A 57,671-nucleotide genomic window follows, 5' to 3' on the forward strand; every position below is an offset into this window, starting at 1 on the left:
GAGACAATCAGCTAAACCGCTTGATTACGCGGTTTTCTCTGAGCCCACTCGAACGTTAGCGTGCGGCGCGACGTCACCTGACGCCGCGCCGCACACTTCAGGCCAGCTTGAGCCTCCGGTAGCGGTTCACCGCGGCTGCCACGTCCACCATGCGTGGGCGCACTAGGAAGGCAGGGCGGCGGTCCAGGGCGTCCAGGCCCTCGTCATCCAGCAGGGCGTCCAGGTCCTCCAGGCACTGCGCCAGCGTCGACTCCCCGTCGAAGCGCTGCTCCAGCAGTGCCCGCAGGGCGTAGGCCACCGCCTCCGCCTGGCCGGACTCGACGACACCCGCCACATCGGAGATGTCGATGTCCTCGCGGTCCAGCGTGAGCGTGTCGGTGCCGCGCGAACGGGTGCGCACCGGGCCGCGCTGGGTGCGCTGCGAGGGCAGTGGCACCCGCGGCGTCTGCATGGGGAAGTCCACCAGTGCCGTCGTCTCCCGCGGCTGCGCCGCGGTGACCTCGGCTGCACGCTCGGTGGCGTCGTGTAGCACGTAGGAATCCAGCAGCAGCACCCGGTCGGCCACGTCCAGGTAGTCCCCTGAGCCGCCCATGACCAGCACTGTGGAAACGCCCGCCTCGGCCAGCGCCCCCACCCGGTCCACGAAGGGGGTGATCGGCTCCTGGTCGTCGGACACTAGCGTGCGCATGCGGGCGTCACGGATCAGCAGGTTGGTGGCGGAGGTGTCCTCATCCAGCAGCAACGCGGAGGTCCCCGCCTCGATCGACTCCACGATCGAGGCAGCCTGGGACGTCGAGCCCGAGGCGTTGGTGGTGGTGAAGGAGGCGGTGTCGCGGTCTCCGGGCAGGTGGGAGATGAAGGGCGTCAGGTCCACGCCGGTCACTGCCCGCCCGTCGGCGGCCCGCACCTTGATGGCGTCTGGGACCGTGGCCACCAGCTCGCGGCCGTCGCCCGGAACGTGCGGGTAGACGCCGCGCTCGATCGCGCTCAGCAGCGTGGACTTGCCGTGGTAGCCACCGCCGACCACGAGCGTGACCCCGGAGCCGATCGCGGTGCCGCGTACCTCACCGGCATGCGGCAGGGTCACGGTTGCGGCCAGTGAATCGGGGGCGGTCAGTGCGATGGCGCCCTCCTCCATGGGGGCGTCGCTGACGCCGGAGCGGCGCGGCAGGACTGAGTCGTCGGCGAGGAAGGCCACCCAGCCGTTGTCGAGCACCGCCTGGGTCAGGGCCCGGTGGTCCTCCAGGGCGGCAATGTGCTCCAGCAGGCGCTCGCCCCGCTCGCCGGTCAGGTCTAGGGCGGCGTTGATCTCACGGGTCAGGTCGTGGCTGAAGATGTTGGCCGCCTCCCGCCCACGGATGGAGCGGCCACGGGCAGGCAGCGCCACTCGGGCGCGAATCTCAATGACGACGCCGGAGCCCGCAGGGGCCTCGCGCTTACCGGTGCTTTGCACGGCGTCGGCGTCCGCATCGGCTTCGGTGTCTGAGTCCGTGGCGGCACTGGCGGAGGGAGCTGATTCCTCGGGCGCCTCCCCCTCGTCGGTGGGGGAGCCGGGCTCCTGCGCCACGTCGTCTTCCCCGGTGAGGTCGGTCGGCTCAGTGGAGCCGATGGCGGCGGCGAACGTGTCAGCTGCGGAGCCGTCCACCGCTTCATCAAGGTCGGTGCCTGCCGACTCCGAGGATGTGGTGGCGGGAACGGCGTCCTCGCCGGTGCCCGCATCGGCGTCCTCATCGCTTTCGGTCAGCACAGTGAAGAGGTCCAGGATCTCGTCGCCCTGCTGGTCCGTGGTAGGCGATGCGTCGGTGGCCGCACCGTCCGTCGCGGGCGCGTCGGCGTCGTCATCGGCGTCGGCAGGGGCGGAGACGATTACGGAGCAGCGCTCGAGGATCTCCTGCCCGGGCGAGGCGATCGACAGGTTGGTGCCGCGGAAGCCCCGGTGCAGCTCGCGGGTCAGGAAGTCGCCGACAGCGATGCGCCGGTCGCGAGTGGAGGTCAGGTCCGCATCCTGCAGCAGTTTCAGGCCGGGCAGATCGGCCGGAGCCTGGATGCGGATCCGTGTGGGCGGGGCGTATGGGTCCGGCTGAACGTAGTCCACGTGCAGCATCCAGCCCTCGGAGGCGCGATAGTGGCCGACGGTGTCGCGGTAGGCGCCGTAGGGGCGGTTGTCCAGCACGTGCAGGTAATCCACCAGGTCGCTGAGCGTTCCCGTGCGCGGACCCTTGTCGTGACGGCGGCCCTCGTGCCGGTAGTCGCGGTCCCGGCCGTCGCGCTCGTATCCCCGGTCGCGGCGGTCCCGGTTGTAGCCGCGGTCCCGGTTGTAGCCGCGGTCCTGGTTGTAGCCGCGGCCACCGCGGTCGTAGCGGCCCTCCCTGTCACCCTCGCGGCGGTCGCCGTAGCCGCGGTTGTTGTCCCGTTCGTACCCTCGGTTGCCGCGATCGTAGCCACCGCGGTCGTAGCCGCCGCGGCGCTCGCTGAAGTCGCGGTCGCGGCCATAGCCCCGGCCACCGCGGTCGTATCCCTGGTCACGGCGGTCCCGGCCGTAGCTGCGGTCCTGGTGGTAGCTGCGGTCCTGGTTGTAGCTGCGGTCGTAGCGGCCCTCCCGGTCACCCTCGCGGCGGTCGCCGTAGCCGCGGTTGTTGTCCCGGTCGTACCCTCGGTTGCCGCGGTCGTAGCCGCCGCGGCGGCCGCTGAAGTCGCGGTCGCGGCCATAGCCCCGGCCACCGCGGTCGTAGCCGCGCCCGCCGTCGTCCCGGTCATATCCCCTGTCATATCGGTCGTATCGGTCGCGACGGTTGCCGCGTTCACCGTAGCCGCGGCCGTCTGTGAAGTCACTGCGTTCACTCATGCCCTGATATTGGCACATTTCCGGCGTAACACCCGACGCGCGTGCCGATGACGGCGGGTCGTGCCCGCCGGGCGCGGGTGGCGCGATGAGCCCTGCGCAGTGCCTGCGGGTGCACCGGGCGGCCGGAGGGAGCCGCGCAGTCTCGCGCCGGTGCTTTCGGCGTCCGCCCGTCTTACGGGCTGACGCCATACCCCATAGGGTCGACCCATGACGATTCTGCTCGCGCCGTCGACGTCCCCACATGCCCTGGCGGCTGCGGGGGCGGCATCAGCGGCCCCCGCAGCCGCGGGCCTGATTACTGCCTCGCTGGCGGTCTGCGGCTCCTGGTCCGGCTTCGCGCCTGCCATCACCGGCTTCGCCACCGGGCTGGGGCTGATCGTGGCCATTGGCGCGCAGAACGCCTGGGTGCTGCGGCAGGGCGTGCGGCGCGAGCACATCGGGCTGGTGATCGCCATCTGCGCCCTCAGCGACTTGGCGCTCATCGCCGTCGGCACCGGCGGAATCGGCGTGGTTGCGCGCCTGGCGCCGTGGGTGCTGGAACTGCTGCGCTGGGGCGGTGTGCTGTACCTGATCGGCTTTGCGGTCTCCAGCTTCCGGTCGGCGATGCGTCCTGGTGCGCTTGAGCAGGAGCAGGCGCGCCCGGCGTCGTCGGTCGTGCTGACCACGTTGGCGCTGACCTGGCTGAACCCGCACGTCTACCTTGATACCGTGCTCATGCTCGGCACGGTGACCAACGGTTTCGGGCAGGCGCGGTGGTTGGCCGCCGCCGGCGCCGGGACGGCGTCGATCCTGTGGTTCACGGCGCTGGGCCTGGGGGCGCGCGCCCTGTCCGGGCCGCTGTCCAGCCCGCGCACCTGGCGGGTGGTGGATGTGCTGGTCGGCCTGGTCATGCTGGGGGTGGCGCTGAACCTGGCGCTGGGCTCTTGACCCGGGTCGTATCCCCTCCCGCCGTGCTCGCGCCTCTCCTCTCCCTCACGCCGAGACCGGCACTAGTGACGCACCCAGACCGGCACTAGTGACGCACCCAGACCGGCACTAGTGACGCACCCGTACGGGTAGGCCACGGGCCGGCCGGAGACCTCTAGCGCCTCCGGCCGGCCCGCGCCGACTATGTGCGACCTACTTGAGCACTTACACCGTCTCCGGCGGCAGCACGTCCGTCTGCGCGGGCACGTTCGCGATCCCCACCGGGCAGGTGATGCCGTTGGGGCCATGGTTGCAATAGCCGTTCGGGTTCTTGTCCAGGTAGCCCTGGTGGTAGTCCTCGGCCAGGTAGAACGGCCCGCCGAACTCGTCATACAGCTCCGTGGCCGGGGCGATAGTGGTCACGCAGGTGCCGCGTCCGAGGCGGGTCAGCTCGCCCTGGAAGGCAGTGCGGATTGCCAGCGCGGCGTTGGCCTGCGCCGCCGTCGTGGTCCATACCGCTGAGCGGTACTGGGTGCCGATGTCATTGCCGTGCCGGTTCAGCTGCGTGGAGTCGTGGTTCTCCCAGAAGGTGCGCAACAGGCTCTCCCCGCCCTCGCCGCACACGGCCGGATCGTAGGCCACGCGCACCGTCTCGGCATGACCGGTGGCGCCGGTACAAACCTCCTGGTACGTGGCGTTCGGGGTGGTGCCGCCCATGTAGCCCACGGCGGTGGCCACCACGCCGGGCTGGCGCCACAGGAAGCGCTCCACACCCCAGAAACAGCCGCCCGCCAGGTAGAGCACCTGGGTGCCTTCGGGCCAAGGGCCGTCCAGGGGTGTGCCCAGGACGACGTGCTCGCCTGGGAGTGGCAGAAGCGAGGCTTCGCGTCCAGGAAGCACGGCATTACGGGCCGGGCGGGGCCGCGCCGCCGAGCCGGTAGCTGGAGTGGACTGCGTAGATGCTGTCATGGGGGCGACCGTACTCGCGGGAGCCGAACAGGTTAAGGGCCAATCATGGGAGTACGCCGGGGGCATATGAGCGGGAGCCACGGAATAGGGCGGATGCGGCACGGGAGGCGCGACGGTCGGGTGGGTCCAGGTAATGAGCGTCCCGCTCCAGTCACGGGTGACAGGAGCGGGACGTGAGGGTGATACGCTGCGGCCAGTCAGAGCGCCTTGACGTCGACGATCTCCGCGGTGATCTCCCTGCCGTTGGGCGCGTTGTAGCTGACCGTGTCGCCGGCGCGGTGGCCCATGAGGGCGCGGCCCAGGGGGGCGTCGGGGGAGAAGACCTTGACGCCCTCGGGAACGTCCTCGGTGATCTCCTGGCCGCCCAGGGCGAAGGTCTGCTCGCGGCCGGCCACCTTCGCGGTGACGATTGTGCCCGCGGTTACGGAGCCGTCGAAGGCGGCTGCGCCGACCTGCGCGTGCTCCAACATCTCGGTGAGCGTGACAATACGGGCCTCATTGAGTGAGGCCTCCTCGCGAGCCGCGTGGTAGCCGGCATTCTCGCGCAGATCGCCCTCCTGGCGGGCGGCCTCCACGCGCTGGGCGATCGCCTTGCGCTCAACGCTCTTGCGGCGTTCAAGCTCCTCGGTGAGTCGGTCATACGCCTCCTGGGTGAGCCAGGTGCCCTGCGGTTCGGTGGTCTCGTCGGCCATGGTCCCTCCTTGAGAACGGCGGAAATGATGCTCAGGGGCTGTTCGGGTATAAGGCGCAAGTCTATACGTTCCTGCCGGATCGTGCTGCAAGGGTGACCAGGGCGCCAGGCGGGCTCGGGCTGCTTTGCCCGATCCGGGGTGGCTCGCGGAGCAGGCGGAGCTGGCTGCGCAGGGGCAAAGTGTCCATTCTTCGCCACTTTGACTCCGGCGGTGCCGTTAGCGCCTGCGGGAAACCGGTTCTGACCTGCGGAAATGTGGTAGCAAGTGCCTTCGGGGGTGGGTACGCGACCGCAAAGTGGCGAGAGATGGACACTTTTTCTGTGGTTCGGCTCGGCAGTGCGGTAGCGTCGACGGCCAAGAGTCGTGCGCCTTCGCCAGTTCGCCCGCTGGCCGAGTTGCGCGGATCATGCAGCCAAGAGCACTTTCGACGGTTCGCGTACTCGGGGTGGCCGCGTCGCGATAGGGAGCGGCCGCCCTGGGCAGGACCTCAGCGGCCCAGCACCGCCAGATAGCAGGCCACGCAGTGGCAGGCCCACGCGGCCACCGTGCAGGCGTGGAAGATCTCGTGGAAGCCGAACCAGCGGGGGAAGGGATCGGGCCGCTTGTGGGCGTAGATGACGCCGCCCACCGTGTAGACGAGGCCGCCGGCCACCAGCAGCCAGAAGATCGCCGGACCGCCCGTGACCCAGAACTGGGGCAAGAACCACAGTGCCACCCAGCCGAGCAGGATATAGAACAGGGTCGAAAGCCAGCGCGGCGCCGTTGGCCACAGCAGTGTGGTCAGGATGCCGAGTACGGCCCCGCCCCACACGATTCCCAAGACCAGGCGCGCGGTTCCGGCATCGAGCAGGGCTACGGACAGCGGTGTGTACGTGCCTGCGATCAGCAGGTAGATGTTGGCATGGTCGAATCGCTGCAGAACGGTGGAAACCGTCCGGGGGAAGTGTCCGTTGGAGATGTGGTAGACGCCCGAGTTGGCGAACAGCAGCAGGGAGCAGGCCAGGTAGGCGGCGCATGCCCACTTCAGTCCTGCGCCCGGCGCCAGCGCTGTCAGCACGATGCAGGCCGCCAGCGCCAGCGGCGCGGTGCAGGCATGGATCCAGCCTCGCAGCTTGGGTTTGACGGCGCGGGCGAGGTCGCTGGCGGCGCTGACTGCGGCCGCGCCACGCGACTGGATGGTGGTGCGCATCAACGGAACTCCTCACGGGCGGTGGCTCAACAACAACTTACGCTACCGTAGGTTACGCTGCCGTAGGTTACCTGGAAAGGTGGGCTGTGGCTCAGTCTCGCGCTACCCTCGGACCTGGGCGCGCCCGCCGACCCTGGTGCGGTGGCGTCATGGCCAACCGGCGCGCACAGGAAAGAGACGAGTGATGGCGGGCGACAACCTCCTCTACAACCTCTATGAGCGCCGCCTGGTCGCCCAGGTCAAGCCTGATCGTGTGCCCCAGCACGTGGGCGTCATCCTCGACGGCAACCGGCGCTGGGCCCGGGCCATGGGCATCGGCACCGCCCAGGGGCACAAGCGCGGCGCAGACAAGATCGAGGAGTTCCTCGGCTGGGCGGAGGATGCCGGTGTTGGGGTGGTCACCCTGTGGCTGCTGAGCACGGACAACCTCTCCCGCGACCCCGCAGAGCTCTCCCCGCTGCTGGACATAATCGCCCACGCCGTCGACGAGCTGGCCGCCGCCGGCCGCTGGCGGCTGCGCCTGGTCGGGGCGGTAGACCTGCTGCCCGCGCCGGTGGCCGACCGCTTGCGTGCCGCTGTCGCCTCCACCGCCCGCAGGGGCAAGGGCGGCGGTCAGGACTCCGGTGCCCGGAATGGCGGTGACTCCGCGACCGCGGCGGAGGTTATGACGCCCGCCGACCACGCGGATGCGCGCATGCAGGTAAACGTCGCTGTCGGCTACGGAGGACGCCAGGAGATAGCCGACGCCGTCCGCGACCTACTGCGGGAGCGTGCCGCCGCAGGCGCTACCCTGGAGGAGGTTGCGGGCTCCCTGTCCGAGGAGGACATCACTGCGCACCTGTACACCAAGGGGCAGCCTGATCCGGAACTCGTCATCCGCACCTCGGGGGAGCAGCGCCTTTCCGGCTTCCTGCTTTGGCAGTCGGTTCACTCCGAGTACTACTTCTGCGAGGTCTACTGGCCGGCCTTCCGGCGTATCGACTTCCTGCGGGCGCTGCGCGACTACGGCCAGCGCGAGCGCCGCCTGGGCAGGTAGCCCGGGGAAGGGGCGGGCGCGCGACCGTCCGGGTGAGTTGCCGCGGGTGTTGTTGGTGCCGTCAAAGCAGCGCCTGCTTAGCGGGGGCTGGCTGTACCCGCCTATGGTCGACGCCGAGCACGTCCTCGATCCCTTCTGCACACAAGCGAGTATGGTGAGCAGTATCACAGACGCGCTGTTTCTGGGCGTCCGGCGCTGCTCGCCGAGAACAGATGGAGACGGCACAGGCGGAGATACAGCTGGAGGCGACCATGCGAACCTACGTCCTGGACACTTCGGTCCTGCTTTCCGACCCGCGCGCCCTGCTGCGCTTCGACGAGCACGCCGTGGTGCTGCCGGTCGTGGTGGTTACGGAACTGGAGGGAAAGCGGCACCATCCCGAGCTCGGCTACTTCGCCCGCTCAGCGCTGCGCCTGCTCGATGGCCTGCGTGAGCAGCACGGTCGGCTGGACCGTCCCATCCCGGTCGGTGACCGCGGCGGTACGGTGAGGGTAGAGCTCAATGGTGCTGACGATCACGTGCTGCCCGCCGCCATGCGCCTGGGCGACAACGACTCCCGCATCCTGTCGGTGGCGGTAACGCTGGCACGCCGCGCCCACCAGGGCGCCGGCGCGGACGACGGAGAGGTGGTCGTCGTCTCCAAGGACCTGCCGATGCGCATTAAGGCCGCCGCCGTGGGGCTGACCGCGGAGGAGTACCGGGCTGAGCTTGCCAGCGAAGACATTTACTCCGGCATGACCGCAGTGGCTGTCACCGACGAGGAGATCTCCCGGCTATGGGGCGACGGCGTCCTGGACCTGTCCGGGCTGGCGGATGAGGAGGCGGCCGACGACCTGGCGGCCCAGCCCACCCATACCGGCGTGGTGGTTAGCTCCCCGCGTGGCTCGGCCCTGGCGACCGTTGTGGGTGGAGCCTTGCACCTGGTGGACGCTTCCCGCGAGGTCTTCGGTGTGCGTGGGCGCAGCGCCGAGCAGCGCATCGCCATCGATCACCTGCTCAACCCTGACATCGGCATCGTCTCGCTCGGTGGGCGCGCCGGCACCGGCAAGTCGGCCCTGGCGCTTAGCGCCGGGCTGGACGCCGTCGTCAACCGGGGCGAGCACCGCAAGGTCATGGTGTTCCGGCCGCTGTACGCGGTGGGGGGACAGAGCCTCGGATTCCTGCCCGGCGACTCCGCGGAGAAGATGTCGCCCTGGGGGGATGCGGTTTTCGACACCCTCAGCTCGGTGGTGCCCACGGACCGGATCGATCGGATCGTCGCCGCCGGGCAGCTGGAGGTGCTGCCGCTTACGCACGTGCGCGGCCGTTCCCTGCACGACGCCTTCGTGATCGTGGATGAGGCCCAGTCGCTGGAGCGCAATGTGCTGCTGACGGTGCTGTCCCGGATCGGCCAGAACTCCAAGGTGGTACTGACTCACGACGTCGCCCAGCGGGACAATCTGCGGGTGGGTCGCTGGGACGGCGTGGTCAGCGTGGTGGAGTCCCTGAAGGATCGGGACCTGTTCGCGCACGTGGACCTGGTGCGCACCGAGCGCAGCGATATCGCCGAGCTGGTCACGCGCATGCTCGACGAGGTGCCGCTGTACTAACGCGTGCCCGCGTTGGCGCCGAAACCCGCAGTCGCCTGCAACGTCTACCGATCTCGGCATGTAATGTCTACCGACCGCGGTGAGGGGGGCGGCGGGGTGCGCGGTCGGGTCAGGCGGTGCGGTCCTCCAGCTCGGCGCGGGTGGGCGGGTTGGCGCCGGCGCGAGAGACGGTGATGTCGGCGATGGCGGCCGCGTGCCGCAGGACGCGCTCCAGGGCGGCGGCGTCGATGCTGCGCAGTGCCTCGCGCTGCTCGGCGCCCACCAGGCCCTCGGCCCAGATGCCGTCCTCGAGCCCGCCCATGAAGGAGTCGCCCGCACCGACGGTGTCGGAGACCACCACGGTGGGGTCGGCGGGCACCTCCATGCGCAGGCCGGAGGCGGTTATGGCCAGGGAGCCCTGCTTGCCCCGGGTGACGACGACGACGGCCGCGCCCAGGGCCAGCCACCCGCGCGCCACCTCCTCGACATCCGCGTCCTCGCCGTAGAACCACTCGATGTCCTCATCGGAGCACTTGACCACATCGGCCAGGGAGATCAGCCGCTCCACCTGGGTGCGCGCCTGCTCGGGCGTGCCCATCAGCTGCGGGCGGGCGTTGGGGTCGTAGCAGATCGTGGAGGTGGCCCGGAAGTCTGACAGCACGCGCTCGACCGTGGCCGCGCCGGGCTCCAGGATCGCTGCGATCGAACCGGTGTGCACCAGCAGCGGCGCCGCCGTGCCCTCAGTGCGCTGCGGGTACGGCGGGTTCCAGTCCAGGTCGAACACGTAGGTGGCGGCACGGTCGGCCCCGATGGTGGCCTGCGCGGTGGAGGTGCGCGCGGCGCCGTCGGAGCCTGGCGTGAGCCGCACACCGGAGGCCTCGAGGTGAGAGCGCACCGCCTGGCCGCGCGGGTCGGTGCCGATCCAGCAGTCCAGCTCGGCGTCGCGGCCCAGGCGGCTGAGTCCCAGGGCGACGTTGGCGGGGGAGCCGCCGGGGATGTCTTGGGCGGGCTCGCCGGGGTGGATGACGACGTCGACGAGTGCCTCGCCGATGACAAGGGCGGTTCCTGCGGGGCCGGGTGCTGACATGTTGGGGCTCCTCATGGTTGGTGGGCGGTGGCGAGGGCTGACGGTGACAAGCGAGTGCGGGTGGAAGAGCGCTCAGAAGGGTGTGGAGCTGGCGCCGGGGGCGCCGGGGCCGGCGGAGTCGGCGGACTCGCTCCCATCGCCGGCGACGGCGGCCAGGCGGGCGCGGGCGTCATCCAGCCAGGACTGGCAGCGGGCGGCCAGGGCCTCGCCACGCTCCCACAGCTTCAGCGCCTCTTCCAGCGGAACCTGGCCGGCTTCGAGGCGCTGGACGACGCCGACCAGCTGCTCGCGAGCCTGCTCGTAGGGCAGGGAGGCGACGTCGGCGTTGGCGTCTGCGGGGCCGGTCGGCTCAGCGGGGGAGGGCGCGCTCATGGCACTGATTGTTGCATGTGCGCGATCACTGCGCGCCGGTTATCACGGCAGGGTACTGGCTCGGCTTGCCGCCCTGCGTCATCTGGCGGCTCGCGCAAAACCGCTCGCAAAAACGTCTTGACAGCAGGATGGGAGGCGGGCAAGATATGCCTGCCAAATCGTTTAGGGCGCTCGTATCTTGCCGTCTCAAGCGAACGGCGCTCACTCCCCGCCTAGATGGAGGACAACGATGTCTAGTCCCGCCCCCGCCGCCGCCAGGCGGCGTCGCACGTCTCTGTGGGCGCGCGTAGCCCGCCATTGGCAGCTGTACCTGCTGCTGGCCCCGGCGCTGATCTACCTGGTCGTATTCAAGTACTGGCCCATGTACGGCGTGCAGATCGCCTTCCGCAACTACAACCCCATTGACGGCTTCCTGGGCAGCGAGTGGGTGGGGCTGGAGCACATCAGCCGCTTCCTGCACTCCTTCCAGTTCACCCGCATCTTCTTCAACACCATCGCCATCAACGTCCTCGGACTCGTCTTCGGCTTCCCCGTGCCGATCATCCTGGCGCTGCTGATCAACCAGCTCGCCTCCCGCAGGCTCAAGTCCTTCATCCAGACGGTACTGTTCTCGCCCGCCTTCATCTCCACCGTGGTGGTGGTCGGCATGCTGTTCGTGCTGCTCTCGCCCCGCTCGGGACTGGTCAACAACGTCATCACGCTGGTCGGCGGGCGGCCCATCAACTTCATGAACGAGGAGGGCTGGTTCCGGCCCATCTACGTCATGAGCGACATCTGGCAGAACGCCGGTTTCTCCATGATCGTCTACCTCGCCGCCCTGGCGGGCATCGACCCCAGCCTGCACGAGGCCGCGCGCGTGGACGGCGCCAACCGCTGGCAGCGCCTGTGGCACATTGACCTGCCCGGCATCCGTCCGATCGTGTCGATCATGCTGATCCTGGCGGTCGGCAACCTGCTCAACCTGGGCTTTGAGAAGGCCCTGCTGATGCAGACGGACCTGAACCTGGGCGCCTCGCAGATCATCCAGACCTACGTCTACGACGTGGGCCTCAAGAGCGCCCAGTTCTCCTACTCGGCCGCCATCTCCCTGTTCAACTCCGTCCTCAACATGATCCTGCTGCTGGTGTTCAACCAGGTCGCCAAGCGCGCGGGTCAGTCGAGTCTGTTCTGACCGCCCGCGAGATACTCGAGGAGACCCCATGACCACCGTACCCGCGTCAGTGCTCGACGCCGCCCCCACCTTCCGCAGCTCCGGCCCGCGCCGCCTCATGGAGCGGATCGCCGACCCTCTCTACACCGCCTTCGTCGTCCTGCTGCTGGGCGGCGCCGTAATCGCGATCATCTACCCGCTGTACTTCGTCGTCATCGCCTCGATCTCCGACCCCAACCAGGTCTACGAGGGCAACGTGTGGCTGTGGCCCAAGAACATCACCTTCGAGGGCTATCAGCGCATCTTCTCCACCTCCACCGTGCTGCGCGGCTTCGGCAACTCGCTGCTGTACACGGCGGTGGGAACCGCCATCTCGGTGTGCTCGATCCTCGGGGCCGGCTACGCCCTGTCCCGCAAGTCCCTGCCCGGCCGCAACTTCTTCATGGTGCTGTTCATCATCACCATGTTCTTCGACGGCGGCATGATCGCTCGCTACCTGGTGGTGCGCGACCTGGGGATGCTCAACACCATGTGGGCCGTGGTGCTGCCCGGCGCCATCGGTGTCACCAACCTCATCATCGCCCGCACCTTCTTCGAGACGACCATCCCCGAGGAACTGCACGAGGCCGCCGCCCTCGACGGCGCCAGCGAGTGGCGCTACTTCTTCCGCATCGTGCTGCCGCTGTCCAAGGCACTGATCATGCTGCTGGTGATCACGCACGCGGTGGCCTACTGGAACTCCTTCTTCGACGCCCTGATCTACCTCAACGACGACGCCAAGTACCCCCTCCAGCTGGTACTGCGCAACATCCTCATCCAGTCCGACGTGTCCGGCTCCGGCGTATCGGCCACCGGCATGGACTCCTACGCCGAGTCCCAGCGCATCGCCGAGCTGATGAAGTACGGAATGATCGTCGTCTCCACCTTCCCGCTGCTGTCCATACTGCCCTTCACCCAGAAGTACTTCGCCCAGGGCGCCCTCATCGGCGCCGTGAAGAGCTGAGAGGTCCCCAAATGCTGCCCCGTAACACCGCTACCGCCACTGCCGCCGTCAGCGCCCCCCTCCCCACCGACCGTCTGGCCGCCGTCTCCGGCGTCGCCCGCCGACCGGTCAGCCGCCGCCTGCTGCTGCGCGGCTCGCTCGCCGGCGTGGGCCTGCTCGCCCTGGCCGCCTGCTCGAGCAAGAAGAGCGACGCCGACTACCGCGTCCCCGACGAGTCCGCCTCCGCCGGCCTGGCCGACGCTCCAGACTCCCTGCCTATCGTCTCCACCCCGATCACGGTCACCGCCACCGGCTCGCGCTCAGCCCTGTCCGTGCCCTACGGCCAGATGGAGCTGACCCAGCAGTGGGAGCAGGAGACGAATATCCAGGTGCAGTGGAACATGCTCACCGAGGACGTGTACGCAGAGAAGAAGAACCTGCTGCTGGCCTCCGGGGACCTGCCGGACATCCTGTGGAACACCGGGCTGACCGACGCCGAGGTATCCACCTACTCCGCCAACCACACGCTGGTGCCGCTGGACGAGTTCTTCGCCGACAACTGCCCCAACATCACCGCGCTGCTGGACTCCCGCCCCGATATCCGCTCGGCCATTACCAGCGAGGACGGGCACATCTACACCCTGCCCAGCGTGGAGGAGCTCGGGCTCGTACCCTTCCCGAACTTCCTGTACCTGAACACCGACTGGCTGGACGCCGTCGGCCGCGACATGCCCACCACCATCGAGGAGCTGCACGAGACGCTGCTGGCATTCAAGGAGCAGGACCCGTCCGGAACCGGGAAGCTGCTGCCGCTGTCATTCATCCCGGGCTCCTTCTGCGCCAACCCGTGGGACATCATCGCCGCTTACGGCGGCCAGGCGGACAACAACGACCACCGCATCGTGATCGACCGGAAGGCCGTATTCACCGCCTCCACCGAGGAGTGGAAGGAAGGGGTCAAGCAGCTGCACACCTGGTACGCCGAGGGCCTGATCGACTCGGAGTCCTTCTCTCAGGATGACACCGCCTACCTGGCCAAGGGAAAGACGGAGCAGGAGTCCTTGGCGGCCTTCTACTGGTGGGAGGCGACCGAGTTCGTGGGGGAGGACCGCGAGGGCCATTACGCGCTGTGCCCGGTGCTGGCGGGAGTGGACGGCGTGCGCCGCGCCTCGGTGTCCAACAACCAGGAGATCTCCCGCGGCGCCTTCGCCATGACCCGCACCTGCCGCTACCAGGCGGCGGTGATGCGCTGGGTGGACCGCATGTATGACCCGGTCATGTCTGCCCAGAACAGCTGGGGGCCGATCGGCGTGACCCTGGAGTACGACGAGGACGGCATGCTGGCCCAGATTCCGGCGGCCGAGGGCGAGTCGGAGGGGGAGCGGCGGCAGAAGGTGGCTCCCGGCGGCCCGAAGTCCACCACTGCGCGTGACTTCGAGGAGGTCGTGCTGCCTGAGCCGCGTGCCTCCCTGCGCCAGGAGCAGGTGGCCGCCGAGTACGCCGAATGGGCCGCCAATGACGCCTTCCCGCCCGTGGTGTTCACCAATGCCGAGCTCGATGACCTGTCCCTGATCGACTCGGATGTGTCCACCCTGGTCAAGCAGAAGTTCGCCCAGTGGGTGGTGGGCGGCGGCATCGACGCCGACTGGGACGGCTATCTTAAGGACCTCGAGACCACGGGCCTGAGCCGAATGATGGAGATCTATCAGGCGGCGCTGGACCGCTACTACGAGGAGCTGGACGCACGCTCATGACTACCGCCCCCACCACCGCATCAGCGCGGCCCTGGCTCATTCGCTCGGAGGACCGCCTCAGCCTGGCCCCGGCCGAGCAGGCGGCTCACGCCCAGGCGGACCCAGCCCGCCCCCGCTGGCACGCGACCGCTCCCTGGGGGTGGATGAACGATCCCAACGGCCTGAGCGTATGGCCCGGTCCCGACGGCGAGCCCCTGGTGCACCTGTTCTACCAGCACAATCCCCACGCCCCGGTGCATGAGCGTATCGAGTGGGGCCACCAGTACTCGGCCGACCTGGTGCACTGGCACGACCTGCCCACCGCGATTCGGCCCAGTGAGGGCGGCCCGGACGCATTCGGCTGCTGGTCTGGCATCGTGCTGGCCGATGAGCGCGTGGCGGCGGACGGCACCCGCACCACTGTGCCCACCATGGTCTACTCCGGAGCCTCGGAGCGCGCCACCCAGACCGCCTGCCTGGCCACGGCCCTCCCGGAGGACCCGCTGCTGACCCATTGGGTGAAGCACCCGGGCAATCCGGTCATCGACGCCGCGCCCGCCTCCACCGAGGGGCTGGTGGTGCCGGAAATGCGCGACCACTCGGTGTGGCGCGAGAACGGGCGCTGGCTCCAGGTGATGGGGAGCGGCGTGCCTGGGGCCGGTGGCGATGACAGGCAGGTAGGCGCGGCCCTGTGCTTCTCCAGCGAGGATCTGCGCCACTGGGCCTACGAGGGGCCGCTCGCCGTCGGCGACGGCGACGTGGATGTCACGGGCACGGTCTGGGAGTGCCCGGAGCTGGTGCGCCTGGGGGAGACGGACATCCTGTTCGTCTCTGCCTGGCACGCCTCGCGCACACTGCGCTCAATGTGGATGCGTGGCTCGCGTAACGGTACCCGCATGCGTATCGACGCAGTCGGCCGCTCGGACCTGGGGGAGAACTACTTCTACGCCCCCCAATCGGTGCTCCTGCCCGACGGGCGGCGCGTGACCATCGGCTGGATGCAGCCCAATGCCACACGCGCCCGGCGCCTGGAGGCGGGCTGGGCCGGCTCCATGAGTGTTCCCCGGGAGGTCAGCCTGGGCCCGGACGGAACTGTCCGGTTCCACCCCATCGCGGAGATCGACTCCCTGCGCTCCCAGGTGCTGGCCGATGCCGCTGGTGCGCGGGAGGTCACTGCGGTCGGCGCCCGCCTGGGCGGCGACAGCCTCGATCTGGTGCTGACCGGACGGCTGGGGGAAGCGGAGGGGCTGGTCATGGATCTGGCCGTGTCCGCGGACGGCACGCGGCGCACGCGCCTGCGCCTGACCCGCCGTACCCCGAGCGGGCCGAAGGGACAGGACGCCTGGACGGGGTGGCTGTCCCTGGACCGCTCCGCCTCCGCCGCACCCGGTACCCCCTGGGAGGCGCCGGACCGGCGGGAGCTGGCCGGGCCCGTGCCCTTGGGCCCCGAGGGGCAGGTGCACTTGCGGGTACTGCGCGATCGCTCCAGCCTGGAGGTCTTCGTCAACGGCCAGCCACTGTCCGCGCGCCTGGGGACGGCCCCGGGCGACGACGGCGTACGCATCGACGCCGGCTCGCTTGCGGACGCGCGCCTGCAGGCCTGGTCCATGGCCGACGCCTACACCACCAGGCTCGACCCCGCCGCATCCTGAAACCGGCCCGGTCCACGGACCGCGGCGCCGACACCGCCCTCGCTGTCGCCGTAACCCGCGCCGAGGTCGGTTGATATAACCGCCGAGTTCGGTAGACGTTACGTGCCGAGATCGGTCGAAACTGCGGGGACGCGCAGGAGCACGCTTGCTCCCGATACGGGCGCGATTCGGCCTGTGCCTGCACCCGCGACGGACTGCATGGGGGATACTTACCGCCTGCCCGAGCGTTTGCAGGAGGGAGTGACCGATGAGTCCTGGTCGCGCGACTGACCGGGTCACCATCAAGGACGTGGCCCGCGAGGCTGGCGTGTCCGTCACGACGGTCTCGCACGCATTGAACAATCCGGAGGGGTCGCGCGTCTCGGAGGAGACCCGCAGCCACGTCAAGTCCGTCGCTGCCGCCCTCGGCTACCGCGCCAACCCCTCCGCCCGCGCCCTGCGCACTCGGCGCACGGACACGATCGCCCTGGTTGGGCGCCAACTGGCCACCACGGAGCACCTAGGCCGCATGGTGCTGGGCGCTCAGGACGCCGTGCGTGCCCACGGCGGGCTGCTCATCGTCGCCGACACCGCCGACGACGAGGACGACGTGATCGGCACGCTCATTGACCACCAGGTGGACGGCATCATCCTCGGTGCGCTCTACCACCAGGCGGTTACTGTGCCCTCCGCATTAGCCGGTATCCCAACCGTGGTGGTCAACGCCTTCACCAGCGACCCCCGCTACTCCTGGGTGGTGCCCGACGAGGTGGCCGGCGGCCGTGCCGGTGCCGAGGTTCTGCTCGCCTCCGGGCACCGGCGTGTGGCGATGATCAATAATCACGATGACATTCCCGCGGCTCACGGGCGCGCGGAGGGCTTCATTGCCCGTTGCCGGGAGAGCGGCGTCGAGCCCGTCGTCGTCTCCTGCAAGCCAGCTGGTAGCGCCGCCTATGACGAGGCCGTGCGGCTACTTCAGGCGGCACCCGATGAACGCCCCACTGGAGTGTTCTGCTTCGCCGACGCGATGGCCATGGGCGTGTACGCAGCCGCCGCGCAGCTGGGCCTGCGCATCCCGCAGGACCTGTCCGTGGTCGGATTCGATGACATGATCCTGATCAACGAGTCACTGTCCCCGCGGCTGACCTCCATCGCCCTTCCCCACGCGGAGATGGCGGCGTGGGCGGTGGAACGGCTCTACGAATTGCTGGACACCCCGGGAGCCCAGGCGCAGAACCTGCGGATTGTCGGGCGGGTGGTGGAGAGGGACTCGGTGGCGCGGCCGGATCACTGAGGCCCCGGGCCGCGCCGGCGCGCCCATGGGCAGCAGAAGTCGTCGGTGCCAGCTGTGAGTCCGGGGCTGGCTCCCGCCCGGTGCCAGGCGAGGGGAAAGACTAGGTGGCGGACTCGCTGGAGGGCTTGGTGGTGCCGACTACCTGCGCCACCAGGCGCCCCGAAGCCAGCACTCCCTCGATCAGATCGCCCTTCTTCAACTGCTGAGCAGACTTGACGACGCCGACGCCGGGGCTGCGCAGGATCGCGTAGCCGCGGTCCAGGACTCCCTGCGGGGACAATGCGCGCAGTCGGGCCTGGTCGGCGCGCAAGTCGGCGGTGGCCAGGGACAGGGTGGCGGATAGTGCCCGGCGCATGCGCTCGCGGGCCTGCTCCAGCTCGGCAACCCGGTCGCGCACGATGACAGTCGGGTCGGACATCACTGGGCGGGCCATCACCTGGTCAAGGCCCTGCTGCTCGGTGTCCAGGCGGGAGCGCAGCGCCGTGCGTATACGTTCGCGCGCCTGGTCCAGCCCCACCGTCTCCTCCGCCAGGTCCGGGACGATGCGGCGGGCCGCGTCCGTGGGTGTGGAGGCACGGTAGTCGGCCACCAAGTCCAGCAGCGGGCAGTCGGTCTCGTGCCCGATTGCGGAGACGATCGGGGTGCGGGCGGCAGCCGCTGCCCGCACCAGGCCCTCATCGGAGAAGGGCAGCAGGTCCTCGACGGCGCCGCCCCCGCGGGCCACCACGATCACGTCGACCCCCGGGTCGGCGTCCAGCTCGCGGATGGCGGCGGTGACCTCCCGCACCGCCTGCGCACCCTGCACGGCAACCTCGCGGATCTCAAAGGGCAAGCCGGGCCACCGCAGGCGCGCGTTGACGACGACGTCGTCCTTGGCCTTGGCGTTGCGTCCGCACACCAGCCCGACCTTGCGGGGAAGGAATGGCAGCGGGTGCTTGCGCTCGGTGTCGAACAGGCCCTCGGCTGCGAGAATCCGGCGCAGCTGCTCGATCCGGGCCAGCAGGTCACCGATGCCGACCGGCCGGATGTCATCGGCACGCAGTTCAAGGCTGCCGCGCTTGGCCCAGAAGCGCGGCTTGGCATGGACGACGACGCGGTCGCCCTCGGTCACCTGCGCTCCGGTGTTCCGCTCTATGGCAGCGAGCTCTCGGGTGAACACGGACACGGACATGGACATGTCGGCGTCGGCGTCACGCAGGGTCAGGTACTGCATGCCCGAGCCGGGGCGCCGGTTGAACTGGACGATCTGCCCCTCCACCCACACGTAGGTCATCTTGTTGATGTACTCGTCGATCTTGGTGGACAGCAGCCGCAGCGGCCAGGGGTTGTCCGGGGTGGTCTCGCGGGCCAGGCGGGCCAGCTGCCGCCCCGCGCCACTGGCCGCAGGCGTACCGGCCGACGTATTCATGGGAGTGCGCGCGGGCGAGTGCGTGGGTGCACGGCGGCTGGGCGGGAACTCGGTCACGGGCTCCACTGTGCCACGTTAAACGCCCCGCGGGCGTGTTCGCCGGGCAGGCTCCTGTGGCACAGTGGTGGGCGTGACCATGAGCGAAACCACCACCGACAGTGCCGCGCCGGGGCGTACCCGCGCCGCCAAGCGCATACTGCTGGCCGCTCCGCGCGGCTACTGTGCCGGCGTGGATCGCGCCGTCGACGCCGTGGAGCAGGCCCTGGCCCATTACGGCGCGCCGATTTACGTGCGCAAGGAGATCGTCCACAACAAGTACGTGGTGGAGGCGCTCACCAAGCGGGGGGCCGTGTTCGTCTCTGAGACCGATCAGGTACCAGAGGGTGCGCGCGTGGTGTTCTCTGCGCACGGTGTGTCCCCGGCCGTGCACGCGCAGGCAGCCGCCCGCCACCTGCAGACCATTGATGCCACCTGCCCGCTGGTGACCAAGGTTCATAAGCAGGCGATCCGCTTCGCCAAGGATGACTACGACATCATCCTTGTAGGTCACGCCGGCCATGAGGAGGTTGAGGGAACCCAGGGGGAGGCGCCTGACCACATCCAGGTAGTCAACGGCCCGGCAGAGGTCGACTCGGTGCAGGTGCGCGACCCGGACAAGGTCGTGTGGATCAGCCAGACTACGCTGTCGGTGGACGAGACCATGGAGACGGTGCGGCGTCTGCGGGAGCGCTTCCCCCACCTGAGTGACCCGCAGGGGGATGACATCTGCTACGCCACGCAGAACCGGCAGGGCGCAGTCAAGGCCATCGCTCCGCAGGTCGACGTCATGATCGTGGTCGGCTCCGGCAACTCCTCCAATTCGGTGCGGCTGAAGGAAGTCGCCCTGGAGGCCGGCGCGCCCGCCGCCCACCGGGTCGACTATGCGCGGGAGCTGGACGCGTCCTGGTTTGACGGTGCTAGCACTATCGGGCTGACTTCCGGGGCCTCCGTGCCGGAGATACTGGTGCGCGAGGTCATTGAGAGGCTGGGGGAGATGGGCTTCTCCGAGGTCGAGCAGGTGCGCACGGCCACGGAGAAGATCGCCTTCTCCCTACCCAAGAACCTGCGCGCCGATCTTAAGGAGGCGGCCGGCGGCCAGGCACCCGAGCGACGGCGTCGTCCGGCCCAGGACCACACCTGCTGACCGTTTCCGGCAGTGGGCCGGTAGGCCGCCGACACGGCTCGGCCGCCTACCGGGACCGCCGATCAGCTGATGATGCTGCTCAGGGCTTCGGCGTCGGCCACCACCCGGTCGAAGGGAACCACCCACACCGAGCCGCTCGGGCCGGTGATTTGCACCACCAGCTGCTCGGCCTGCAGGCATTCGAGCCGTGAGGCGGTGTCGTCGCCCTGAGTCTGCCAGGAGGGTTCCTCGCTGGGGATGATGTAGCCGCCGAGGGCCGGATTGGCCCAGCGCAGCAGCAGCACCCGGGCGCCGGCACGCGCCGGCACTGCGGGATTGGTTGCCAGTGAGGAGGCGACGCCTTTCGCTGAGCCGATGCCTACCGCCTCGGCGAGCGCGCCATAAGTAGTGCAGATCGGGGGCTCGTGGGCTACGAGCTTGGCCATGGCCTCGGCCACCCGCTCCCGCGCAGAGGAGTCGGCGGCGGCGTCGGCAATGGCCCGTACGCGCGCGCCCGTCAGCTGGGCCTTCTCGGCCAGCTCGGATGAGCTCAGGCCGCTGGCGAGTCCGCGCAGGATGAGGTCGTCACGCTCGTCCCGGAGCGTACTGAGCTGGTCCTGAAGCTGCTGTTGCCTGGCGGCGAGTGTGTTCAGATGGCTCAGCACCTCGGCGGGGTCGTCGCTCCCGGCCCGCGGGGCGGTGCCGGGGAGCTGGCCCGAAGCGGCGCGGGCCGAGGTGCTGCTTGTGGTTGCGGCTGCCATAGGAAGATGGACCTCCACATGTTGCGGTCGTGGGTTGCCAGGTACGCTATGGGGCGTACCTGGGAGGTTGCTGCAAAATATCGCAGGAGACCAGTTTATGGTAATGGTACTGCGTACGTAACCGCAACGTTGTGATCAGCTCGGTGGTGTGAGGCTGTTGGGGGAGGCGACTCCCGGCGCCGTACCGCCCGGCTGGCCGCCATGGACTGGCGCAGCCATGCGAGGTGGTGGCCCGCTACTCGGTGACTGCGGTAAGCTCGGTGGTGGTGAAGCGGCGGATCTGTGCGTCATCCGGGGAAACCGCCTGCGGCGCGGCCAGGTCACCGCCGAAGGTCTCGAAGGAGCGGGCCGTGACCAGTAGCCGCGACTCCATGGACCCGACCACTTGGTTGTATGCGCTCACGGAGCGCGTCAGGGCGGAGCCCAGGGCGTCGAGGTGCTTGGCGACCGTGCCGAGCCGCTCGTAAAGCGTGCGGCCCAGCTCCACTAGCTCCCGTGCGTCGTCGTTGATGGCGGTGCGGGCCCATGCGGATGCGCAGGTGCGCAGCAGTGCCAACAAGGAGGCCGGCGTGGTCAAGGAGACCCCGCGCTCGAGCGCGTGCTCCATCAGCGTGGGATCTGCCTCCAGGGCCGCGGCCAGGATCGGCTCGGCCGGGACGAACAGCACCACGAGCTCCGGGGAGTCCTGAAGCGTGCGGGCATAGTGGCGGTCCGCCAGGGCATCGATGTGGCCGCGCAGCGCCCTGGCGTGTGCGGCGAGCAGCTTGGCACGGTGCTGTTGGGCGTCCGCCTCGGAGGTTGCGGCATCCGGGCCGGAGCCCACGGCGCAGGCCTTCAGGTAGGAGTCCAGGGGGACCTTGGCGTCCAGCGCCAGGAAGCCGTCACCGGGCAGGTGCACCACGACGTCGGGACGCGCTCGGCCCGCGCCGTCCCGAGTGCGGCCCGCACCTTGACGACGGCCTACTAGGGAGGCTACTGAGCGCTGCTCGGAGAAGTCGATGTGCCGCATCATTCCGGATGCCTCGAGCACGCGTGCGAGCTCGACCTCGCCCCATACCCCGCGCGAGGAGCGCGAGCGCAGAGCGCCCTCCAGCGCCGTCGTGGTGCGGCGCAGCTCCCGATCGGACTCTGCCCCCGCCCGCAGCTGCTCGGTCAGTGCGGCGTGCTCGGCTGCGCGCTGCTGCTCCATCTGATCCACCCGGGCACCCACCTGCTCCAGCTGCGCGCGAACCGGCGCGAGTGCGCGCAGCACGGAGCCGTCACGCTCAGCGCGCTCCTCGGCCACCGCGGTGCGCGCCGTCAGCTCCTCGGCGCGGGCCCGCCACTGGGCCGCCTCGGCGCGCAGGGCGGCGGCCTCGTCGCGACCGCCGGCGCGAGCCGCGGCCGAGCGGGCTACGGCTAGGGCGTAGCCGGACACCGCACCAACTAGCAGGCCGATGAGCAGGAGCAGGACGGGGAGCGCTGTGGACATGGGACCACCATGGCACGGGGCACCGACATTAATGCCGAGCGCTTAGCCGGTCCGCGAGGCGCCCGGGGGCCGGTGGCGCCCGTCGTGCCGGGCGGACTCATCTACACTCGCCCCGTGGCACTCACTATCGGAATCGTTGGACTGCCCAACGTCGGCAAGTCGACCCTGTTCAACGCCCTGACCCGGGCGACCGTTCTCGCGGCGAACTACCCCTTCGCCACGATCGAGCCGAACGTCGGCGTCGTCCCCCTGCCGGATCCGCGGCTGGACGCCCTGGCGCAGATGTTCGGCTCCCAGAAGGTCGTGCCCGCCACCGTCTCCTTCGTCGACATCGCCGGGATCGTGCGCGGCGCCAGCGAGGGGGAGGGGCTGGGTAACCAGTTCCTCGCCAACATCCGTGAGGCCGACGCCATCTGCATCGTCACCCGCGCCTTCGACGACCCCGACGTGGTCCACGTGGCTGGGAAGGTGGACCCCGCCTCGGATATTGAGACCATCTCAACCGAGCTGATCCTGGCCGACATGCAGACCCTGGAGAAGACGATCCCGCGCCTGGAGAAGGAGGTGCGGGGCAAGAAGACCGACGCCGCCGTGCTGGAGGCCGCGCAGGCCGCGCTGAAGGTGCTGGAGGCGGGTGAGCTGCTCTCGGCCGCAGCGGCGGGCAAGGCGCTGGACGCCGAAATCCTGCGCGAGTTCCAGCTGATGACCACCAAGCCCTTCATCTACGTGTTCAACCTGGACGACGCCGGCATGCACGACGCCGCCCGCCAGCAGGAGCTGGGTGCGCTGGTGGCGCCCGCGGAGGCGGTGTTCCTGGACGCCCAGTTCGAGGCGGAGCTGGTGGAGCTGGAGCCCGAAGAGGCCGCCGAGATGCTGCGCGAGAACGGTCAGGAGGAGTCCGGTCTGGACAAGCTGGCGCGGGTGGGTTTCGACACCCTCGGCCTGCAGACCTTCCTGACGGCGGGGGAGAAGGAGTCGCGCGCCTGGACGATCCACAAGGGCTGGACCGCGCCGCAGGCGGCGGGCGTGATTCACACCGACTTTGAGAAGGGCTTCATCAAGGCGGAGATCGTCTCCTACGACGACCTCATGGAGTACGGCTCCCTGGCCGAGGTCCGCGCCCATGGCAAGGTCCGCATGGAGGGCAAGGACTACGTCATGGCCGACGGCGACGTGGTCGAGTTCCGCACGGGACTTACGTCTGGGAGTAAGAAGTGAGCGAGCAGGCCGCAGTGACAGTCCCCAGCGACGACGAAGCGCCGGACGGCAAGGTCGTCGACTATATCTCCGGCATCCAGGTGCCTGCCAAGCCTGAAGAGCTGCTCGCGGTCCAGCCGTTCGCCCGCCAACTCGTCGAGGACTACGGCTACCCCAAGGTGCACATCCGCACAAGGCCCCAGTGGCACGTGAAGGCGCGCCCGTCTGACCGGGCGAAGACTTATCCGGTCGACATCGCCGTCTTTAGCGGCGACCAGCATCGCGACGAAGACTTGTTCCTCGTGGTCGAGTGCAAGAAGCCGGACCGCCGCGATGGCCGGGACCAGTTGGAGGACTACCTCCGCCTCTCCCGCGCTTACCTCGGCGTCTGGACCAATGGGGACGAGCGCCTCTTCCTACGAAAGCGGGAGGCCAACGGTAAGGTCACCTTCGACGAGATCCCTAACATCCCGCGCTACGGGCAGCGCGTCGAGGACATCGGCCTGTTCAAGCGCGAGGATCTACGACCGACCCATAACCTCAAGGCCGTCTTCCGCTCGATCCGTAACTACCTGGCGGCGAACGCCGTCGGCATGACGCGCGACGAGCCCCTAGCTCAGCAGATCATGAACCTCATCTTCTGCAAGATCTACGACGAGCGATTCACGCGACGCGACGCTGTCGTCACCTTCCGGGCGGGCGTGGACGAACCCGTTGCCGACGTGGCGGCGCGCGTGAAGGAGTCCTTCGCTCACGTGGTCAAGCAGTACAGCGATGTCTTCGACGACACGGACAAGATCGAACTCGACGACCGCTCCATCGCCTACGTTGTAGGCGAGCTCCAGCAGTACTGCCTGATCGAGTGCGAACGCGACGTCGTCGGCGACGCCTTCGAGACGTTCATCGGACCCTCCCTCAAGGGCGGCCAGGGGCAGTTCTTCACGCCGCGCAATGTCACGCACCTGGTGCGGGCACTTGTGCGCCCGAAGATCCAGGACATGGTGCTCGACCCAGCCTGCGGCTCGGGCGGCTTCCTCGTCGAGGCCCTGCGTGGCCTGTGGGACCTCGTCGATGACCGTGCCGACGAGCTGCAGTGGCCCGACAGCGAGCGCGAGAGCGAGAAGCAGAAGGTCGCAATCCGCCAGCTGCGGGGGATCGACAAGGATGAGTTCCTCAGCAAGGTGGCCAAGGCCTACATGGCGCTACTCGGTGATGGTCGCGGTGGGATCTTCTGTGAGAACTCGCTGGTGCCGATGAGGGACTGGGGGCTCAAGGCTCGCCAGGAAGTCTCCGTCGGCGAGTTCGACGTCATCATGACTAACCCGCCGTTCGGTCAGAAACTCAAGGTTACCGAACGCACGACCCTGGCCCAGTACGACCTCGGCTCCAAGTGGCGCAAGGCCAAGGGTGGTGTCGGCTACGAGAAGACGGATAAGGTCGCGGACTCGCAGACCCCGCAGATCCTCTTCATTGAGCGCTGTCTCGACCTGCTCAAGGATGGCGGCCGCATGGGCATCGTCCTGCCGGAGTCGATGCTGTGCAATCCGTCTCACCGCTACATCATGCAGTACGTACTGAGCCGGGCGACGATCCACGCGGTCATTTCCGTGCACGAGAACCTCTTCCAGCCGTACACCCACGCCAAGACCGCCGTCGTGCTCTTGGAGAAGGGTGCTGAGCCCTCTGGCGAGTCGCACGACGTGTTCATGGCCGTCGCCCGCTGGTGCGGGCACGATTCACGAGGCCACTCAATCCCGTTCGACGACCTGCCCAAGATCGTCGAACGCTGGGAGAAGTATGCGGACGGTGAGGCGCTGGACTTCGACCACCTCGGCTTCGTCGTTGACTCCGCGCAGATCACGGACATGATCTACCTCCCCAAGTACTACAACCCCGAGGTCCGCGAGTCGGTTGAGCGCCTATCGAAGACCCATGACCTCGTGCGCCTGGGTGATCTGGTCACCCAAGGCGTGCTGTCAGTCTCGACCGGCGACGAGGTGGGCAAGCTGGCCTACGGCACGGGCTCGATCCCGTTCATCCGCACCAGCGACATTGCAAACTGGCAAATCAAGGGCGACCCCAAGCACGGCCGCAGTGAAGCTCTATACGAGTCGCTGGCGGATAAGCAAAATGTCGCCCCTGGCGACATCCTCATGGTCAGGGACGGCACCTACCTCGTCGGCACCTGTGCCATCGTGACTGACCTGGACTGGAAGATCGTCTACCAGAGCCACATCCTCAAGTTCAAGGTCCTCGACGAGAGCAGGATGGACCCCCACATGCTGCTCGCTCTGCTGTCGTCACCTGTGGTCAAGTCTCAGATCTTCGCCAAGCGCTTCACGCAGGACATCATCGACACCCTGGGTGGTCGCTGGGCTGAGCTGGTCCTGCCGGTGCCTAAGGACTCCAAGCGGTGCAAGGAGATCACCGACTCAGTGAAGAAGGCGATCCTGTTGCGGCGCGAGGCCTCCGAGCTTTCGTGGCAGGCCGTCCAGAAGGTCGCGCCGAAGGTGGAAGGGGACCTCGAGCTGCTCGACGACGAGGCGGGGTACGGCTTCGGTATCCTGAACCAGTAGTTCAGATATCGTCTGAACTCGGGGTCGAGTTCAGGTTCAACGTGTAGCGAGTCGGCTTAGTCGTTGTACGCCCTGCCGCGGCGTCCGATCGGGAAGACCTCGATCGTGCCGATGTCGTCGTGGATGAGCGCGAGGATCCGGTAGGAGCCCACGCGGTAACGATTCGTCCGAGCGGTTCGCAGTCAGCCCCTTGCCAAGGCGGGGATCGGCGCACCCATCGAGGTTGTTCTTGATCCAGGTGGCGAGGATCCTGGCGTCAAACCGGTCCATCTTCTTCAGTTGTTTGTGGGCCCGCATGGTCAACTCGACTCGGTACGGGCTGGAACTGGCGGCGCAGGGCGCGCTGCCGGTGACCTGGACATGATCAAGCCCATCCAGGTGGCATGGGTGCCAACGGTGTGATGGCGGTGGCTTACGATCACTCCTGAGAGCCGATGGCATCGGCCTCGACGTAGTGCCCCCGGCGGCAGGCTAGGCGGGCCTCGACGGGACTGCCGCAGTCCACGTGCACCGGATCTGGCGCAATCGGTGCCACGTTCGGCAGATACTTGAGCCCCCATTGCTGCAGTGCCGCCAGCACGAGGGCGAGGTCGCGTCCCTTGGCGCTGAGAGTGTAGGCGTGCCGTTGCCTTCGTCCCGGCTCCTGGTAAGGCTCGACTTGCAGCACGCCATGCTCCACGAGCTTCCTGAGCCGCGCCGACAGGATTGAGCGCGGGCACCCGAGGCTCTCCTCCAGGTCGCTGAACCGGTGTATGCCCTGGAAAACATCGCGAAGGATCAGCAGGGTCCACTTCTCGCCCAGCAGCTCCAGGCTGGCCGCGATGGGGCAGGTGGTTTGTGGTCCCGTCATGGTGTCTGGCACTCCCTGATCCTTTGCGGCTGCCGACGGCGCCGGGGCGCTGCGCGTGCACGCGGTGCCCACGATGTGCTTATGTGTGTGGCGTCGATGCGGGCGGAACAGGTTCGTCGGCTCGCCCGCAGGCGCACCCGTGCTCGCTCGCCGACGAAGCCGACGCAACCCTGAGTCCGTTTTTGATACTTAACGATCGTAGCACTGCGGTCTGCGGCCCGCGACCGGGATGTGAAGGCTGCGCATGAGGAAAGAGGTATGGCTGGGAGGTATGGCTGGACTGTCCGGTTGACAGTGAAGTCGGCGCAGGCTAGGTTCGGTATCTGAACTTAGATGGTCTGCTCCTCTCGGCGGTTTCTTCGCCGGGAGCATGACCGGGACAGGAGCACACGTGATGAAGGCCTACGCGCTTACCTCTTACCGCAACGGCGGGACGCTCGAGTGGATTGAAGTGCCCGAGCCGGTGGCCGGCCCGGGGCAGGTGGTGGTTGATATCCGTGCGGCGGGCCTCAACCCGCTGGACCGCATGATCGCAGCCGGGCAGTTCCGGCAGCTCATCAGCTACCGGCTGCCGCAAGTGCTGGGACAGGAGCTCGCCGGCGTGGTCACCGAGGTGGGCCCCGGCGTGGAGAACTTCACGGTGGGCGATCGCGTGTTCGGGCGTCCGGGCATCAACCGGATCGGCACCTTCACGCAGTCCATCGCAGTCGACGCCGAGGACCTCGCCCCCATGCCCGCCGGACTCGGCTTCGCCGAGGCGGCCTCACTGCCGCTGGTGCTGCTCACGGCCGCGCAGGCCTTCATGGAGAAAGCGCGAGTCAAGCCGGGGGACAAGGTCTTCATCCAGGGCGGCACCGGGGGCCTCGGCTCAATCGCCATCCAGCTGGCCAAGCACCTCGGCGCCACAGTGGCAACCACGGTGAGCACCAAGAACGTTGACCTGGCCCGCGAGCTGGGGGCCGACGTCGTCGTGGACTACCGGACCCAGCGGTACGAGGACCATGTCAAGGACTACGACGTCGTCCTGGACACCTTGGGAAAGGAAGAGACGCTGCGATCCATGAAGGTGCTTCGGCCGGGAGGCACCATGGTCTCGGTGGTCGGCGCGCCTGACTCCGAGTTCGCGGCACAACTGGGTAAGCCGATCCTGAAGCCGGTCATGTGGATGATGAGCCGCGGGGTGCGCCGCGCCGCCAAGCGGCAGGGAGTCGCGTACAAGTTCCTCTTCATGCGCGCCGACGGCAGCCGCCTGGCACAGCTCACCCCCGCCATTGAGGACGGCAGCATCAAGCCGCTGGTGGGACACACCTTCGAGCTGGGCGAACTGGAGCAGGCCATGGAGCTGTCCGCCTCCGGGAAGGCCGCCCCGGGCAAGATCGTGGTGGAGGGCGGAGCGTGAGCACGGTGAAGTACTTCGACGGTTCGTACGTGGACGCGCCGGTCGAGGGCATGACCACACCCCAAGGCGCGTACTTCGCGTACCGGGCGGTCGGCTCCGACAGCGGGGTGCCACTGCTGCTCCTGAATCACCTGGCGGCCACCCTCGACGGCTGGGACCCGCGGCTGGTCGACCAATTTGTGCAGGACCGCCCGGTCATCGCGGTGGACTACCCCGGCATGGGCGGCTCCTCCGGCTCGGCGCCCACCACCGTTGCGGGAATGGCCGACGGTGTGATCGAGTTCCTCGTTGCCGCAGGGCTGGAGCAAGTAGACGTCCTTGGTCTCTCGCTGGGCGGATTTGTCACCCAGCAGCTGCTGCTGACCCACCCGGAACGTTTCCGCATGGCCGTGCTCGCCGGCACCGGCCCGGCGGGAGGCGCCGGCATCACCCGGGTACCGGGCCTGACCTTCCGGGCCATGGCGCAGGCGGCCGTGACCCGCAAGGACGCCCGTCACTACCTGTTCTTCCCCGTGGCCGCCTGGGACAGGGCGGATGAGTTCCTGGGCCGTGTGGCTGCCTTCAAGCATCCCGACAGGGCCGCGCGCGTGCCCGGCCTCCTGCGCCAGCTCAAGGCCGTGCGCAGCTGGGGCCGGCAGGAGCCGCAGGACCTGTCCCGGATCGGCCACCCGGTCCTGGTGGTGAACGGCGACAACGACCTCATGGTCCCCAGCTCCAACACCTTGGACCTGGGACGGCGTCTGCCTGCCGCCAGGCTCGAGGAGCTCTACCCCGGTGCCGGTCACGGCGCCATCTTCCAGGAGCCCGACCTTTTCGCCTCGCAGGTTCGCGCCTTCCTGGACTGACGGAACCGCTTTGCCTGCACAGATTCCTTCGTCGGAGGGACCCGGTGAGCCTTCCGGTTCACCGGGTCGGACTTAGCTGCCGTCATCGCCGGTGTCTGGCAGCGGGATTATCTGTAACGCCGCTTCCTGGCTTGCAACGCTACTTCGGGGTTAACAACGCCTGTTAACGGTCTGCTGAAGGGCTGGGAGGTATACAGCAGGCCGTTAAGTAGCGTTGTTAACGTCCGTCGGCGCAACAGACACCTCAGCCCCGACACAACCACCACACCCCCGAACCGGATGAGCCTTGTCGGTTCTTCGCATTTGCGGGTGTGGTGGAGGCGTGCCCCGGTGGAGGTTCGCAACATGGGCAGGTGATGATGCCTCACGCTCGGCGGCGATGCGTCTGGGTGGGGGAACGGCATGAGATGCGAGGGCTGCTTGGTGCGTTGCACGACCTTGGTGCGTGTTGCACTACCCCGGGGTGGTCGTGGAACACTCACCAAGGTCGTGGACAAGCACCAAGGTCGTGGAACGCGCACCAAGGTCGTGGACAAGCACCAAGGTCGTGGAACGCGGCCCGGAGCGTGCAGCGGGTGCGAAGGTCGTTCAACGCACCGTTTGTCTCTCGCCAGGGGCGCCAGGCATCTGATTCTGATCGTCGACAACGCCGGCCGCTTCGGCTCGGCGCAGCAGAGGAGTTGGCCGCCGTCAGCCAGCACGCAGACTGCGCCCAAAGCCCCGAGAGCCCGCACCCCGCGGCCACGATTCAACACCTCCACCGGCGCCCCGACCAGTCAACCCCACCAGTGCACTCGCAAACGCGAAGAACCCGTTTGTCAGGGCTCGTGATGCTCATCGGAGAAGATCGCTCATGCCGCTAAGCTCCGCGGCATGGGCGAGCTGACCTACCTCACCGGCCGCGGCGCCGTCGTGCCCGAACAGATCGACGGCATGTTCGTCGGCTGGCCAATTCCAATGCGCTGACGGGCGGAGGAGCAAAAGGGCCGCCCGCGGGTCTCTGAGAACGCTCGCCCGCATCCCTGCCGCGGCAAGCGCCGGCGGCTCTACTCGGCGGGCGGTCTGCGGCGCAGGCTCTTGAGCTCCGCGCGCCGTCGCTTGGCCGCCAGACGACGACGCTGGGAACCGCGGGTGGGCTTGGTCGCCCGGCGCGCCACCGGCGGCGCGAGTGCGCCCCGCAGCAACCCCGCCAGGCGCTCCCGCGCCGCCATCCGATTGCGGTACTGGGAGCGGTGCTCGGCCGCGGTAACCGTGAGCACCGTCCCGGTCAGGCGCTCGCTCAGGTTCTGCAGGGCTCGCTGGCGCTGCCGCTCGTCAAGCGTCGTCGTCGTCGCCAGGTCCAGGCTCAGCTGGACGCGGGAGTCGGCGGTGTTGACGCCCTGGCCGCCGGGGCCGGACGCGTGCGTGAACTGCTCGCTCAGCTCCGCCGCCGGCACCGTCAGCCCCCGCGGACAGCCAGGGCCGGGCGGGATCAACAGGTCCTTCATGCGACCAGTGTGCGCCGGGCCTACCCTGGGCGCATGCCTCCGGCCCGCCAGCCTCCGCCCGTATTCACCGCCGCGGGCCGGCATGCGCTCGCCCTGGTGGCCCGCGAGGCCCGCGCCGACGGCGTCCGCGAGGTCCTCGCACCCCGCGTGCGCTGCACCGCGATGGCCATCCCCTTCGAACTCGAGGGCCTGCGCGTCACCGACGTCGGCTGCGGCCCCACCGGCCTGCTCGACCCCGGCGCACTCGCCCCAGCGCTCGCGGCCTGCACGCGCCCGCCGCTCGTCCTGCATGCCGAGACCTTCGGCAACCGGGCCGGCGGCGAGCTTCGCACCGCGCTCGCGGCCGCCCGCCGCACCGGGGCGCGCATCGTCGTCGACGCCACCCACACGGTGCTGGAGCGTGCCGATGAACTGCTGGCGGACGCCGGAACTACGCACCATCCCGACGCCGACTACCTGGTCGCCAGCCTGCGCAAGCTACTGCCAATCCCTCTCGGCGGCGTGGTCCACGGGCTGGCCCGTACGCCCGAGCTTGCCAGCGACTCCCTTAACGCGGACCTGGCTGCCGTCGCCGAGATCGCCGAACGCCGCCCCGCTGTGCCCGTGCTAATGGACGCCGTCGAGGACCTGCTTGACGTCGCCTGGGCGCCCGCACCCATGCCGGGCCCTTACCGCGCCAGGCTCGCCCTGCCGGAGTTCAATCCCGAACTCTCCCGCCGTCGCGCTAGCCTGGCGCGCCTGCACGCCGCTGTCGCCGACCTGGACGTCGTCAATCCCGGGGCCGCCCACCCGCCCGTCATCGCCCATCCCCGCGCCGCCGCCATCCGGGCGGAACTCGCACGTGCCGGTTTCTCCCTGCCCCTGCACTGGGATGGAGCCACCGATGGGCTCGTCGCGCTGCCCGACGATCCGCAGGCGATCAAGATAGTGCACCGTTCGGCGGGTTCACGCCGCTCCTGACTCGACTTTCTTGTTCGGCGAGGGGTCACAACGTAGCGGGTACCAATTATTGGTAGAATGGGGTCATGGCAACGAACACCTCCGTCAGCCTCGACGATCACTTCACCGGATTTATTGCGCACCAGGTCGGATCTGGACGTTACCGGTCCGCGAGCGAGGTCATCCGCGCCGGCCTGCGCCTGTTGGAGGATCGGGAGACGGAACTGGCGGCATTACGTGAAGCGCTTGCGGAAGGCGAGGCCAGTGGGCCTGCTGAGCCCTTCGACTTCGATGCCTTCATCGCCTCCAAAACCTCAAAGACGGCATGAGCATCTATCGGCTGACCCCGGCAGCGCGCTGATCCCAACTGCTACACCCGTAGGACACCGCGCCAGCCGCGCGCACCGTAGTAGGAGTCGGCGCCGTTGTGGTAGACGAAGACCCGGCCGAAGCGCCGGTCGCCGAACAGCGCCCCGCCCAGGGCACGCACGTCCGCCGGCGTCGCCAGCCAGGTCGAGGTCTTCAAGTCGAACTCCCCAAGGCTCTGCAAGTGGCGGTACTCCGCCTCACCCATGAGCCGGGCGCCGAAGGCCGCAGCCTCGCCCGCGGCGCTGCCCCGCGGCGGGTTCCGCTTGCGGGAGCGCAGGGCTTCATCATCCAGGCAGAGGCTGCGCCGGCCGGCGGGGGACTCGGCCGAGCAGTCGTAGAAGACGAATTCGTCCGCCTGCGCGTCATAGTCGACGACGTCGGGCTCCCCACCCGTGTCCTCCATGCGCCTGAGCACGGTCAGCGCCTCGGGACGCGCGGCCAGGCGCGCGGCGACCGCATCCCAGGAGATGCCCTCGTGCCGGTGCGGGTATGCCGCGAAGCGGGCTCTGAGCACGTCGATCATGTCGTCTCCTTCGTTCGGATGTGCCAATGGCCGGACACATTGTCGCTTACGCGGACGGGGCACGGCGGATGCGCCGACGCGGGCCACTCCTCGGCCCGTCACGCGACGGCAACACGACAGGTCTCTAGGATCGCCCCCGTAGCAAGCACACCAGGAGGAAGCATGATCAGGGTAGCGATCAACGGATACGGCAACCTCGGGCGCGGCGCCGAGCAGGCCATCACCAAGAACGAGGACATGGAGCTCGTCGTAGTCTTCACGCGGCGTGACCCGGCTACGGTCGCCACTCAGGGCGCGCCCGTCGCCCACGTGGACGACATGCCCGCCTGGGCCGACAAGGTGGACGTCTGCCTCAACTGCGGCGGCTCGGCCACCGACCTGATCGAGCAGACTCCGGCTGCCGCCGTGCTGTTCAACACGGTCGACTCCTTTGACACCCACGCCCGCATCCCCGAGCACTTCGCCGCCGTCGACGCCGCCGCCAAGGCTTCCGGGCACGTCGCCCTGATCTCCACCGGCTGGGACCCGGGCCTGTTCTCCATGCTGCGGGTCCTGGGGGAGGCCGTCCTGCCAGACGGCGCCACCACCACCTTCTGGGGTCCCGGCGTCTCCCAGGGGCACTCCGACGCCCTGCGCCGCATTGACGGCGTTGTGGACGCCAAGCAGTACACCCGGCCGGTCGAGGCGACCGTCGCCGCGGTCAAGTCCGGCGATGATGTTGAGCTCACCACTCGCTCCATGCACACGCGCGAGTGCTATGTGGTGGCGGAGGCTGGCGCCGACCTGGCCCGCATTGAGCGGGAGATCAAGGCGATGCCCAACTACTTCGCCGACTACGACACCACCGTCAACTTCATCACCGCCGAGGAACTGGCCGCCGAGCACGCCGGCATCCCGCACGGCGGCACCGTGGTTCGCCGTGGTCACACCTCCGATGGTGTGGCCGAGACCGTGAACTTCGAGCTGCAGCTCGGCTCCAACCCGGAGTTCACCGGTTCCGTGGTGGCCGCCATGGGGCGGGCGGTGGCGAGGATTGCTGCCCGCGGCGAGTCTGGCGCGCGCACCGTTTTTGACGTGACGCTGGCAGACCTGTCCGCCAAGTCCCCCGAGGACCTGCGCGCCCACTACCTGTGAGGCGCGATCGGGCGCGGGCGTTCCACCGACTGACTGCTCACGCAGGTGAATCGGCGTGATCGCCCGCGCCCATGGGCCGATAGCAATGGCGGTTGCGAAAGCGTTCGACGTTCCCGACCGTGATGACGTGACCGTCTGGGGCCGAGGGAGCGCCGCGCGCCTTCCTGTGCGTTCACGGGGCGGGTGGCTCGCGGCGCGATGCCGAGGTATTCGCTTCGCGGGCCGCCCAGGACGGCCGGCAGACGGTCGTCTGGGATGTGCCGATGTCGATCATCATGGGGGAGCGGGATGAATTGGTGCCGCGCGAGTCGGCAGAGGACTTCTGCCGTCGCTTCGTCGCTGGCCTGACGGTTGTTCCGGGCACCCACTGGCTGCACGCGCCAGGAGAGGTGGACTCAGTGGCGCAGTGGGAGGCGAGGAGGTGCGGGGCAGCGCCAGGACGCCTTGGCAGGTTCGCCCCTGCGTGGGGAAGTGTCAAGGAATGCACCACTTTCAACCTGCGGTGGTGATGCCTGCCGGATCCAGCCGCGTGATGGTGCGGTTCGCCCCCGGAGTTGGGGACGGCGCGGGTTGAAAGTGGTGCAATCCGTGCCATGGCTCACGGGTATCGTCAGGGGGCCGCTGACCCGGCGATTGTCAGGGATCCGCTACCCGGCAATTGTCGGGGTGCCGCTGATCCGGCGATTGACCGTGGGGTCGTCAGCTCGGGACTCGTAGCTGCGGCGGTCAACGGGCTCATTGCAGCGGTTTGAAGGTGGGGCGGTCGGCGAATGCCGGCAGGAGGTGCGTCTTTGGCCGCGATTCGAACGCGCGAGTGAGTGCGCCAGAACCGTTATCTTGGTAGCTTCACAGCCGCAGGCGCTCCCGAGGCGCCGTGCTTCCGTCCCGACAGTAGACAGGATCCAGACATGAAGACTCCTCTCCTGAAGACCACCACCACGGCCGCTGCGCTCGTGCTCGTCCTCGGCCTGGGCGCTTGCGGCAGCAACAGCTCGAGCGACGCCGAGCAGTCCGCCTCCCCGGCAGTCGCGGACTCGGCAACCGCAGCCGAGGGAGGAAACGACTCTGAATCGGATCCGGGTGCGGACGCGCCACTGCCGCTAGAGGACGTCAAGGTCGGGGGCTCTTTCACCGGAACTCTCGACGGCGAGCCCTTCGAGATCGAGAATGCCGGGGTGGCCTGCGGCTCACAGGACGGCCAGACCACGATCGGTGTGGGTCCGACGGATTCCGTGATTTCGGACGCGGGGGTGCGCTCGGTGTCCCTGGCTATTGACGATGCCTCAAGCGAGGTACGACTGATCACCATCGTCCCCGGCGATGACGCGTCCCTCAACTACACGAACATTGAGGGATACCGGAGCCAGGCGGGAGACGTGCAGGTCGAGGTAAGCGAAAAGACCTACACCGTCACTGGTGAGGCCGCCCCGAGTGGCTCGACGGAGACGAAGAGCATCGACTTCGTCATCACCTGTCCCTGACGTACCCGGGCGGTGCGGGCGCCCCGGGGGAAAGCGCCGCGCACGCGGAGAGCGTTGTGGCCGCGCATTGCCGCCGCCGGGCGGGGCGCGGATGGAGCTGTGTGCCCGGGGTACCTGCGCAGCTGGATACCGCCGGGGCGCGGCGGCTGGCCGCGTCGCAGCGCGGTTCTCATCTCCCGCCCACGAGGACTGCGCTTGGGGTCGCCTCCCTGAAACTGACGGAACATGCCGCATCGCCCGCCCACGGGGACTGCGCTCACGCCGCCTCGCGGCTAGAGTCGGGGCATGACGTCGCTTCCCTGGTCCGCAGGCCACTGGCTGAACCCGCCCGCAGCTGCTGAGGAGAGGGGCGGGGACCTGCTAGTCACCGCCGTGGAGAAGTCCGACGCTTGGAGGCGCACCAGTTACGGATTCATCGTCGACACCGCCCACGCCTTGCTGGCGCCCTTCCAGCCGGGCACTGCGGTTGAGGTGGATATGACCGCGGCCTTCACTGAGAACTTCGACCAGGCCGGCATTATGGTGCGCGTCGACCCCGAGAACTGGGTGAAGGCCGGGGTTGAGTTCTCCGACGGCGCCTGCCAACTGGGTGCCGTTGTCACGGCCGGCAACTCCGACTGGTCGGTGAGCCCGGTGCCCGACTGGCAGGGCGAGCGCGTGCGCATTCGGGTCAGCCGCAAAGGTGACGCTCTCACCGTGCGCGCGGGGCTCATAGCGCCCGACGGCGCTGCCGCCCTGCGCATGGTGCGTCTGCTGCCCTTCCCCGAGGACGCCGTCGCGCAGGCCGGCCCCTACCTGTGTGCCCCCAGCCGGGCCGGGCTGACCGTCCCCTTCCATGCCTGGAGGGTCACCGAGGCCGACGCCTCACTTCACTGATTCGCGGCACGGACGGTACTGCCGGGGCTTGCCGCTGGCCGAGCTCATGCGCCGGCTGCCGCGCCTGACCCGAATGGGGTTGCTGCCCGCCATGGGCGGCCGCACTGGCGCTGGTGCAGCTTGCCGCTGAACCGGGCTCCGCCGCCTTCGCCTTCTCCAGTACTCGTCCGGGATACTGGCAGCCGACCGCGATGGCTCCGTTGGGCATCAGCCCCGCCGCCGCCTTGATGACGCGCTAAGGGTGGTGGATGCGATGCCCCTCGGTGGTACGGGTTGCGCGCTGCCCATGCTGTACGCCGCCGAACACGAGCTGGAAGTGGACACCTTCGTCATCTACACCGACAACGAGACGTGGGCCGATGGCATCCACCCCTTCCAGGCGCTCGGATGCAGTAGAGAACTGGTGGCCCAGATCGTGCGTCGACGGCGCTGATAAGCGCCTGCGTAGCGGTCCTTTAGCAATTCGTGTCATGAGGAACCTGTAGCCTGCCCAAGTCGGCTCCATCTGGCCCTGTGGGGCAGTCCTCCGGGGCGTGTCGGGCATACGCCCAAACGCCCGGTAGCTCAGGGCAATCTCAACCATCTCCGCACCGAAGCCCATGAAGTTCAACAATCACGATCTGGCCCTGCGGGGCATGCTCAGCGTTCTCCCTCCGCATCTGGAGCGTTATCTACGCAACACGCTGGCCAATCGTTGCACACCCGAAACGCTGCGGGCCCTGCTTGCCGGGTCGGGGCCGGTTCCGGAGTTCCCCGACCTGGCGGCCGCGAGCTGGTCGAGCCGTGGCGGTTCACCTGGGATGTGGACGCGCAGCGCGAACTACGGACCAGCAGAGCCTTGAAGCTCCACCCGGGCAACCTGGCACAGGTTGACCAGTCGAGCCCCGCCCACGTGCGCGTGGAATTGAGCACTCGGGAGGGCGTGAAGCTGATCCGCCGGGTTGATGCCCTCGCCGCGTTGTCCCCGCGCCAGTGGCAGCAGGCCGGATGCGACCTCTGGGCCGGCCCGGCGCTGGCGACCTTCGTCCAGCCCGATCAGTCAGTGGTTCAGGCGTTGGCAGCGCAGGCGCATGCGCGCGCGAGCCTAGGTACGCCGAGCCCGGTCCCCGACGACGTGGCCGACGCGGCCTGCGCCGTACTGCGCAGCCGTGGCCTCGTGGCGGACGTCGGCACTATACGGTGGCAGGAACCATTAACAGTTCGCACCGCGGGCGAGGTTATGGATGCGCGTGCCGGCAGCGAGCTCGACGTCGCAGTCCTGCTCGCAGGCATCCTTGAACGACTCGGGATTCGCCCGATGCTGGCACTGACGTCCACCTCGGTGCTGCTGGGATACGCCAGAAATGGGGCGGTGAGCGTGGGGGACTCTCCGGAGGCGTTCGCCGCAGGGGTGCGGCAGGGCGACATCGGGCTGATAGACCCGTCCGCCGCCCTGCGCTCACCCGCGGGTGTACTGCACGTGCCGGGCGGTGCGGCGCAGCAGATAGTGGAGGCCGCCCTCTCAGAGCTGACCCTCGTGGTTTCGATCGCCGCCGCGCGCTCCAGTGGTGCGGTGCCGCAGCCGGCGCTCGAACGTGATGAGGACGGCGTCGTCGTGGAGCTGCCCCCGTCCGCCGTCCGGGCGGAACAGGACGCGGAGGGTCCGGCTGTTACCGCGCCCGCGCATGCGGACGCGACGCGGTCGGTGGGCGGGCCGGGCACCGACCGGGCAGTGGGGGCGGCGCCGGCGCGCGTGGAGGAGTGGAAACGGTCCCTGCTAGACCTGTCCCTGCGCAACCCGCTGATCGACCGAACCGCGCGCTCAGCGATCGAGCTTAGGGTGCCGCCGGAACTCGTCGGCGACTTCGAGGACATCGTCAACAAGCGCGAGTACATCACCCTCAGGGCCGCGGCCGGCTTCGGCGCCAGGTCCACCCGGGACGTCACGCAGGCGGCGGATGACGCCACGGAGTTGCTGGAGGCGCACACCGTGGGTGCGGTTCTTGGAAGCAAGGAGTACGTGCGGCGCCTGCAGAGCATGGCCGCATCCGCTCGCACCACCCTGGAGAACACCGGGGCGAACAACCTGTACCTCGCGATCGGTACGCTTAGCTGGTACGCCGATGGTCGGCGTGTGCGCTCTCCCCTGATCCTTGTTCCCGTGAAGCTGGAACGGGAAGGGGATACGTTCGGCGTGTTGCTGGATGAGGCCGGCGTGTCCACCCCCAACTCCTCCCTGCGCGCACGCTTCCAGGCGGATACGGGCATCGACCTGACTGCGTTGCGTGAGCCCGTATACGACGCTCACGGCGTCAACGTTGAGTCCACGCTGGACAACCTGCGTCAACAGCTGCGTACCGCAGGTCGCCGCGACCGCGTCGACTCCACTGTCCACCTCGGGCTGTTCCGCTTCTCCACCTACCGCATGTGGCGGGACCTGGAGGAGGACTGGCCGATCATAACCGCCAATCCGCTGGTGGCACGCCTGCTGGAGGGCACTCCCGGCGCCGATGCTGAGGACCAAGCCCCCGGAGCCGCGACGGATCTCGATGAGGTGGTGGAGAACTTGCCACTGGTGGCGGACTCCGCCCAGGCCCAGGTGATCGCCGACGCTGTCTCTGGACGCAGCCTGGTGGTTGAGGGGCCTCCCGGCACGGGGAAGTCCCAGACGGTCGCCAACCTCATCTTCCGCTCCCTGGCGCTGGGGCGCACCGTCATGTTCGTGGCGGAGAAGCAGTCCGCGCTCGACGTCGTCGCCCGGAGGCTGGGCGAGGAGACCGGCATCGGGGACCTGCTGCTCAACCTGCACGACAACGGCATGCGACCCATCGACGTCTGTGAGGCGCTACGCGGGGCGCTGAAGCTGCAGGCACCCGGTCATGATGCCGCGGCGCTGGCGGGACTGCGCCGGCAACTGGCGGACTCACGCGGAGAACTGGAGGCGTATCGTGAGCAGCTGCACGCACCGGGGCAGGAGGGCAAGTCCTACTATGCGGCTCGCCAGGAACTGGTGGAGGCCATGGGGGCGGACGCGTCCGCAGCGCCCCATGCGCAGGCACTGTTCAACGCCTGCGCTGCCCGTAGCGGGCTGGACGGATTCGACGCGGACCAGCACGAAGCCCGGCTGGACGAGTACCGGCGGTTGCAGAGCCGACTACGCGAACAGCTGCCGTCCGAGCTGCTCGATGCGGTACTGAGCCGTCGTGACCGCGTGCTGCGTGAGGCCGGCGAGCGCGCTGCAGCGCTACGCGACGAGGTTGAGCGTCGCAAGAGCACTTTGAATGTCCGCGCCCTGGTCGACTCCTACTGGGACCTGATCACCGCGATAACCCCGTGCATCCTGGTGTCCCCGGACTCGGTGGCCCGTTTCTTCCCGGCGAATAGGCGCTACGTGGATGTGGTCGTCTTCGACGAGGCCTCCCAGATCACCGTTGCCGACGCCGTCGGCGCCCTGGGACGGGGACGCTCCGCAGTGGTGGTAGGAGACCCCAAGCAGATGCCGCCGACACCCCCGCCGGGCACGGCGGCCGCGTCTGGTCGTGGCACCTCCGGGGAGGATGGCGCGGACTCGATCCTCGATCGCTGCCTGGAACTCGGCCTACCCACCCGCCGCCTGACCTGGCACTACCGCAGCCGGGTCGAGTCACTCATCGCCTTCTCCAACCGGCACTACTACGGCGGAAGGCTGCTGTCCTTCCCGAGCCCACTGGCGATAGCCGCCGCTCCGGCTGATGGGCCGGACGGTTACGGCATCTCATTGCGGCGCGTCAACGGCACCTACTACCGTGCTGAAACGGCCAAGCACCGTGGCATCAGGCCCAACACCAATCCGGTGGAGGCTCGGCAGATCGTAGACGAGGTCAGCAGGCGCTTTGAGGCCTCGCCGCAGGCCGCTCCTTCGTTGGGAATCATCACTTTCAACAACCAGCAGTGCGACTTGATCGAGACCGAGCTGCGAAACAGCGGCCGGGAACGCATCATCGAGGCGCTAAATGCGAGCGATGGCCTGTTCGTACGCAACTTGAACAACGTTCAGGGGGAGGAGCGCGACACGATCCTGGTGTCGGTTACGTTCTCGGCCAATGAACGTGGGGACTTGCCGCTCAACTTCGGCTCCCTGAGCCACGTCGGCGGTGAGCGTCGGCTGAATGTGGCGATCACCCGGGCCCGCAGGCAGGTGGTCGTATTCTCCAGCTTCGATCCGGAGGACCTGCACGCTGAGCGCTCCACCCACCAGGGGGTGAAGGACCTGCGCGAGTACTTGGGGCGAGCACGCAGCGGCATCGCGCCGCACGGCCGGCCGCGCTCGGTCGCCTCCGTGGACCTGCACCGCGACCAGATCGCCGCGCGCCTACGGGATGCGGGCGCCGAGGTGATGGCCGGCGTCGGGCACTCGGACTTCGAGATCGACCTGGTGGTCACCGGAGCCGGGGGAGCGCGCGTAGCGGTGCTGCTGGACGGGCCCGGCTGGAATCGGCGGGCGAGCACCACGGACCGTGACCTGCTGCCGGTCGATGTACTGCAGTCCATGGGGTGGGAGCGGATTGAGCGCGTCTGGATGCCCACATGGGTGGCCGACGCGGATGCCGAGGTCGCGCGCCTGCTCGCCGCCTCCGGAGGCGCGCCGGAGCCGGCGGGTTTGCAGGCCGCGGCCAGTGCACCGTCCGCAGTGCCGACAGCATCTGCAGTGCTGACGGCGTCTGCGGCGTCGGGGAAGGCATCGGCGTCGGGGAAGGCATCGGCGTCGGGGAAGGCATCGGCGTCGGTGACTTCGGCTCGGCCGCAGCCGGCGGTAGCGGAGACAGAGTCGACGCCGACGCCCACCGAGGCCCTGGCGCCCGAGGCCCCGCACGAGCAGACGCCGGTCGTGGCATCGGATGATGCGGCCGCACCGGAGAGTGCGCCACTCGCCGATACGGAGTACCGGCAGTGGCGGCCTGAGGGCGTGTACCCGCTGGAGATACTCGACCGCGCACAGGACAAGAACTCGCCAGAACGTGCACACGTGGTTGAGACAGCCCGTGCCATCTGCGACGTCGAGTCCCCACTCACCCGGCACCGGCTGATCGTCAAGCTCTGCCGCGCCTACGGGCTCACCCGGGTGGTGAAGTCCCGGGAGCAGAAGGTCGATGCGCTGCTGGGCGACGCATTCGCCTACACCGACGACGCAGGCTTCGTGTGGCGGAGCATGGACGCCGCCCGGTTGCCCGTGCGCTACCGGCGTCATGCGCTGGATCACGTGGACTCCATCGAGGAGATCCACCCCCGGGAGCTGGCGGCGCTGATGCGTGAACTCCGTGCTGGCTCAGCCGGCTGGGTCTCCACTGAGGATCTGTGTAACCTGGCGCTCAAACGCCTCAGCGGCAAGAAGCGCAGACTCAGCGCCAGCGGAGTCAAGAAGGCACTGACCGATGCGCTGGCGATGGTTGAGCGGGAGGATGACGGGTGGTAGCCCGGTCGGGCTGAGGCCCTTGGAGGCGCGGCCCCCGGCCGCCCTGCGGCGGTCCAAGCGGTTCGATATGTGTCGGACCCCGCCCGTATGGTGGGGGCATGGCCCGAGAGATAACGCCCGAGGACTGGCCGGCACGAGTAGCCGATGCTGAGATAATAGGCGTGGTCGGCGCGCCGGCCTTCGGACGGGGGCGCCGTTACGCGGAGCAGGGGCGGGTAGCCAACCTCTCCGTTTCGGGCAACGGTGAGATTCTCGCCGCCGCGGTGCGCGGTGCGCAGGGGCGGGTCTACCAGACCATGGTGTTCGCCCGCATCTCCGGCCAGCGCGTGCGCTGGTCCGGCACCTGCTCCTGCCCGGTGGGCGGTAACTGCAAGCACACGGCCGCCCTGGTTCTGACCGCGCGGGGCCAGGCCCAGTCCGCCTCAGCACCTGCCGGTGACATCGACTGGGAACGCCGCCTCAACCAGCTGCTGCGTACTCGGCGTACGGCGTACCGGGCCGTCGCCCTCGAGGTCGCGGACACGGCGACCGCACCCGGCCGCACCGGACGCTTCGGGGCATCCTCCGCCCGGCCGGGGCGCCTGCACCTGCGCCCGTTGATCGCCGGCAAGCGTGGTTGGGTCAAGCAGGGCATCTCCTGGCGCGGCCTGACAACCGGGGAGCTGACCGGTGAAGTCGCCCCGGACGTGCTTTCCGCCCTGGCGGACCTGGCCTCCATGGACCCTTACGGCGACTACTACTACAGCAACGCCGTTATCGACCTGGGCGCGCTGCCGACTCGCGTCTGGGACGCACTGCGGCGCGCCGTCGCCGCCGGGGTGACACTGACGACGGCCCAGCATGCTGGCCATGAGGTGCGCATCCTGCCCGGGCTGCGTGCCGGCGTCGGGGTGAACCGTCAGGCTGACGGCACTGCTCTTGTAGCCGCCGCACTGGATATTGATGCGGTGGAGGGGCTCATGCTCGGCGCAGAATCCGCCAGCGCGCCCCGGCCGCTGGGCAACCCCGTCCACGCATACGCGCTCACAGGCGGCGACGGCGCCCTGAATCTCATGCCGCTGGAGCCGCCGCCCGATGAGGTACTGGGCCGACTGCTGGCGCACAACGAGCAGATCACCGTTCCCGCCGCGGACGTGGGCCGCTTTGAACGCGAGCACCTGGGGCGGCTCGCCGCAGCAGTCCCCATCGTCGACCTCGACCCCACCCTGAACGTGCCGGATGTCGGCGCGCCGGCCGCTGTGCTCCGCATCGAGCTGGACGCTGCCGCTCACCGCGCCGAGACCTCCTGGTCCATCCGCTACCTCACGTCATCCGGGGACAATCGAGGAGAAGCCGAGCTGGGCAGCCTCACGGAGCTTCTCAACGGGCCTGCGCCGCCGAGCTGGGGCCGGGTCCTCGGCACTGCCGCTCAGGCGGGGACGAGCACCGGTTTCCAGCCTCACACGGCGGTAATCACAGAACCCGGTCCGGCGCACTCGGCCAAGTCAGCGCCCGTGGCACGTGACGCCCGCGCCGAGGACCGCCTGGCCCGTAGCATCGTCGAGGCCTGTATGCCGCTGGTGCCGACGCACGGTCCGTTGTGGCAGCGGGGCGTCTTCACCGGTATGAGCACTGCGCGGCTGGTGTCCCAGGCCCTGCCCGCGCTGGAGGCGGTCGACGGCGTCGTCGTCGAGGTGGAGGGCCGTGTGCCCGACTACCGGGAGGCCGAGGACGCCCCGCTGATCACCACCGACGTTGCCGATGACGACGATCGGCCTGACTGGTTCTCCCTGCGGGTGCGCGTGAAAGTGGGGGAAGAGGACGTGCCCGTGGAGCGGCTGATGACCGCGGTCGCCCAGGGCGCCGATGAGGTGCTGCTGGACTCCGGCCAGTGGATCAGCCTTGCCGACCGCCCCGAGATCACGCGCCTGGCCCGGCTCATGGAGGAGGGCCGTGACCTGCGCGATCCCCATGCCCGCAGCGCCGGCGACCTGGCGGTCACCGCCTTCCAGGCGGGCCTGTACGCCGAGTTGGAGCAGCTCGGGGTGATCGGGGAGGCGGCCCGCCGCTGGCGTGAGGGCGTTGAGCGGCTCTTGGCGGTGGCCGCCGCGGCCGAGGACGGTGCGGGGAGCGGGCCGGCAGGCGGTGACCGTGCTGGGACCGCAGACGCCGGCGGTGCCTGCGGGGCGCCGTCGGTTGTGGATGCGCCGGCGCCTGCCGGGCTGCGCGCCGAGCTGCGTCCCTACCAGCTTGATGGTTACCGCTGGCTGGCTCTACTACAGTCCACCGGGCTCGGCGGCATCCTTGCCGATGACATGGGCCTGGGAAAGACCATCCAGGTGCTCGCCGTCGTCCAGCGCATGGCGGAGCAGCGGGCGGCGGGTGTGGACGCTGCCCACAACGGTGCCGAGGTCGGCGAGGCGGCGCAGCCCGGGGCGTTTGACGGCCCGGTGCTGGTGGTGGCGCCCACGAGCGTCGTCGGCGCCTGGGCGGAGCAGGCTGCCCGCTTCTGCCCCGACCTGCGGGTACGCGCCATCACCCGCACCCGTGCCAAGCGGGACGAGAATCTGGAGGAGATCCGCTCCGGCGCCGATCTAGTGGTCACCAGCTACACCATCGCCCGCATCGAGGAGGAGGACTTCACCGCCGTAGACTGGTCCTGGGTGGTGCTGGACGAGGCCCAGTTTGTCAAGAACCACAACGCGGTCACCTACAAGACCATGCGGCGCCTGCACACACCGTCGACGGTAGCAATCACGGGCACACCGCTGGAGAACTCGCTGATGGACCTGTGGAGCCTGCTGTCCATCACCGCGCCCGGCCTGCTGCCCGGGCCGGAGCGCTTCGCCGAGCTGTACCGGCGCCCCGTGGAGCACGGGGACGAGGCTGCGCTGGCGGCACTGCGCACCCGCATCCGCCCTTTCATGATGCGTCGCACCAAGGAGGCGGTCGCCGCCGACCTGCCCGCCAAGAATGAGCAGGTCATGACCGTGGAGCTGGCCCCGGCGCACCGGCGCGCCTACGACCGCCGGCTTGCGCGCGAACGACAGAAGGTACTGGGGCTACTGGAGGAGGACACGGCGCAGTCGCGGTTCACCGCGCTGAAGTCCCTGACCACATTGCGGCAGATGGCACTTGATCCGGCGCTGGTTGAAGAATCCGAGGCCGCCGAAAGCGGCAAGCCCACTCAGAGGCGCAAGCCCGGGGCCAAGGTGGAGGTGCTGCTTGACACGTTGCAGCCGGTGGTGGCTGAGGGGCACAAGGCCCTGGTGTTCAGTCAGTTCACCCGCTACCTGCGTGGGGTGCGAGACGCGCTGGAGGCAGCCGGTATGCGCACCACCTACCTGGACGGAGCCACCGGTGACAGGCAGGAGGCGATCGACGCCTTCCGCAGTGGTGAGGCCGAGGTGTTCCTGATCTCACTGAAGGCCGGTGGCTTCGGCCTGACACTGACTGAGGCCGATTACGTGTTTCTGCTGGATCCGTGGTGGAACCCGCAGGCCGAGGAGCAGGCCGTGGATCGCGCGCACCGTATCGGGCAGGACAAGCCTGTAATGGTCTACCGGCTGGTATCCGCCGGGACCATCGAGGAGAAGGTCATGACCCTGAAGGAAAAGAAGGCTGATCTGTTCGAGCGTGTGGTGGAGGGAGCCGCGGACGCGGCGGACGCCGCAGCCGACGGGGCAGCGGCGCGCGCCGGGGCTACGCCGTCCAGTCGTGCCCGCCTGACCGCACAGGAGATCCGCGAACTGCTCGGCGGCGAGTAGGGCGGCCCCGTACCCGGGGGCGGCCCGCTCACGATGAGCTGGGCCGGTAGGCGATGACTTTGCCATATTTGAATTCGACGAGGAGTAGGTCGCCGATAGACCTATGTGATGGGCGTTCCTCGGTCGTACCAAGTGGAATTGGTTCTGAGGCGCGTCCGGTGACCATGTCCACCAGCACCAGGGACAGTTTGTATCCATCCCTTTTACTGAATTTCTGCACCTGCCCCTGGCCGGAGTGATACAACGCCTGTAAGGCACTAGTAGAGGCGCACTCCTTCTTGCGGTTCACCCCGAACAGGGCGTTGTCCTTGCCCAGCACGATATCGTTTCCGTTGATGGTGATTGACTTGCAGCTGGTGTCTGTTTCTGAGGCGGAATAGCTTGATGGGGCCCAGGAGGTGTCGAGGTCCTTTAGCCAGAGTTTGGCCTGCTCCCGTGTGAAAGGAGTGGGCGACCACGGGTAGCTGGAGAATGAGGCGGACTCATTGTACTTAAATGACTCACTGAAGGTGCCGTCGGGCTCGTAAAGGTCGATAGTTGACTCCTTGCGTGAACCTCCGCCGGAGCGAACCAGCCAGCCGTCCGCAAGTGGCTGCTGGATGGTGTGCTTGTTAGTGTCCAGCTCGTTCGTGGCGCCGGTGCTCAAGTCAACTACGAAGTGGTCGTAGTCGGACGAGCTGGCGAGTGTGTACCCGTCCACGATTTTAGATGACTGGACTGTCACCGGGCTATCCGTCCCGAAGTCGGTTTCCCACGCCATCTCCGAGGGGCTAGTCCAGTACCGGCAGGTCGAGTCTACGCAGGCGATCGCGCCAGTTGACGTGATGCTCACCCGGGCGTCCGCGTCCCAGGGTGCGACGCTGCGTTCCTGGGAGTAAACGTCGATCAACGTGTTCTCGACGACGATCCGACCGTCCCAGATTGTGGTCCGATCGATGGCTTCGGAAACATCCTGCTGAGTTTCCCACAGCTGCCTGGGGTTGTTTTTGGAGATGTCGAAAACGGCGACAGTCGCAGTTTCGGACGTGCTGGTGATCCGTACCAGTCGGTTGCCGTGGATGCGCGTCGATATCTCCTTGTCGCGGAAGTCCGTGGGTGCCTCAAGGGACCAGGCCTCCTCGAATCCGTCCAGCCAGGCCTGCGACCACTGGTCGGAATTCGTATCGGAGGCCTCGGCGTTGCTGTTCCGTTTGTGCACGATGAGTGCGGTGGTGCCGCCAACGGCAAGGACGAGTGCCAGTACCAGGACTGATATGAGTAACGTTCGGGTCCGCCTCGGTCGCGCTGGATGCGCCGGTGGGGTGGGGGCATGGCCGTATGCGCCCGGTGAGGGCGGTTGGGGTTGAGCCGTGGGTGTGCCCTGCTGAGGCGCCGACTGTGTCACCCAGCTGGGGCCCTGAACCGGTTGTGCCGACTGCCAGGGGATGGGTTGTCCCTGTGGTGGAAGGTGGCGGTTGGCAGGGGTGTTGTTGTAGCCGGGGTGCGACGGGGGCGGCATGCTCATGCCGCACAGCATGTCACGAATAGGTCAACTAGGCCAGGTGTTTGGTTCCGGCGGCCCACGCAGCCTTGATGGCTCGTGATGGCGGCCGCAGTCGGCTGGGTGGGCGGCTTGCCGGCGCGGGGGGTGTGGTCTGGTCCAGTGACGGTGAGGATGGCGGCGCAGTCCGCCATGGCTCGGGCGGGCATGGTGGGACTTGCGCTCGTGGCCTGCATGTTGGTGATCGCCCGGTACGGCGGGCTTCGTCCCCTCCGGCCAGAGCGGCCGACCGCCATGTATGGCCCTCCCGGCTGACCCGCCGCACCCGCGAATGCGGAGAGTCGTTAGGTGTTCAGGAATCCCCGCGACTACAGCCAGGTGGCATTCATGTTCGTGGGGGTGTGGGTGAGTTGGGCGAATGTGGTGGGCGTCTTCAGGATGTTCTCGGGTGATTCTTGCCCTATTTGCGGCGGTGTCCGCTATAAAGAAAAGCTTGAGGATTCCTGGCAGGTATAGCAATTGTTTCGGAAAGCTGGGAAGATAGCCTTGGTAAATTGCGAGTGTTGGCATATTGCTGCGTTGGAGTGGTATCAAGCACAGCATGGTGATATCCATATGTCAATCGTTGTCAACCGAGAGGAGATTCCGACATGCCACGGCCAGTATTCGACGGTTCCTCCGCGCCGGACCCGGGCAGCAGTGAGCTCAACCCGCTGTTCGCCCGCCCCGGCGAGGCCTATGACCTGCCGAAGTTCCGCTTCCCCGCCGGGGAGGCGCTGCCCGAGACCGCCTACCAGGTGGTCCACGACGAGGCGATGCTGGACGGCAACGCACGCATGAACCTCGCCACCTTCGTCAGCACCTGGATGGATGACCATGCGGGCCGCCTCTACCTGGAGGCGGCCGACAAGAACATGATCGACAAGGATGAGTACCCGCGCACCGCGGAGATCGAGACCCGCTGCTGGACCATGCTCGCAGACCTGTGGCACGCCCCGGACCCCCGTCACACCATCGGCACCTCCACCATCGGCTCCTCAGAGGCCTGCATGCTGGGCGGGCTGGCGCTCAAGCGCCGCTGGCGCAACGCCCGCCGCGCCGCCGGCAAGCCCGCCGACCGGCCCAACCTGGTCATGTCCAGCGCCGTGCAGGTGTGCTGGGAGAAGTTCTGCAACTACTTCGACGTCGAGCCCAGGTATGTGCCCATCAGCGAGGAGCACAAGGTCCTGGACGGCCACGGCCTGGAGGACTACGTGGATGAGAACACCATCGGCGTGGTGGCCATCATGGGGGTGACCTACACCGGCATGTACGAGCCCGTCGCCCAGATCGCCCGCGCACTGGACGCCATCCAGGAGCGCACCGGCCTGGACGTTCCCATCCACGTCGACGGCGCCTCCGGGGCCATGATCGCCCCCTTCATCCAGCCCGAGCTGGAGTGGGACTTCCGCATCGAGCGGGTTGCCTCCATCTCCACCTCCGGCCACAAGTACGGGCTGGTCTACCCCGGCATCGGCTGGGTGGTGTGGCGCGAGGAGGCCGCCCTGCCCGAGGAGCTGATCTTCGAGGTCTCCTACCTGGGCGGGCAGATGCCCACCTTCGCCCTGAACTTCTCTCGCCCCGGCGCACAGGTGCTGCTGCAGTACTACATGTTCCTGCGGCTCGGATTCGACGGCTACCGGCGGGTGCAGGCCAACAGCCGCGACGTCGCCCGCTACCTGGCCGACCAGATCGCCGCCATGGGCGCCTTCGAGTTGTGGAACAACGGCTCCGACATCCCTGTGTTCGCCTGGAGGCTGCGCGCCGACCACACCGACAAGTGGAACCTGTACGACCTGTCCGACCGGTTGCGCATGAAGGGCTGGCTGGTCCCCGCCTACCCGATGCCCGATGACCTCACCGACGTCACCGTGCAGCGGATCGTCGTCCGCAACGGGCTCAGCCATGACCTTGCCGACGCCCTCCTGGAGGACCTGCGTGCCGAGGTCGCCTACCTCGACCGGCTCGACGGGCCGCTGCCCCAGGAGTCGGACCGCCCCGCCGCCTTCCACCACTGAGGAGCCGAAAATGTCCGTTAGAACCTCCGGCCATGCCGCCGGAACCTCCGTTCCCGACGACGCCGCTCGGGGCGGTGCGGTGAACGCGCCCAACTCCGTCCATGCCCCCGACTCTTCCGGCACCCGGTCCAGCCGCCCGCCCGCGGGCACGCTCGGGGACCTGCCCACCGCCCACACGATGCCCGGCAACGCGCCCGCCGCCGACACCGCCGGCACGGACGCCAACCGCCCGCCCGCCTCAATGAGCGTGTTCAACCTGGCCATGCTCACCGTGGTGGCCGTGGCCTCGCTGCGGTCCCTGCCCGCCATGGCCGGCTACGGGCTGGCCTCCATGGTGCTCTACCTGATCCCCGCGGTGCTGTTCATGGTGCCGACGGCGCTGGTAGCCGCAGAGCTCGCCACCGGCTGGAAGGGCGGGGTGTTCATCTGGGTGCGCGAGGCCTTCGGCGAACGCTGGGGCTTCGTGGCCATCTGGCTGCAGTGGGTGCAGAACGTGGTTTGGTACCCCACCCAGATCGCCTTCATCGCCGTGAGCCTGTCCTACGTAGTGGGTGGCGGTTCCCTGGCGAACAACGGCGTGTACGTGGCCGCCGTCATCATCGTCCTGTACTGGGTCTCCACCTTCATCACGCTGGCCGGCGGCAACCTCTTCGCCAAGGTCGGCTCGTGGAGCGGCATCGTCGGCACGCTCCTGCCGGCAGCGCTACTTATCATCTTCGGCGCCGCCTGGCTGGCAACCGGCACGCCCTCCCAGACGGAACTGGCGGCGTCGGCGATCCTGCCGCCCTGGACCGGCCTGGCCTCAATCGTGCTGATCGTGTCCAACGTGCTCGCCTACGCGGGCATGGAGGTCAACGCCGTTCACGCCAACGATCTGTCCGACCCCGGCCGCGGTTACCCGCGCACGGTCCTGATCTCGGCGGTGGTGATCCTGGCGATCTTCATCCTGCCGACCCTGGCGATCGCCGTCGCGGTCCCCAAGGCGAGCCTGGGCGTGGTGGACGGCATCAACCTGGCCTTCCAGGCCTACTTCGACCACTGGCACCTGGCCTGGGGCACTCCGTTGGTCTCGCTGCTGATCGCCCTGGGCGCCTTCGCCTCCGTGGTCACCTGGATCGCCGGCCCGTCCAAGGGCCTGCTCACCGCCGCCCGCACCGGCCTGCTGCCGCCGGTCCTGCAGAAGCGCAACCGGGCCGGCGTGCAGCGCTCCATCCTGCTGCTGCAAGGCGTAATCGTGACGATCCTGGCGCTGCTGTTCGTGGTCATCCCCAACGGCAACACCGCCTTCGTCACCCTGATCGACATGGCCGCCGCGCTCTACCTGATCATGTACATGATGCTGTTCGCCGCCGCCCTGCGCCTGCGCGCCACCCGCCCGCAGGTACGGCGCACCTACCGCACCCCCGCCATGGGGCTGGTTGCCGGGATTGGCTTCGCGGCCTGCGCTGCGGCCTTCATCCTGTCCTTCGTGCGCCCGTCGGGGTTCACGGGGCTGAGCAGCGCCGGCTATGCCCTGGTGGTGGGCCTGGTGATTGTCGTACTCGGGGCGCCGCCGCTGGTCTTCTACGCACTGCGCCGCCCCAGCTGGCAGCTGGAGCCCGACCACGCCGTCGGCGAGGCCGTCCTGGTCAACCCACCCGACCCGGCGGATCCGGACGACGCCGACCACTCGCGCCCCGGCAGGCGCCATCTGCGGCTGGTCTCCAGGCGCCACGGAATCCACTCCGTAGGACGGGCCTCATAGCCCGTTGCGGGGCGGGCCGGGGCCTCCCCGCCACCATGCGATCCGCCACCGCCACCCGCGGGTGCCGCGGCCGTCCTTGAGGCGGCACCGGCACCCGCGGGTGCATGATGGCCCCCATGCGCGTCACCGGCATCGAATACAGGTCCCCGGGCATCGCACCGACCTCTGCACTGGCGACCCCAGCGAGCATCGGTCCTGTCACCACCGCCGGACGGGAGAAGCGGCATGAGTGAGCACTCGCGTATCCACATCCGCCCCGCCCGCCCCGACGACGTCGCGCGGGTCGCCCGCCTGCTCGCCCTGCGGGGGATCAGCGTGGAGGAGGCGCTGGACCAGGCGCCGCGCATGATTGCGGCCCTGCCGGTTCTGCTGCTGGCCTCCCTCCCCGCCGACGACGCCGAGCCCACCGCTGCTGAAGGCGCGGTCGGGCAGGCGGCCGAGGTCGACTTGGCCGAGGTCGACTTGGCCGAGGTCGATGCGGTCGCCCAGTCGGCCGAAGCCGATGACACGGCCGCCCCGGTCGCCCTTTCCGGCGCCTTCCTCCTGCCCGGCGACATGGAGGGGCGCCCGGAGCACTGGATGGTCTCCGGCCTCATCGTCGACCCCGGTGCCAGACGCCGCGGGATCGGCCGTGCCCTGCTGGCCGCGGTCGGCGCAGCGGTGCAGGAGCTCGAGCCGGGGGAGGACCTGTTCAGCGTCGTCGAGACTGCCAACCACGCCTCCGTCGCTGCGCACTTGGCCGCCGGCTTCCAGGAGGTCGCGCACGTGGACGGCTACGCGGGCCTCGTCTTCGATGACGCCCTGCTGATGCGCCTGCCGGGCACAGCGGATCACTGACTTCGGGGCCTACGAGCAGCCGTCAGCGTTCGCTCGGAACGGGCCGGAAGACCTCAGTCCAGCAGGGGGAGCAGGTCCCGCAGGCTGGCGACGACGAGTGCGCCGGGGGCGTCGTCGGGCAGGGTCACGGAGGTGCCCGGACGCACCAGCAGCGCCGCCGGCATCCCCGCCTCCCGTGCGGCTACGACGTCGATCGGCCGGTCCCCAACGCACAGGACCTCCGCCGGGTCAAGACCGTGCCGCTGCGCCAGCAACAGGTTCATGTCAGGACTGGGCTTGCGGGCCACCCCATCCGGGGCGCAGACAACATCGTCCATCTCCAGGTGCAGCCCCTGCAGCAGTGCGGTGGCGGAAACGCGGTCCCGGTGTGTGGCCACCAGGTTCAGGCCACCCAATTCGCTCACCCGCGCCATCACCTCCCGGGCGCCGTCCATCACGGGCGCAGGCCGCCGACGCCACCGCTCCTTCAAATCGGCGTACGCCGCCTCCAGCATCTCCGGTTCCAGGCGCCGCTCGGCGCTGAGCGTGGCGATCGCATGGGCAATGGAGTGACGGGTCAGGCTGGTGACGTGACGCAGGTGCTCGGGCTCCGCGTCCCCGAAGGCCGCCTCGCACAGGACCCGGTCGACTTCCGGGTAGGTGTCCACCAGTGTGCCGCCCATGTCCCAGATAATGTGACGCATGCAGTCATTGTCCCCGCAATCGGCCGACGCGGCAGCCGATTCGCGTCTCGCATCCGTCAGCTCCGATCACGCCATCCCCTGGGCCATGCAGATCGCCGTCCACTACGACAAGGTGCACCCGCCCCGCCGCATCGACGTCGCCGAGGCGGCGGCCCGCGCCGTAGTCGCCCTGCTGGCCGCCCCCGAGGCGGCGCCGGGCGGCCCCTGGCACGACGCCGTCGAGTACTGGCGCGACGGGCGCATCCGCAAGCTGGTGCGCCGCGCTCGCGGCTTACGGTGGGAGGAGATCCAAGAACTACCCGGGGTGACGGTCGCTCAGGAAGGGCCGGAGGGCTGGGGCGTGGCCGAGGCGCGTGCGATAGTCCCCGGCCCGGTGCGCCCGCTGCCGACGCCGCTGGCCAAGACCCAGGTGGAGGGCACGCACTTCCCGCACGGGGACCAGCTGCCCCCGCCGCCCGCGGCGATCACCGCTGCCGTTGCCAAGGACCCCGACGCCGCCCGGGGGATCGCCCTGTCCAGCGAGTCGGCCTCCCGGCAGGCGCTGGTGACTGTGGAGGTCACCCCGCTGGAGGAGATGACCAGCGGGAAGCTGTGCGCGCAGGTCGCGCACGCCGCCCAGTTGGCCTGGCAGAGCCCACAACTGCCCGCCGACCTGCGCGAGCGCTGGGCCGCGCAGGGGTACCGGGTGCGCGTCGTCTTCCCGACGGAGTCCTCCTGGGGCTCCCGGCCGCGCCCGGTGTCGGTGGTTGACGCCGGCTACACCGAGCTTGACGGGCCCGCGGAGACCACGCGCGCCTTCTGGTGAGAGGCACCCCGGGGCGCCCTCGCTGCCGATGAGGCGGTGAGGCAGGGGTCAGGCGGCGTCGGCGGTAGGCTCAGGGGTGCCGCGGAATACCCACAGGCGCATCAGCGCGTACAGGTAGATTCCCTCGCAGCAGGCGGAGGCGAACCGCGCCAGCTCGGCGTTGACACCCACCAGGTGCAGCAGGCTGGACAGTCCCAGAATGAAGATGACGTACTGGGAAACCAGGCCGACTGCGTACCGCGATCCCTGGGACGTCAGTGAGCCGTGGGACTGGAAGTTCAGCCACCGGTTCAGCAGTAGCGAGTACACGCCGGCGATTGCGTAGCCGACGGTGACTGCCAGCGGGTAGAACCAGTGCATCCGCTCGTAGAACAGCCACAGGAAAGCGATGTCAATGATGAAGCCGGAGCCGTTGATCAGCGCGTAGCCGATGAAGGTCACCGGGACGCGACGGCGCACGATGCCCGGAAGTAGTCGGTGAATGCGCCTAAGCAGGTTCATGAAGACGCGTGGGGCGCGTCGTGCGGGGTCATCCAGCCGGGCGTTCAGGCGCCGGTGCGCGGTGGTGGCGGCCGTGATGCTGCTCGGTGTCCGGGCGGCAGCGGAGGAGGCGTACGGTCCTTGCATTTGCCTGGACGTCGAGATGCTCGTCATGGTCTTCCTCTCGTGCGCCTCGTCAGTTGCGCCAACAGCACTGAGTTTTGTGCGTCCGGGCGCGGCTCGCAAGCCCGTATGAATGAAATCTGGTTTCCGAAAGTATGAGACTGCCGACTGGCCTGTCCTCCTCAAGAACGATGCGGGTCCGTCAATGCGGAGATGACCTCCTGGCGCAGCAGGGCGCCGCCGGCGTCCGCCGGGTGATGCACGGTGCGGATACCAATCGCTGCGGCTGCGCTCACATTGGCGGCGTTGTCATCAACGAACAGTGCCTCATCCGGATCTGCCCCCACCAGGTCCAGTACGGCACGGAAGTAGTCCGGGCTGGGCTTGGCTACCCCGAGTGTGCACGAGTAGGCGTCCACGTCGCACAGGCCGTCATAGCCGAGGGCGGCGCGCATCCAGGCGCGGCGCTCGTGCTGCTGATTGGTGGCCAGCACCGTGGTGTACCCGGCGGCCTTGAGGTCGCGCACGGTCTGCCAGGCGAGCGGGTCCGGTGTGGCCTGCCACCATAGTTCCAGAAGCTGCTCCGCGCCGGTGGTGAGCTCCAGCTCGTCGACCAGCCGCTCCAGCAGGGTGCGCAGGCTCTCGCGTCCCTCCAGTGCGGCGGCCTCCTCGGCGAGGAGACGACGGCAGAACTCCGCCCCTCCGCCGGCGGTCAGCGCCTGGTCCCACGGAGTGCCGATGAACTGCAGTACGCCGTCGGCGTCCAGTAGAACGGCCCGCACCGCACTGGTGCCGAGGGCGGGGATGGCGGGCGGGGCGGGGGAGTGCGACGTCATGAGGTGATCGTGGCGTAAGGCGCGCAGTTTCGCCAGTGAGTCCCGGAAAGAGGATGACGAGTACCGCAGCGCGGAGCGCGGCCGCGGACATGATTGGCCAGGGGGCCATACTTGGGCCCATGGCAGATCCCGCAACCCTTACCGCACCCGCCCTGCGTGGCGATGATGCCTACGCCGAGTCCATCATCGACTTCGTCGTCGCCTCGCCCACCAGCTACCACGCAGCCGCGGAGGTCGCGCGCCGACTGGATGCGGTAGGCCTGACGGCAGTGGATGAGCGCGCGCCCTGGGGCGCCGACCTGCCCCGGCGCGGCTACACCATCCGTGACGGCGCGGTGATCGCCTGGCTGCTGCCCGGGCGCACGGGGGCAGATGCGGGCTGGCGGATCGTCGGCGCCCACACCGACTCGCCGGCGCTGCGGCTCAAGCCCCGTGCCGCCATGGTGCGAGAGGGCGTGCAGCTACTGAACGTGGAGGTATACGGGGGGCCGCTGCTGAACTCATTCCTGGACCGGGAGCTGGGACTGGCCGGTCGCCTGGTCACGCATGAGGGCACCGCACATCTGGTGCGCACCGGTCCGATCGCCCGTGTAGCCCAGGTGGCGCCACACCTGGACCGCTCCGTGAACGACTCCCTGCACCTGGACAAGCAGGCCCACCTACTTCCCCTGTGGACCCTGGCCGGCCCGGCGGACGCCCCCGTGGCTGGCGCAGCAGAGGGCGCCGGCCCAGCCCGCGCCGCGACCGCCCCGCCGCGCCCTGACGCGCCAGAGCTCTACCTGTGCGACCTGGCGGGCATCGACCCCGCCGACCTCGCCTTCGCCGACATCCTCACCTACCCCACCGAGCCTCCGGCCCGGTTCGGGCTTCACGGCGAGTTCCTCGCCTCCGCCCGCCTGGACAACCTCTCCTCGGTGCACGCCGCACTCGCCGCCCTCGAGGGCCTGGCGCGCGCCGACGCCGATCTCCCCAACCCGGTCGTATTCGTGGCCAACGACCATGAAGAGGTTGGCAGCGGGACCCGCGCCGGCGCCGCCGGCCCCTTCCTGCAGACCGTCCTGGAGCGCCTGGCACGTGTGCTGGGAGTGTCCGACGAGGCCTACGCTGCCCTGCTGGCCCGCTCGCTGTGCGTCTCAGCCGACGCGGGCCACGCCACCCACCCGAACCATCCCCAGCTGCACGACCCCGCCGTACGCCCCGTCCTCGGCGGTGGGCCGTTGCTGAAGATCAACGCCCAGCAGCGCTACGCGACCGACGCCGCTGCCGTGGCCGCGTGGGCGCGTGCCTGCCGCGCGGCCGCCGTGCCCAGCCAGGACTTCGTGTCCAACAACGCCGTGCCCTGCGGCACCACGATCGGCCCCATCACCGCCACCCGCTTGGGCATTCCCACGGTCGACGTCGGCCAGCCGCTGCTGTCCATGCACTCCCAGCGGGAGATGTGCGCCCTGAGCGACGGCCTTAACCTAGCCCGCGCGATGCGCTCCTACTGGCTGGGAGCCTGAAAACGCAGAGCGGCCGACGCGCGCAGTCCCTCGGTCCGCCGTGCTGCGGCAGCCGCCCAGGCCCCGGCCGAGTACGGCGGGTGCCGGGCGGCCGCCAAGCGCGAGTGCCCGGCAACGCAACCGCCAGCACCAGCCGCGCAGGGTCCCAGCCGGTTTCAGCGCCAGGCGCCGCGCCAGTACTGGACCGGTAGATGAACGGCCTGCCAGTCGTTCACGCCGAGCTCGTGGCTCCAGCGCACCGGCAGGTAGGGGTCACGCAGCGCCGGCCGTCCCGCGGCGACGGCGTCGGCCAGGCCTGCCACCAGGATCTGCTCGGCCTGCAGGCCGGAGTCGATGATGCCCACGGTAACCACCTGCGGTTGCCCGCCACCCGGCGTCGTCATGCCGGCCACGGCCTGCTTGACCTGGGCGGCGTAGGGGACCTGATAGCCGGGCCCCACCGGCACCTTCGTAGGCACGTTCCCGCCGGTGGACACGTGCAGCACGTCAACGCCCGCCTGCACCAGCTGCTGAGCCAGCTCAGCGGTCTGCTCGCCGGTAACCCCGCCCTCGGCCCAGTCGGTCGCGGACAGGCGGATGTCAAGGACCTTGTCGTCCCCAATGGCCTCGCGCACCGCCCGGACCACCTCCAGTGCGAAACGCCTGCGCCCCTCGTCCGAGCCGCCGTAGGCATCGGTGCGCGTGTTGGACAGCGGAGAGAGGAACTGGTGAATCAAGTAGCCATGGGCGCCGTGCAGCTCGATCACGTCGTACCCGGCGGCCACCGCGCGGCGGGCGGCCGCGGCGAAGGCCTGCACCGTATCGGCGATCTCATCCGTGGTCAGGGCGCGCGGCGCGGCGTGCGCCGGATAGGGCGTGGTGGTGGGCGCCACCAGGTCCCAGCCGGGCAGCGTGCCCGAGCGGGCGCCGTCCACGTCGGGCCGCCACGGCGGCGTGCCCGCCTTGCGTCCCCCGTGGCCGAGTTGCACACCCGCCAGTGCGCCGCCGATGTGGATGGCCTTGACGAGATACTCGTGCCCCGCGATCTGGGCGTCATCCCACAGGCCCAGGTCATTGGGGGACAGGCGCCCCTCCGGGGTGACGGCGCTGGCCTCCACGATGATCGTGCCGAAGCCGCCCTGGGCGCGTGTGCCGTAGTGCAGGGCGTGCCAGTTGCCCGGAATGCCGTCCTCATTGACGACCGAGTACATGCACATGGGAGGAAGCCACAGGCGGTTGCGGGCGGTGAGCCCGCGCAGGGAAAGGGGCTGAAGCAGCATTGGATTCGCCATGGCTTCACGCTACGCGACTCGAGCGCCGCGGGCTAGGGGTGGCGGGCCTCCGGCCGGATGCTCGCCCTCCGGCTGAAAGTGTTGCGGTGGGGATCACGTCCGCCTAGCTCGAGCGGACTCGATAGCCTTTACCCATCATGACCACTGCGACTCCCGCTCCAGCCCGTCCTGTTCCCTACGGCGATCCGGCCCACGCGCCCGCCCCGATCACCCGGCGCGTTGAGGACGTCGCCCTCGTATTCGAGGGGGGTGGCATGCGCGGCACCTACACCGCGGCGCTCGTGCAGGTGCTGCTGGAGGAGGGACTGTTCTTCCCCTGGGTCGGTGGCATCTCCGCGGGGTCAACGAACACGGTCAACATGGTCTCCCGCGACCTGTGGCGCACTCGTGAGGCCTTCGTCGGACTGACCACTGACCCGGAGGCCGGCGGCTGGGGCAGCTTCGCGCGCGGGCGCGGGTACTTCAACTCCGAGCACATCTACCAGCACACCTCTTTGCCGGATGAGCGCTTCCCCTTCGACTGGGACACCTTCAAGGCCTCCGAGGCGACCGTGCGCATCGGCTCCTTCCGCTGCGACACCGGCGAGGAGGTCTACTGGGGCCTGGAGGACATGGACGCCATGGAAGACCTGCTGGTGCGCTGCCAGGCCTCCTCGTCCATGCCGGTGCTAATGCCCACCGTTCACATCGATAAGGTGCCCTACCTCGACGGCGCGCTCGGGCCGACCGGTGGTTTCGCCACCG

The 57,671-nt window shown here is 68.8% G+C and carries 45 protein-coding genes and 2 pseudogenes (1 of these 47 only partly in view); 28 read left to right on the forward strand and 19 right to left on the reverse strand.

Annotated features, from left to right (window positions below; genetic code table 11):
• Window positions 1-97: 97 nt before the first annotated feature.
• Both GZ998_RS13490 and GZ998_RS13495 read right to left on the reverse strand, forming a co-directional pair.
• Entirely contained in the window at window positions 98-1,645 is a 1,548-nt protein-coding gene (locus tag GZ998_RS13490) for a P-loop domain-containing protein (RefSeq protein ID WP_374939191.1), read from the reverse strand.
• A gap of 225 nt (window positions 1,646-1,870) precedes the next feature.
• Window positions 1,871-3,088: pseudogene (locus GZ998_RS13495) on the reverse strand (ABC-ATPase domain-containing protein); the annotation flags it as partial.
• Here GZ998_RS13495 and GZ998_RS08170 point away from each other — a divergent pair.
• Complete coding sequence (locus tag GZ998_RS08170; RefSeq protein ID WP_219109559.1) at window positions 3,053-3,772, forward strand: LysE/ArgO family amino acid transporter; 720 nt, start codon at window positions 3,053-3,055, stop codon at window positions 3,770-3,772. The pseudogene GZ998_RS13495 and the gene GZ998_RS08170 overlap by 36 nt on opposite strands.
• 204 nt (window positions 3,773-3,976) lie before the next feature.
• On the opposite strand, the gene msrA is transcribed toward GZ998_RS08170, so the two are convergent.
• The 3 genes from msrA to GZ998_RS08185 all read right to left on the reverse strand — a co-directional run bounded on the left by msrA (window position 3,977) and on the right by GZ998_RS08185 (window position 6,601).
• Window positions 3,977-4,720 (reverse strand): peptide-methionine (S)-S-oxide reductase MsrA, encoded by a 744-nt coding sequence (gene msrA / locus GZ998_RS08175; protein ID WP_161923608.1) that lies wholly within the window; start codon window positions 4,718-4,720, stop codon window positions 3,977-3,979.
• Window positions 4,721-4,917: 197 nt separating this feature from the next.
• Window positions 4,918-5,412 carry a transcription elongation factor GreA gene (locus GZ998_RS08180; protein WP_161923609.1) on the reverse strand — a complete coding sequence of 165 codons (495 nt, stop codon included), beginning with the start codon at window positions 5,410-5,412 and terminating at the stop codon, window positions 4,918-4,920.
• Window positions 5,413-5,899: 487 nt separating this feature from the next.
• Window positions 5,900-6,601: a hemolysin III family protein gene (locus GZ998_RS08185; RefSeq protein ID WP_162678714.1), complete on the reverse strand. Its 702-nt coding sequence runs from the start codon at window positions 6,599-6,601 to the stop codon at window positions 5,900-5,902.
• Between the two features lie 184 nt (window positions 6,602-6,785).
• Here GZ998_RS08185 and GZ998_RS08190 point away from each other — a divergent pair, with 184 nt between their 5' ends.
• Both GZ998_RS08190 and GZ998_RS08195 read left to right on the forward strand, forming a co-directional pair.
• Complete coding sequence (locus tag GZ998_RS08190) at window positions 6,786-7,637, forward strand: undecaprenyl diphosphate synthase family protein (protein WP_162678713.1); 852 nt, start codon at window positions 6,786-6,788, stop codon at window positions 7,635-7,637.
• A gap of 251 nt (window positions 7,638-7,888) precedes the next feature.
• Window positions 7,889-9,226: a PhoH family protein gene (locus GZ998_RS08195; protein ID WP_219109560.1), complete on the forward strand. Its 1,338-nt coding sequence runs from the start codon at window positions 7,889-7,891 to the stop codon at window positions 9,224-9,226.
• Window positions 9,227-9,335: 109 nt separating this feature from the next.
• On the opposite strand, the gene GZ998_RS08200 is transcribed toward GZ998_RS08195, so the two are convergent.
• Together GZ998_RS08200 and GZ998_RS08205 are read right to left on the reverse strand one after the other, a co-directional pair.
• The gene (locus GZ998_RS08200) at window positions 9,336-10,292 is read right to left on the reverse strand and encodes a carbohydrate kinase (protein WP_219109561.1); all 957 of its coding nucleotides are present in this window, start codon (window positions 10,290-10,292) and stop codon (window positions 9,336-9,338) included.
• 72 nt (window positions 10,293-10,364) lie between these two features.
• Window positions 10,365-10,664: an exodeoxyribonuclease VII small subunit gene (locus GZ998_RS08205; protein ID WP_162678710.1), complete on the reverse strand. Its 300-nt coding sequence runs from the start codon at window positions 10,662-10,664 to the stop codon at window positions 10,365-10,367.
• A gap of 229 nt (window positions 10,665-10,893) precedes the next feature.
• Between GZ998_RS08205 and GZ998_RS08210 the strand changes: the two genes are divergently transcribed.
• The 5 genes from GZ998_RS08210 (at window position 10,894) to GZ998_RS08230 (ending at window position 17,454) form a co-directional block, all read left to right on the forward strand.
• Window positions 10,894-11,835, forward strand: coding sequence for a sugar ABC transporter permease (locus tag GZ998_RS08210; RefSeq protein WP_219109562.1), 942 nt, complete (start codon window positions 10,894-10,896; stop codon window positions 11,833-11,835).
• 28 nt (window positions 11,836-11,863) lie between these two features.
• On the forward strand, window positions 11,864-12,817 hold the full coding sequence (locus GZ998_RS08215) for a carbohydrate ABC transporter permease (protein WP_219109563.1): 954 nt from the start codon (window positions 11,864-11,866) through the stop codon (window positions 12,815-12,817).
• Window positions 12,818-12,828: 11 nt separating this feature from the next.
• Window positions 12,829-14,550, forward strand: coding sequence for an extracellular solute-binding protein (locus tag GZ998_RS08220; RefSeq protein WP_219109564.1), 1,722 nt, complete (start codon window positions 12,829-12,831; stop codon window positions 14,548-14,550).
• On the forward strand, window positions 14,547-16,181 hold the full coding sequence (locus tag GZ998_RS08225; RefSeq protein ID WP_219109565.1) for a glycoside hydrolase family 32 protein: 1,635 nt from the start codon (window positions 14,547-14,549) through the stop codon (window positions 16,179-16,181). Before GZ998_RS08220 ends, GZ998_RS08225 begins: the two co-directional genes overlap by 4 nt.
• A 247-nt stretch (window positions 16,182-16,428) precedes the next feature.
• Entirely contained in the window at window positions 16,429-17,454 is a 1,026-nt protein-coding gene (locus GZ998_RS08230) for a LacI family DNA-binding transcriptional regulator (RefSeq protein WP_161923619.1), read from the forward strand.
• Window positions 17,455-17,554: 100 nt separating this feature from the next.
• Here GZ998_RS08230 and xseA read toward each other — a convergent pair whose 3' ends face one another.
• Window positions 17,555-18,928 (reverse strand): exodeoxyribonuclease VII large subunit, encoded by a 1,374-nt coding sequence (gene xseA, locus GZ998_RS08235; RefSeq protein WP_374939188.1) that lies wholly within the window; start codon window positions 18,926-18,928, stop codon window positions 17,555-17,557.
• Window positions 18,929-18,998: 70 nt separating this feature from the next.
• On the opposite strand from xseA, the gene GZ998_RS08240 reads away from it, so the two are divergent.
• A complete protein-coding gene (locus tag GZ998_RS08240; RefSeq protein WP_219109615.1) occupies window positions 18,999-20,045 on the forward strand; it encodes a 4-hydroxy-3-methylbut-2-enyl diphosphate reductase in 1,047 nt (348 codons plus the stop codon).
• Between the two features lie 62 nt (window positions 20,046-20,107).
• Here the strand turns inward: GZ998_RS08240 and GZ998_RS08245 are convergent, their stop codons facing one another.
• A complete protein-coding gene (locus GZ998_RS08245; RefSeq protein WP_203233925.1) occupies window positions 20,108-20,785 on the reverse strand; it encodes a hypothetical protein in 678 nt (225 codons plus the stop codon).
• 235 nt (window positions 20,786-21,020) lie between these two features.
• Complete coding sequence (locus GZ998_RS08250) at window positions 21,021-22,256, reverse strand: DNA recombination protein RmuC (RefSeq protein ID WP_219109566.1); 1,236 nt, start codon at window positions 22,254-22,256, stop codon at window positions 21,021-21,023.
• A 114-nt stretch (window positions 22,257-22,370) separates the two neighbouring features.
• On the opposite strand from GZ998_RS08250, the gene ychF reads away from it, so the two are divergent.
• Together ychF and GZ998_RS08260 are read left to right on the forward strand one after the other, a co-directional pair.
• A complete protein-coding gene (ychF, locus tag GZ998_RS08255) occupies window positions 22,371-23,474 on the forward strand; it encodes a redox-regulated ATPase YchF (RefSeq protein WP_219109567.1) in 1,104 nt (367 codons plus the stop codon).
• Window positions 23,471-26,029 (forward strand): N-6 DNA methylase, encoded by a 2,559-nt coding sequence (locus GZ998_RS08260; protein ID WP_219109568.1) that lies wholly within the window; start codon window positions 23,471-23,473, stop codon window positions 26,027-26,029. Before ychF ends, GZ998_RS08260 begins: the two co-directional genes overlap by 4 nt.
• Before the next feature lie 56 nt (window positions 26,030-26,085).
• Here GZ998_RS08260 and GZ998_RS08265 read toward each other — a convergent pair.
• Window positions 26,086-26,326, reverse strand: a pseudogene (locus GZ998_RS08265) (type II toxin-antitoxin system RelE/ParE family toxin).
• A gap of 121 nt (window positions 26,327-26,447) precedes the next feature.
• Window positions 26,448-26,879 carry a helix-turn-helix domain-containing protein gene (locus GZ998_RS08270; protein WP_219109569.1) on the reverse strand — a complete coding sequence of 144 codons (432 nt, stop codon included), beginning with the start codon at window positions 26,877-26,879 and terminating at the stop codon, window positions 26,448-26,450.
• 394 nt (window positions 26,880-27,273) lie between these two features.
• On the opposite strand from GZ998_RS08270, the gene GZ998_RS08275 reads away from it, so the two are divergent.
• Both GZ998_RS08275 and GZ998_RS08280 read left to right on the forward strand, forming a co-directional pair.
• On the forward strand, window positions 27,274-28,278 hold the full coding sequence (locus tag GZ998_RS08275; RefSeq protein ID WP_257505704.1) for an NADP-dependent oxidoreductase: 1,005 nt from the start codon (window positions 27,274-27,276) through the stop codon (window positions 28,276-28,278).
• Complete coding sequence (locus GZ998_RS08280) at window positions 28,275-29,123, forward strand: alpha/beta fold hydrolase (protein WP_161923624.1); 849 nt, start codon at window positions 28,275-28,277, stop codon at window positions 29,121-29,123. The genes GZ998_RS08275 and GZ998_RS08280 overlap by 4 nt, the downstream gene beginning before the upstream one ends.
• A gap of 1,046 nt (window positions 29,124-30,169) precedes the next feature.
• On the opposite strand, the gene arfB is transcribed toward GZ998_RS08280, so the two are convergent.
• Window positions 30,170-30,610 carry an alternative ribosome rescue aminoacyl-tRNA hydrolase ArfB gene (arfB, locus tag GZ998_RS08285; RefSeq protein WP_219109571.1) on the reverse strand — a complete coding sequence of 147 codons (441 nt, stop codon included), beginning with the start codon at window positions 30,608-30,610 and terminating at the stop codon, window positions 30,170-30,172.
• Between the two features lie 33 nt (window positions 30,611-30,643).
• Here arfB and GZ998_RS08290 point away from each other — a divergent pair, with 33 nt between their 5' ends.
• Window positions 30,644-31,570 (forward strand): hypothetical protein, encoded by a 927-nt coding sequence (locus GZ998_RS08290; protein ID WP_219109572.1) that lies wholly within the window; start codon window positions 30,644-30,646, stop codon window positions 31,568-31,570.
• Window positions 31,571-31,635: 65 nt separating this feature from the next.
• The gene (locus GZ998_RS08295) at window positions 31,636-31,878 is read left to right on the forward strand and encodes a type II toxin-antitoxin system ParD family antitoxin (RefSeq protein WP_161923627.1); all 243 of its coding nucleotides are present in this window, start codon (window positions 31,636-31,638) and stop codon (window positions 31,876-31,878) included.
• Between the two features lie 41 nt (window positions 31,879-31,919).
• Here GZ998_RS08295 and GZ998_RS08300 read toward each other — a convergent pair whose 3' ends face one another.
• Window positions 31,920-32,441, reverse strand: coding sequence for a DUF4256 domain-containing protein (locus tag GZ998_RS08300; RefSeq protein WP_219109573.1), 522 nt, complete (start codon window positions 32,439-32,441; stop codon window positions 31,920-31,922).
• A 162-nt stretch (window positions 32,442-32,603) separates the two neighbouring features.
• Between GZ998_RS08300 and GZ998_RS08305 the strand changes: the two genes are divergently transcribed.
• The 7 genes from GZ998_RS08305 (at window position 32,604) to GZ998_RS08335 (ending at window position 45,109) form a co-directional block, all read left to right on the forward strand.
• A complete protein-coding gene (locus GZ998_RS08305) occupies window positions 32,604-33,575 on the forward strand; it encodes a diaminopimelate dehydrogenase (RefSeq protein ID WP_219109574.1) in 972 nt (323 codons plus the stop codon).
• A gap of 908 nt (window positions 33,576-34,483) precedes the next feature.
• Entirely contained in the window at window positions 34,484-35,056 is a 573-nt protein-coding gene (locus GZ998_RS08310) for a lipoprotein LpqH (protein ID WP_161923630.1), read from the forward strand.
• Between the two features lie 285 nt (window positions 35,057-35,341).
• Window positions 35,342-35,932 (forward strand): DUF1349 domain-containing protein, encoded by a 591-nt coding sequence (locus GZ998_RS08315; protein WP_219109575.1) that lies wholly within the window; start codon window positions 35,342-35,344, stop codon window positions 35,930-35,932.
• A gap of 253 nt (window positions 35,933-36,185) precedes the next feature.
• Window positions 36,186-36,365 carry a hypothetical protein gene (locus GZ998_RS08320; protein WP_219109576.1) on the forward strand — a complete coding sequence of 60 codons (180 nt, stop codon included), beginning with the start codon at window positions 36,186-36,188 and terminating at the stop codon, window positions 36,363-36,365.
• A 166-nt stretch (window positions 36,366-36,531) separates the two neighbouring features.
• Window positions 36,532-36,774 carry a hypothetical protein gene (locus tag GZ998_RS08325; RefSeq protein ID WP_161923633.1) on the forward strand — a complete coding sequence of 81 codons (243 nt, stop codon included), beginning with the start codon at window positions 36,532-36,534 and terminating at the stop codon, window positions 36,772-36,774.
• Window positions 36,771-41,363, forward strand: a complete 4,593-nt coding sequence (locus GZ998_RS08330) for a DUF4011 domain-containing protein (RefSeq protein WP_257505644.1) — start codon at window positions 36,771-36,773, stop codon at window positions 41,361-41,363. Before GZ998_RS08325 ends, GZ998_RS08330 begins: the two co-directional genes overlap by 4 nt.
• Before the next feature lie 98 nt (window positions 41,364-41,461).
• Window positions 41,462-45,109, forward strand: a complete 3,648-nt coding sequence (locus tag GZ998_RS08335) for a DEAD/DEAH box helicase (protein WP_219109577.1) — start codon at window positions 41,462-41,464, stop codon at window positions 45,107-45,109.
• A gap of 28 nt (window positions 45,110-45,137) precedes the next feature.
• Here the strand turns inward: GZ998_RS08335 and GZ998_RS08340 are convergent, their stop codons facing one another.
• A complete protein-coding gene (locus tag GZ998_RS08340) occupies window positions 45,138-46,307 on the reverse strand; it encodes a hypothetical protein (protein WP_219109578.1) in 1,170 nt (389 codons plus the stop codon).
• Window positions 46,308-47,239: 932 nt separating this feature from the next.
• Here GZ998_RS08340 and GZ998_RS08345 point away from each other — a divergent pair.
• From GZ998_RS08345 to GZ998_RS08355, 3 genes are all read left to right on the forward strand, one after another.
• Window positions 47,240-48,646: a glutamate decarboxylase gene (locus tag GZ998_RS08345; RefSeq protein ID WP_219109579.1), complete on the forward strand. Its 1,407-nt coding sequence runs from the start codon at window positions 47,240-47,242 to the stop codon at window positions 48,644-48,646.
• Window positions 48,647-48,656: 10 nt separating this feature from the next.
• A complete protein-coding gene (locus tag GZ998_RS08350) occupies window positions 48,657-50,390 on the forward strand; it encodes an amino acid permease (protein ID WP_219109580.1) in 1,734 nt (577 codons plus the stop codon).
• 225 nt (window positions 50,391-50,615) lie between these two features.
• Window positions 50,616-51,227 (forward strand): GNAT family N-acetyltransferase, encoded by a 612-nt coding sequence (locus GZ998_RS08355; protein WP_219109581.1) that lies wholly within the window; start codon window positions 50,616-50,618, stop codon window positions 51,225-51,227.
• Window positions 51,228-51,280: 53 nt separating this feature from the next.
• Here GZ998_RS08355 and GZ998_RS08360 read toward each other — a convergent pair whose 3' ends face one another.
• The gene (locus GZ998_RS08360) at window positions 51,281-51,910 is read right to left on the reverse strand and encodes an HAD family hydrolase (protein WP_162679140.1); all 630 of its coding nucleotides are present in this window, start codon (window positions 51,908-51,910) and stop codon (window positions 51,281-51,283) included.
• A gap of 85 nt (window positions 51,911-51,995) precedes the next feature.
• Between GZ998_RS08360 and GZ998_RS08365 the strand changes: the two genes are divergently transcribed.
• The gene (locus tag GZ998_RS08365; RefSeq protein WP_162679162.1) at window positions 51,996-52,715 is read left to right on the forward strand and encodes a peptidyl-tRNA hydrolase; all 720 of its coding nucleotides are present in this window, start codon (window positions 51,996-51,998) and stop codon (window positions 52,713-52,715) included.
• Between the two features lie 48 nt (window positions 52,716-52,763).
• Here GZ998_RS08365 and GZ998_RS08370 read toward each other — a convergent pair whose 3' ends face one another.
• Both GZ998_RS08370 and GZ998_RS08375 read right to left on the reverse strand, forming a co-directional pair.
• Complete coding sequence (locus tag GZ998_RS08370; protein ID WP_237564285.1) at window positions 52,764-53,369, reverse strand: GtrA family protein; 606 nt, start codon at window positions 53,367-53,369, stop codon at window positions 52,764-52,766.
• A 131-nt stretch (window positions 53,370-53,500) separates the two neighbouring features.
• Window positions 53,501-54,154 carry an HAD family hydrolase gene (locus tag GZ998_RS08375; RefSeq protein ID WP_162679139.1) on the reverse strand — a complete coding sequence of 218 codons (654 nt, stop codon included), beginning with the start codon at window positions 54,152-54,154 and terminating at the stop codon, window positions 53,501-53,503.
• A 119-nt stretch (window positions 54,155-54,273) separates the two neighbouring features.
• Here GZ998_RS08375 and GZ998_RS08380 point away from each other — a divergent pair, with 119 nt between their 5' ends.
• The gene (locus GZ998_RS08380) at window positions 54,274-55,656 is read left to right on the forward strand and encodes a M18 family aminopeptidase (protein ID WP_161923640.1); all 1,383 of its coding nucleotides are present in this window, start codon (window positions 54,274-54,276) and stop codon (window positions 55,654-55,656) included.
• Between the two features lie 155 nt (window positions 55,657-55,811).
• Here GZ998_RS08380 and GZ998_RS08385 read toward each other — a convergent pair whose 3' ends face one another.
• Window positions 55,812-56,927: an NADH:flavin oxidoreductase/NADH oxidase gene (locus GZ998_RS08385; RefSeq protein WP_162679138.1), complete on the reverse strand. Its 1,116-nt coding sequence runs from the start codon at window positions 56,925-56,927 to the stop codon at window positions 55,812-55,814.
• 137 nt (window positions 56,928-57,064) lie between these two features.
• Between GZ998_RS08385 and GZ998_RS08390 the strand changes: the two genes are divergently transcribed.
• On the forward strand, window positions 57,065-57,671 hold the 5' portion of the coding sequence (locus GZ998_RS08390; RefSeq protein ID WP_219109582.1) for a patatin family protein. Its footprint extends 341 nt past the window's final position; only the first 607 of its 948 coding nucleotides appear in the window; it begins with the start codon at window positions 57,065-57,067; its stop codon lies beyond the right edge, outside the window.

The organism is Actinomyces sp. 594 (assembly GCF_019325145.1).
Taxonomy (GTDB): Bacteria; Actinomycetota; Actinomycetes; order Actinomycetales; family Actinomycetaceae; genus Actinomyces.

Coding starts and splice junctions, on each gene's coding strand:
- GZ998_RS08170 (WP_219109559.1), top strand. CDS start 3,053: ATGACGATTCTGCTCGCGCCGTCGACGTCCCCACATGCCCTGGCGGCT.
- msrA (WP_161923608.1), bottom strand. CDS start 4,720: ATGACAGCATCTACGCAGTCCACTCCAGCTACCGGCTCGGCGGCGCGG.
- GZ998_RS08180 (WP_161923609.1), bottom strand. CDS start 5,412: ATGGCCGACGAGACCACCGAACCGCAGGGCACCTGGCTCACCCAGGAG.
- GZ998_RS08185 (WP_162678714.1), bottom strand. CDS start 6,601: ATGCGCACCACCATCCAGTCGCGTGGCGCGGCCGCAGTCAGCGCCGCC.
- GZ998_RS08190 (WP_162678713.1), top strand. CDS start 6,786: ATGGCGGGCGACAACCTCCTCTACAACCTCTATGAGCGCCGCCTGGTC.
- GZ998_RS08195 (WP_219109560.1), top strand. CDS start 7,889: ATGCGAACCTACGTCCTGGACACTTCGGTCCTGCTTTCCGACCCGCGC.
- GZ998_RS08200 (WP_219109561.1), bottom strand. CDS start 10,292: ATGTCAGCACCCGGCCCCGCAGGAACCGCCCTTGTCATCGGCGAGGCA.
- GZ998_RS08205 (WP_162678710.1), bottom strand. CDS start 10,664: ATGAGCGCGCCCTCCCCCGCTGAGCCGACCGGCCCCGCAGACGCCAAC.
- GZ998_RS08210 (WP_219109562.1), top strand. CDS start 10,894: ATGTCTAGTCCCGCCCCCGCCGCCGCCAGGCGGCGTCGCACGTCTCTG.
- GZ998_RS08215 (WP_219109563.1), top strand. CDS start 11,864: ATGACCACCGTACCCGCGTCAGTGCTCGACGCCGCCCCCACCTTCCGC.
- GZ998_RS08220 (WP_219109564.1), top strand. CDS start 12,829: ATGCTGCCCCGTAACACCGCTACCGCCACTGCCGCCGTCAGCGCCCCC.
- GZ998_RS08225 (WP_219109565.1), top strand. CDS start 14,547: ATGACTACCGCCCCCACCACCGCATCAGCGCGGCCCTGGCTCATTCGC.
- GZ998_RS08230 (WP_161923619.1), top strand. CDS start 16,429: ATGAGTCCTGGTCGCGCGACTGACCGGGTCACCATCAAGGACGTGGCC.
- GZ998_RS08240 (WP_219109615.1), top strand. CDS start 18,999: ATGAGCGAAACCACCACCGACAGTGCCGCGCCGGGGCGTACCCGCGCC.
- GZ998_RS08245 (WP_203233925.1), bottom strand. CDS start 20,785: ATGGCAGCCGCAACCACAAGCAGCACCTCGGCCCGCGCCGCTTCGGGC.
- GZ998_RS08250 (WP_219109566.1), bottom strand. CDS start 22,256: ATGTCCACAGCGCTCCCCGTCCTGCTCCTGCTCATCGGCCTGCTAGTT.
- GZ998_RS08270 (WP_219109569.1), bottom strand. CDS start 26,879: ATGACGGGACCACAAACCACCTGCCCCATCGCGGCCAGCCTGGAGCTG.
- GZ998_RS08275 (WP_257505704.1), top strand. CDS start 27,274: ATGAAGGCCTACGCGCTTACCTCTTACCGCAACGGCGGGACGCTCGAG.
- arfB (WP_219109571.1), bottom strand. CDS start 30,610: ATGAAGGACCTGTTGATCCCGCCCGGCCCTGGCTGTCCGCGGGGGCTG.
- GZ998_RS08290 (WP_219109572.1), top strand. CDS start 30,644: ATGCCTCCGGCCCGCCAGCCTCCGCCCGTATTCACCGCCGCGGGCCGG.
- GZ998_RS08295 (WP_161923627.1), top strand. CDS start 31,636: ATGGCAACGAACACCTCCGTCAGCCTCGACGATCACTTCACCGGATTT.
- GZ998_RS08300 (WP_219109573.1), bottom strand. CDS start 32,441: ATGATCGACGTGCTCAGAGCCCGCTTCGCGGCATACCCGCACCGGCAC.
- GZ998_RS08305 (WP_219109574.1), top strand. CDS start 32,604: ATGATCAGGGTAGCGATCAACGGATACGGCAACCTCGGGCGCGGCGCC.
- GZ998_RS08310 (WP_161923630.1), top strand. CDS start 34,484: ATGAAGACTCCTCTCCTGAAGACCACCACCACGGCCGCTGCGCTCGTG.
- GZ998_RS08315 (WP_219109575.1), top strand. CDS start 35,342: ATGACGTCGCTTCCCTGGTCCGCAGGCCACTGGCTGAACCCGCCCGCA.
- GZ998_RS08320 (WP_219109576.1), top strand. CDS start 36,186: ATGCCCCTCGGTGGTACGGGTTGCGCGCTGCCCATGCTGTACGCCGCC.
- GZ998_RS08325 (WP_161923633.1), top strand. CDS start 36,532: ATGAAGTTCAACAATCACGATCTGGCCCTGCGGGGCATGCTCAGCGTT.
- GZ998_RS08335 (WP_219109577.1), top strand. CDS start 41,462: ATGGCCCGAGAGATAACGCCCGAGGACTGGCCGGCACGAGTAGCCGAT.
- GZ998_RS08345 (WP_219109579.1), top strand. CDS start 47,240: ATGCCACGGCCAGTATTCGACGGTTCCTCCGCGCCGGACCCGGGCAGC.
- GZ998_RS08350 (WP_219109580.1), top strand. CDS start 48,657: ATGTCCGTTAGAACCTCCGGCCATGCCGCCGGAACCTCCGTTCCCGAC.
- GZ998_RS08355 (WP_219109581.1), top strand. CDS start 50,616: ATGAGTGAGCACTCGCGTATCCACATCCGCCCCGCCCGCCCCGACGAC.
- GZ998_RS08360 (WP_162679140.1), bottom strand. CDS start 51,910: ATGCGTCACATTATCTGGGACATGGGCGGCACACTGGTGGACACCTAC.
- GZ998_RS08365 (WP_162679162.1), top strand. CDS start 51,996: ATGCAGATCGCCGTCCACTACGACAAGGTGCACCCGCCCCGCCGCATC.
- GZ998_RS08370 (WP_237564285.1), bottom strand. CDS start 53,369: ATGACGAGCATCTCGACGTCCAGGCAAATGCAAGGACCGTACGCCTCC.
- GZ998_RS08375 (WP_162679139.1), bottom strand. CDS start 54,154: ATGACGTCGCACTCCCCCGCCCCGCCCGCCATCCCCGCCCTCGGCACC.
- GZ998_RS08380 (WP_161923640.1), top strand. CDS start 54,274: ATGGCAGATCCCGCAACCCTTACCGCACCCGCCCTGCGTGGCGATGAT.
- GZ998_RS08385 (WP_162679138.1), bottom strand. CDS start 56,927: ATGGCGAATCCAATGCTGCTTCAGCCCCTTTCCCTGCGCGGGCTCACC.